The 50,199-nt window shown below is 62.3% G+C and carries 44 protein-coding genes and 4 pseudogenes; 30 read left to right on the top strand and 18 right to left on the bottom strand.

What is annotated here, in order from left to right; genetic code table 11:
• The first annotated feature begins 421 nt into the window (after positions 1 to 421).
• Both NKH19_RS26515 and NKH19_RS26510 read left to right on the top strand, forming a co-directional pair.
• Positions 422 to 820, top strand: a complete 399-nt coding sequence (locus NKH19_RS26515; protein WP_352871224.1) for a c-type cytochrome — start codon at positions 422 to 424, stop codon at positions 818 to 820.
• Positions 821 to 870: 50 nt separating this feature from the next.
• On the top strand, positions 871 to 2,424 hold the full coding sequence (locus NKH19_RS26510; RefSeq protein ID WP_352871223.1) for a bifunctional aminoglycoside phosphotransferase/ATP-binding protein: 1,554 nt from the start codon (positions 871 to 873) through the stop codon (positions 2,422 to 2,424).
• A 36-nt stretch (positions 2,425 to 2,460) separates the two neighbouring features.
• Here NKH19_RS26510 and NKH19_RS26505 read toward each other — a convergent pair.
• Positions 2,461 to 2,544, bottom strand: a pseudogene (locus NKH19_RS26505) (hypothetical protein); the annotation flags it as partial.
• A gap of 2 nt (positions 2,545 to 2,546) precedes the next feature.
• Between NKH19_RS26505 and NKH19_RS33620 the strand changes: the two are divergent.
• The 9 genes and pseudogenes from NKH19_RS33620 to arcC form a co-directional block, all read left to right on the top strand.
• Positions 2,547 to 2,795, top strand: a pseudogene (locus tag NKH19_RS33620) (hypothetical protein); the annotation flags it as partial.
• Positions 2,689 to 3,120 carry a thioredoxin TrxC gene (gene trxC / locus NKH19_RS26500; protein ID WP_502911040.1) on the top strand — a complete coding sequence of 144 codons (432 nt, stop codon included), beginning with the start codon at positions 2,689 to 2,691 and terminating at the stop codon, positions 3,118 to 3,120. The pseudogene NKH19_RS33620 and the gene trxC, both read left to right, overlap by 107 nt.
• Before the next feature lie 75 nt (positions 3,121 to 3,195).
• A complete protein-coding gene (locus NKH19_RS26495) occupies positions 3,196 to 3,414 on the top strand; it encodes a hypothetical protein (protein ID WP_352983072.1) in 219 nt (72 codons plus the stop codon).
• A gap of 88 nt (positions 3,415 to 3,502) precedes the next feature.
• Positions 3,503 to 3,889, top strand: a complete 387-nt coding sequence (locus NKH19_RS26490; protein ID WP_352871218.1) for a hypothetical protein — start codon at positions 3,503 to 3,505, stop codon at positions 3,887 to 3,889.
• 32 nt (positions 3,890 to 3,921) lie between these two features.
• A complete protein-coding gene (locus tag NKH19_RS26485; protein WP_352983070.1) occupies positions 3,922 to 4,512 on the top strand; it encodes an NAD(P)H-dependent oxidoreductase in 591 nt (196 codons plus the stop codon).
• Between the two features lie 137 nt (positions 4,513 to 4,649).
• Entirely contained in the window at positions 4,650 to 6,116 is a 1,467-nt protein-coding gene (gene arcD, locus NKH19_RS26480) for an arginine-ornithine antiporter (RefSeq protein WP_352871215.1), read from the top strand.
• A gap of 13 nt (positions 6,117 to 6,129) precedes the next feature.
• On the top strand, positions 6,130 to 7,344 hold the full coding sequence (locus tag NKH19_RS26475; RefSeq protein WP_352871213.1) for an arginine deiminase: 1,215 nt from the start codon (positions 6,130 to 6,132) through the stop codon (positions 7,342 to 7,344).
• 17 nt (positions 7,345 to 7,361) lie between these two features.
• Positions 7,362 to 8,364 (top strand): annotated as a pseudogene (gene argF, locus NKH19_RS26470) (ornithine carbamoyltransferase).
• Between the two features lies 1 nt (position 8,365).
• Positions 8,366 to 9,307 carry a carbamate kinase gene (gene arcC / locus NKH19_RS26465; RefSeq protein WP_352871211.1) on the top strand — a complete coding sequence of 314 codons (942 nt, stop codon included), beginning with the start codon at positions 8,366 to 8,368 and terminating at the stop codon, positions 9,305 to 9,307.
• Here the strand turns inward: arcC and NKH19_RS26460 are convergent.
• The 7 genes from NKH19_RS26460 to NKH19_RS26430 form a co-directional block, all read right to left on the bottom strand.
• Entirely contained in the window at positions 9,304 to 9,810 is a 507-nt protein-coding gene (locus NKH19_RS26460) for a hydrolase (protein ID WP_352871210.1), read from the bottom strand. The genes arcC and NKH19_RS26460 overlap by 4 nt on opposite strands.
• Before the next feature lie 77 nt (positions 9,811 to 9,887).
• The gene (locus tag NKH19_RS26455; protein WP_352871209.1) at positions 9,888 to 11,297 is read right to left on the bottom strand and encodes a protein kinase domain-containing protein; all 1,410 of its coding nucleotides are present in this window, start codon (positions 11,295 to 11,297) and stop codon (positions 9,888 to 9,890) included.
• A gap of 20 nt (positions 11,298 to 11,317) precedes the next feature.
• On the bottom strand, positions 11,318 to 12,058 hold the full coding sequence (locus tag NKH19_RS26450) for a metallophosphoesterase family protein (protein WP_352871208.1): 741 nt from the start codon (positions 12,056 to 12,058) through the stop codon (positions 11,318 to 11,320).
• Positions 12,059 to 12,398: 340 nt separating this feature from the next.
• Positions 12,399 to 13,595, bottom strand: coding sequence for a mandelate racemase/muconate lactonizing enzyme family protein (locus NKH19_RS26445; protein WP_352871206.1), 1,197 nt, complete (start codon positions 13,593 to 13,595; stop codon positions 12,399 to 12,401).
• A 57-nt stretch (positions 13,596 to 13,652) separates the two neighbouring features.
• Positions 13,653 to 15,008 carry a mandelate racemase/muconate lactonizing enzyme family protein gene (locus tag NKH19_RS26440; protein WP_352871204.1) on the bottom strand — a complete coding sequence of 452 codons (1,356 nt, stop codon included), beginning with the start codon at positions 15,006 to 15,008 and terminating at the stop codon, positions 13,653 to 13,655.
• Positions 15,009 to 15,065: 57 nt separating this feature from the next.
• Positions 15,066 to 16,229, bottom strand: coding sequence for a mandelate racemase/muconate lactonizing enzyme family protein (locus NKH19_RS26435; protein ID WP_352871202.1), 1,164 nt, complete (start codon positions 16,227 to 16,229; stop codon positions 15,066 to 15,068).
• Positions 16,230 to 16,281: 52 nt separating this feature from the next.
• Positions 16,282 to 16,992: a GntR family transcriptional regulator gene (locus tag NKH19_RS26430; protein ID WP_352871200.1), complete on the bottom strand. Its 711-nt coding sequence runs from the start codon at positions 16,990 to 16,992 to the stop codon at positions 16,282 to 16,284.
• Between the two features lie 214 nt (positions 16,993 to 17,206).
• Here NKH19_RS26430 and NKH19_RS26425 point away from each other — a divergent pair, with 214 nt between their 5' ends.
• The 7 genes from NKH19_RS26425 (at position 17,207) to NKH19_RS26395 (ending at position 24,090) form a co-directional block, all read left to right on the top strand.
• Positions 17,207 to 18,685 (top strand): ABC transporter substrate-binding protein, encoded by a 1,479-nt coding sequence (locus NKH19_RS26425; protein WP_352871198.1) that lies wholly within the window; start codon positions 17,207 to 17,209, stop codon positions 18,683 to 18,685.
• A gap of 65 nt (positions 18,686 to 18,750) precedes the next feature.
• Complete coding sequence (locus tag NKH19_RS26420; protein ID WP_352871196.1) at positions 18,751 to 19,710, top strand: carbohydrate ABC transporter permease; 960 nt, start codon at positions 18,751 to 18,753, stop codon at positions 19,708 to 19,710.
• The gene (locus NKH19_RS26415) at positions 19,707 to 20,597 is read left to right on the top strand and encodes a carbohydrate ABC transporter permease (RefSeq protein ID WP_352871194.1); all 891 of its coding nucleotides are present in this window, start codon (positions 19,707 to 19,709) and stop codon (positions 20,595 to 20,597) included. The genes NKH19_RS26420 and NKH19_RS26415 overlap by 4 nt, the downstream gene beginning before the upstream one ends.
• A 10-nt stretch (positions 20,598 to 20,607) precedes the next feature.
• Positions 20,608 to 21,705: an ABC transporter ATP-binding protein gene (locus tag NKH19_RS26410; protein WP_352871192.1), complete on the top strand. Its 1,098-nt coding sequence runs from the start codon at positions 20,608 to 20,610 to the stop codon at positions 21,703 to 21,705.
• A gap of 33 nt (positions 21,706 to 21,738) precedes the next feature.
• Positions 21,739 to 22,902, top strand: a complete 1,164-nt coding sequence (locus NKH19_RS26405) for a mandelate racemase/muconate lactonizing enzyme family protein (RefSeq protein ID WP_352871191.1) — start codon at positions 21,739 to 21,741, stop codon at positions 22,900 to 22,902.
• Between the two features lie 21 nt (positions 22,903 to 22,923).
• Positions 22,924 to 23,667 carry a ribonuclease activity regulator RraA gene (locus NKH19_RS26400; protein ID WP_352871189.1) on the top strand — a complete coding sequence of 248 codons (744 nt, stop codon included), beginning with the start codon at positions 22,924 to 22,926 and terminating at the stop codon, positions 23,665 to 23,667.
• A 69-nt stretch (positions 23,668 to 23,736) separates the two neighbouring features.
• Positions 23,737 to 24,090: a YybH family protein gene (locus NKH19_RS26395; RefSeq protein WP_352871187.1), complete on the top strand. Its 354-nt coding sequence runs from the start codon at positions 23,737 to 23,739 to the stop codon at positions 24,088 to 24,090.
• A gap of 114 nt (positions 24,091 to 24,204) precedes the next feature.
• Here the strand turns inward: NKH19_RS26395 and NKH19_RS26390 are convergent, their stop codons facing one another.
• Positions 24,205 to 24,507, bottom strand: a complete 303-nt coding sequence (locus NKH19_RS26390; RefSeq protein WP_352871185.1) for a DUF982 domain-containing protein — start codon at positions 24,505 to 24,507, stop codon at positions 24,205 to 24,207.
• A gap of 335 nt (positions 24,508 to 24,842) precedes the next feature.
• On the opposite strand from NKH19_RS26390, the gene NKH19_RS26385 reads away from it, so the two are divergent.
• Positions 24,843 to 26,300, top strand: a complete 1,458-nt coding sequence (locus NKH19_RS26385) for an NCS1 family nucleobase:cation symporter-1 (protein WP_352871184.1) — start codon at positions 24,843 to 24,845, stop codon at positions 26,298 to 26,300.
• Between the two features lie 81 nt (positions 26,301 to 26,381).
• Here the strand turns inward: NKH19_RS26385 and NKH19_RS26380 are convergent, their stop codons facing one another.
• The 5 genes from NKH19_RS26380 to tpiA all read right to left on the bottom strand — a co-directional run bounded on the left by NKH19_RS26380 (position 26,382) and on the right by tpiA (position 31,449).
• A complete protein-coding gene (locus tag NKH19_RS26380) occupies positions 26,382 to 26,921 on the bottom strand; it encodes a DUF1697 domain-containing protein (protein WP_352871183.1) in 540 nt (179 codons plus the stop codon).
• 21 nt (positions 26,922 to 26,942) lie between these two features.
• Positions 26,943 to 28,580, bottom strand: a complete 1,638-nt coding sequence (gene pyrG, locus NKH19_RS26375; protein WP_352871181.1) for a CTP synthase — start codon at positions 28,578 to 28,580, stop codon at positions 26,943 to 26,945.
• A gap of 136 nt (positions 28,581 to 28,716) precedes the next feature.
• Complete coding sequence (locus NKH19_RS26370; protein ID WP_352871180.1) at positions 28,717 to 29,835, bottom strand: L,D-transpeptidase; 1,119 nt, start codon at positions 29,833 to 29,835, stop codon at positions 28,717 to 28,719.
• Positions 29,836 to 30,046: 211 nt separating this feature from the next.
• Positions 30,047 to 30,511, bottom strand: coding sequence for a preprotein translocase subunit SecG (secG, locus tag NKH19_RS26365; RefSeq protein WP_352871179.1), 465 nt, complete (start codon positions 30,509 to 30,511; stop codon positions 30,047 to 30,049).
• Positions 30,512 to 30,681: 170 nt separating this feature from the next.
• Entirely contained in the window at positions 30,682 to 31,449 is a 768-nt protein-coding gene (tpiA, locus tag NKH19_RS26360; protein WP_352871177.1) for a triose-phosphate isomerase, read from the bottom strand.
• A gap of 143 nt (positions 31,450 to 31,592) precedes the next feature.
• Here tpiA and NKH19_RS26355 point away from each other — a divergent pair, with 143 nt between their 5' ends.
• The 5 genes from NKH19_RS26355 to NKH19_RS26335 are packed head-to-tail and all read left to right on the top strand — an operon-like array spanning position 31,593 to position 36,998.
• Positions 31,593 to 33,485 carry a SurA N-terminal domain-containing protein gene (locus NKH19_RS26355; RefSeq protein ID WP_352871175.1) on the top strand — a complete coding sequence of 631 codons (1,893 nt, stop codon included), beginning with the start codon at positions 31,593 to 31,595 and terminating at the stop codon, positions 33,483 to 33,485.
• Positions 33,482 to 34,492, top strand: coding sequence for an anthranilate phosphoribosyltransferase (trpD, locus tag NKH19_RS26350; protein ID WP_352871173.1), 1,011 nt, complete (start codon positions 33,482 to 33,484; stop codon positions 34,490 to 34,492). Before NKH19_RS26355 ends, trpD begins: the two co-directional genes overlap by 4 nt.
• 3 nt (positions 34,493 to 34,495) lie before the next feature.
• On the top strand, positions 34,496 to 35,308 hold the full coding sequence (gene trpC / locus NKH19_RS26345; RefSeq protein WP_352871171.1) for an indole-3-glycerol phosphate synthase TrpC: 813 nt from the start codon (positions 34,496 to 34,498) through the stop codon (positions 35,306 to 35,308).
• A 2-nt stretch (positions 35,309 to 35,310) separates the two neighbouring features.
• Positions 35,311 to 35,793, top strand: coding sequence for a cyclic pyranopterin monophosphate synthase MoaC (gene moaC, locus NKH19_RS26340; RefSeq protein ID WP_352871169.1), 483 nt, complete (start codon positions 35,311 to 35,313; stop codon positions 35,791 to 35,793).
• Complete coding sequence (locus NKH19_RS26335) at positions 35,793 to 36,998, top strand: molybdopterin molybdotransferase MoeA (protein WP_352871167.1); 1,206 nt, start codon at positions 35,793 to 35,795, stop codon at positions 36,996 to 36,998. Before moaC ends, NKH19_RS26335 begins: the two co-directional genes overlap by 1 nt.
• Positions 36,999 to 37,047: 49 nt before the next feature.
• Here NKH19_RS26335 and NKH19_RS26330 read toward each other — a convergent pair whose 3' ends face one another.
• A complete protein-coding gene (locus tag NKH19_RS26330; protein ID WP_352871165.1) occupies positions 37,048 to 37,878 on the bottom strand; it encodes a hormone-sensitive lipase in 831 nt (276 codons plus the stop codon).
• 316 nt (positions 37,879 to 38,194) lie between these two features.
• Here NKH19_RS26330 and NKH19_RS26325 point away from each other — a divergent pair, with 316 nt between their 5' ends.
• The 4 genes from NKH19_RS26325 (at position 38,195) to lexA (ending at position 43,181) form a co-directional block, all read left to right on the top strand.
• Positions 38,195 to 39,820, top strand: a complete 1,626-nt coding sequence (locus NKH19_RS26325) for an AMP-binding protein (RefSeq protein ID WP_352983062.1) — start codon at positions 38,195 to 38,197, stop codon at positions 39,818 to 39,820.
• Complete coding sequence (gene kynA / locus NKH19_RS26320; protein WP_027036649.1) at positions 39,817 to 40,653, top strand: tryptophan 2,3-dioxygenase; 837 nt, start codon at positions 39,817 to 39,819, stop codon at positions 40,651 to 40,653. Before NKH19_RS26325 ends, kynA begins: the two co-directional genes overlap by 4 nt.
• A gap of 82 nt (positions 40,654 to 40,735) precedes the next feature.
• Complete coding sequence (kynU, locus tag NKH19_RS26315; protein ID WP_352871161.1) at positions 40,736 to 41,983, top strand: kynureninase; 1,248 nt, start codon at positions 40,736 to 40,738, stop codon at positions 41,981 to 41,983.
• A 445-nt stretch (positions 41,984 to 42,428) separates the two neighbouring features.
• Positions 42,429 to 43,181 (top strand): transcriptional repressor LexA, encoded by a 753-nt coding sequence (gene lexA / locus NKH19_RS26310; RefSeq protein WP_352871159.1) that lies wholly within the window; start codon positions 42,429 to 42,431, stop codon positions 43,179 to 43,181.
• Here the strand turns inward: lexA and NKH19_RS26305 are convergent.
• A pseudogene (locus tag NKH19_RS26305) lies at positions 43,178 to 45,644 on the bottom strand (ComEC/Rec2 family competence protein). The gene lexA and the pseudogene NKH19_RS26305 overlap by 4 nt on opposite strands.
• Positions 45,645 to 45,746: 102 nt before the next feature.
• Here NKH19_RS26305 and gltX point away from each other — a divergent pair.
• Positions 45,747 to 47,171 (top strand): glutamate--tRNA ligase, encoded by a 1,425-nt coding sequence (gene gltX / locus NKH19_RS26300; protein ID WP_352871155.1) that lies wholly within the window; start codon positions 45,747 to 45,749, stop codon positions 47,169 to 47,171.
• A gap of 184 nt (positions 47,172 to 47,355) precedes the next feature.
• A complete protein-coding gene (gene gltA / locus NKH19_RS26295) occupies positions 47,356 to 48,684 on the top strand; it encodes a citrate synthase (RefSeq protein WP_352871153.1) in 1,329 nt (442 codons plus the stop codon).
• Between the two features lie 75 nt (positions 48,685 to 48,759).
• On the opposite strand, the gene lpxB is transcribed toward gltA, so the two are convergent.
• Together lpxB and lpxI are read right to left on the bottom strand one after the other, a co-directional pair.
• Positions 48,760 to 49,938: a lipid-A-disaccharide synthase gene (gene lpxB, locus NKH19_RS26290; protein ID WP_352871152.1), complete on the bottom strand. Its 1,179-nt coding sequence runs from the start codon at positions 49,936 to 49,938 to the stop codon at positions 48,760 to 48,762.
• The coding region (lpxI, locus tag NKH19_RS26285; RefSeq protein ID WP_352983059.1) for a UDP-2,3-diacylglucosamine diphosphatase LpxI domain-containing protein at positions 49,931 to 50,199 on the bottom strand (269 nt) is incomplete at its 5' end. The genes lpxB and lpxI, both read right to left, overlap by 8 nt.

Below are 50,199 nucleotides of genomic sequence, written 5' to 3'. Positions count from 1 at the left end.
TCGGACCGCGCCCCCCAGTTTTTCTCCCGCTTATTTTTTCACCTGGTGGCCGGAAGAGACCCGGGGGTTTTGTGGTTCCATGTATGCGTTGCAACAAATGTAACGGCCGGCGCAAGGCGCCGGCCCGTTTCTTCCTGCCGTTGACTTGCTATCGCGCCATCAAGACCGGCAGCGACCGAACGTCGATCCTCGACTTGGCGACACCCCCGAAAATCCGCTCAGCGGCGAGCTTCAGATCGCCCTCGCCCTGGCTCGGTCCGGACGCCGCAAACTCCTCGTATCGCTGCGCAAGCGGAAGTGAGAAGGGCTGGTGGGTTCATTGCGCTGAATCAAACATCTTTGGTGCAGCGCCACTTGATCCGCATCAACGTGCTCGCGAACCAAGGTTGTAGGCTTCAGCCAATCAGTCGGGGAAACGCAGATGAAATTTTCGATCGCGCTGGCGCTCGCGGGTTTGGCCTTGAATGCGGCCGCCGCCCAGGGACTGGGCGATGGCGAGGCTGAATACATGAACTCATGTGCCGTCTGCCATGGTCCCGAGGGCAGCGGCGATGGACCGCTCGGCGACGAATTGGTGAAGCGCCCGGCTGACCTCACCCGTCTTTCGAAAGACAATGGCGGCGAGTTCCCCTACTGGCGCGTTTTCGCGGTGATCGATGGCCGCACCATGGTGCCGGAGCATGGCGATCGGGACATGCCGGTCTGGGGTCGCCAATTCCTCCCCGATGACGCCAGGAAATACGGCCCAAACGCTGGAGAGATCGTCACCACGGAACGGATTCATGAGCTGGCTGGTTATGTCCAGACATTGCAGCAATAGCACGCCGGATTGGAAACGCTTGCGCGCGACACCGGCACAAGGAGGCAGACATGATCGTTGAGAACCAGCAAGCCGCTGTCGCGTTTCTGCTCGATCCTGCTTCATATGGCACGACCGAGCCGGTCGAGGCGATCGAAACCCATATCTCGCGTATCTTTCTGATCGGCCGGCGGGCCTACAAGATGAAACGCGCGGTCAAGCTGCCCTATGTGGATTTCTCGGCGCCGGCGCTCAGGCTTGCCGCATGCGAGAAAGAGGTGGAACTCAACGCGAAGACCGCACCCGGCCTGTATCTGGGGGTGCGTCGCATTACGCGCGAAGCCGACGGCAAACTGGCTTTCGATGGCACCGGCCAAATGGTCGATGCGGCGATCGAGATGGTCCGCTTCGACCAGTCGAAGCTTCTCGATCGTATGGCAACCGCCGGAGAATTGTCGCCGGCGCTGATGACCGCGGTTGCGCGCATGATCGTCGGCTACCACCGTACCGCCCCGACGATCCACCATGGCAGCGGCTCATCCAATCTGGCGAGTGTGCTGGACATCAATGAGGCCGGCTTTGCGACCAGCCATGTTTTCACAAAACCGGAGATCGAGACTTTTGCCGAGGCCTTCCGCACCGCCCTCGCCCGGCATTCCGGATTGCTCGACCGCCGGGAAGCAGCAGGTAAGATCCGCCGGTGCCATGGCGATCTGCATCTGCGCAACATCTGCCTTTTCGACGGCGAGCCCCGCCTCTTCGATTGCATCGAATTCAACGACCAGATTGCAACTGTCGACGTCCTCTACGACCTTGCCTTCCTGTTGATGGACCTTTGGCATCGCGGTTTTCCGCAGCTCGCCAATCTCGTGATGAACCGCTATCTCGATGAGGCTGACGACGAGGACGGGTTCATCCTGCTGCCTTTTTTCATGGCGGTGCGGGCTGCCGTGCGCGCCCATGTCACCGCGACGCAAGTCGAGGAAGGCAGTGCCGATTCCGACACGTTGACTGCCGAGGCGAGATCCTATTTCGACCTTGCCAGAAACTTCCTCCAGGAAGCCCCGCCGCGGCTCGTCGCCATCGGCGGCCTCAGCGGTTCCGGCAAGACGACCGTTGCGGAGGCGCTCGCCGCCCATGTCGGCGCGCCGCCCGGCGCCCGCATTGTCGAAAGCGACCGTATCCGCAAGGCCATGCACGGAGTGCCGGCCGAGACCAGGCTGCCGGATAGAGCCTATCGACCAGAGGTCTCCGACCGCGTCTACCGCGAAATGGCGTGGCGGGCCGGCCTGATCCTCGCGGAGGGTGGATCGGTTGTCGCTGATGCAGTGTTTGACAGGCCTGCCGATCGTGACCGTATCGAGAAGGCGGCACGTGACAGGGGCGTGGCTGTCGCCGGATTCTGGCTGGAAGCCGATCCGCTTGTTCTCTGGCAACGGGTCAGCGAGCGCAAGGGGGGTCCTTCAGACGCCACCATCGATATCCTCTCGCGGCAATTGCAGCGAAATGCCACTCAATCTACCTGGCGAAAGGTCGACGCTGGTCGGGGGCCTACCGATATCGTCTCGGAGTTGAGAAGGTTTTCCGATAGCGGTACCTTCGAAACCCTGCGCACAGCCTCCTGACTGCAAGGTGATCGACCTCAACGGAGATCGAGCGTTGTGCCGGCCCGACTTGATCGCGATCACCGGCGTGACGTGTGCCGCCGCACGGGCGGCCGAGATGAATTTGCGCGGATTGGGAATTGCCCGTTGCCGGTGCGCTGCTTCAGGAGGGGATAGACGTAGCGGTTATCCTGAATGCGTTGCGCGCCCTTGGCGATGGACATCTCGGGCGCGCAAAGTGGACGATAGCAAAATCGGTGAATGGCCATGGCACAGCAGAATCTGGTGGTTTGCGGCAAATGCGGTGGGATCAACCGCCTGCCGCCGGCCCGCAATGCAATGGAGGCGAAATGCGGAAAGTGCGGGACCAGGCTATTTTCGGGGCACCCTGAAGACGTCGACGCCGCGACTTTCGATCGTCAGATCGCGCGCGGCAGCCTGCCCGTTGTCGTCGACGTCTGGGCACCCTGGTGCGGCCCCTGCAAGATGATGGCACCGGCCTATGAAGCGGCGGCAACTGAACTCGAGCCGCATGTTCGCCTGATCAAGCTCAATTCCGAAAATGAGCAGGCTGTCGCCGCAAGGCTCGGAATTCGCAGCATCCCGACCATGATCCTCTTTCATGGCGGGCGCGAAATCGCGCGCACATCCGGCGCAATGACAGCGGGCCAGATTGTCAGGTGGATTCGCGACCGCTTGCCGACGATCACCGCTTGAAAGTCGCCGCGCAATGGAGGGCTGGCAGCTCATTTCGGCGGCTGCGGCGTGCTGGCAAGTTCGGCGCTGGCAGGCATGTTCGATGTCGATATCTCGGTGCTCAGTGCGTTGCGGTGGTCAAGCAGTCGGTCCCCGTCGACACTATCGGTCAGGCCGGCGTTGGGGGCAAATGCGATCGGCCGGCTGTCGCTGGCGGCGTTTGCCGGTCCAATCAGGTTCTGGTTGCCGCTGGCCGGCGCAACCCTGGTCGCCGCGACCGCCGGCTACGGCGCCATGTTGTTGGTCAGCCCTTGATAGAAGCGCGGTTGTCGAGCCTCCTTTGATACGGATCAAGGGCCAAGGCCGTCCACCGTTCTATGGGACTCCATGAAAGGAGTTTGCCATGACAAGTTTGAAGGACCTCACCCCCAACTTCCGCCATGTTCGGTTGCTGCTCGCCCGCGAAAAAGGCCATCCGGAAGGTGATCGCGAGGAGGGCTACGATGTGCTCGCCCCATTGACTGGCGAAGGCCGGCTCGATGCGAAAGAGTGGAAATCGCACAAGGCTTCTTGCCGTGTTCGCCGGTTTCGCAATGGCGAGGAAGATCTGATCGGCCGGCTGAGGCGCAAGCCTGGCGGGCAATGGTATTTCGACTATGCCGAAGGCGATCGCGACGACGAGATCGGCTTTCATCTCGGCGATGAGCGGTTCGTGACCGGCGAATATGTGTCGATCGCGCGCAACGGCACCATGCACACCTACCAAGTGGCACAAGTGGAACGGCCTTGACCCGTTTGGGGCAAACTCCCTGGAGGTAAACCATGTCGCGACGCGTCCTCATCGTAGTCGGCCACCCCGATCCCGCCCCGGACCGACTCTGCCGCGGTCTTGCCAAGGCCTACGGCGAGGGCGCGGAACAGGCAGGACACGCCGTCCGCCGGGTCGATCTGGCAGCAATCGATTTTCCGATGCTGCGCACGATGCGGGATTTCGAACACGGCGTAATCCCGGAGAGCCTCAGGGATGCCACCGAAGCGATCGTCTGGGCCGAGCACATTGTCTTTGTCTTCCCGCTGTGGCTCGGAACCATGCCGGCCATGCTCAAGGCATTTCTGGAGCAGGTAATGCGACCAGGAACAGCCTTTGCGTACCCAAACAAGGGCAGCGGGTTCACCAGGACGCTGCTTCGCGGCCGCTCCGCGCGCGTCCTGGTGACGATGGGCATGCCTTCTGTTCTTTACCGCCTATGGTTCCTCGGACACGGCATCGCCGGCATGCGGCGAAGCATCCTGCATTTTGTCGGCATCAGTCCGGTGCGCGAGACCTTGTTCGGCATGGTCGCTGGCGCCGGCGATGCAAAGCGGGCGAAGTGGATCCGACAGATGCGCACGCTCGGCGAGCGAGCGCTTTAGGCCAGCGATCCTGATATCCGAGCTGCGACGCGACATCACCATTTGCTGCCAAAATCGATTTGACCCGCGTCAAGGCTGCCGGCTCTTTTCCCGGCTTCATTACCACCCATCAGAGCCTTCAATTTTGGGAGAGCATCATGACTACGGCTGATTTCAACATCCCTGTTCGCAAAGTCGCGACCGCGGCGCCAACGAAACTTCGACTGGGTTCCCTGACCGCATTGGTGATCGGTTCGATGGTCGGCTCCGGCGTGTTCAGCCTGCCGCAGAATATGGCGGCAGGTGCTGGTCCCCTCGCAATCCTGATTGGCTGGACCATCACCGCGGTCGGCATGCTGGCGCTGGTCTTCGTCTATCAATCGCTTGCGACCCGCAAGCCCGAGCTCGACGCCGGGCCTTACGCTTACGCCAAGGCCGGCTTCGGTCCCTTCATCGGCTTCACCAGCGCGTGGGGCTATTGGATCAGTGCCTGGGTCGGCAACGTCTCCTACGCGGTGATCGTGTTCAGCGCCCTGTCCTACTTCTTTCCGGCGTTCGGCGACGGAAACACCTGGCAGGCCGTGCTCGGCGCATCGATCCTTTTGTGGCTGATCCATATCCTGGTTCTCGCCGGCATCCGGCAGGCGGCGATCATCAACCTCATTGTAACGGTGGCGAAGATCGCTCCGATCGTCTTGTTCGCAGGGGTTGTTGCCGTCGCCTTCAAACTGCAAGTCTGGTCCCTCGACTTCACCGGTCTGGGCAACGCCAGTCTCGGCTCGATCACCGCACAGGTGAAAAGCACAATGCTGGTGACCCTGTGGGTGTTCATCGGCATCGAAGGCGCCAGCGTATTTTCCGGCCGGGCCGAGCGCCGCAAGGACATTGCCATGGCGACAATTCTCGGTTTCTTCACCTGCCTTGCGCTCTACGCTCTGGTGTCGCTGCTGTCGCTCGGTATCCTCAGCCAACCTGAACTCTCCGCGCTGAAGAACCCATCAATGGCGGGCGTATTGGAGGCGGTTGTCGGTCCCTGGGGCGCTATCCTCATCAACATCGCGCTTGTGGTGTCGGTGGTCGGCGCCTTCCTGAGCTGGACGTTGCTTGCAGCCGAAATTCCCCATGTCGCCGCCAAGGACGGGACAATGCCGAAATTCTTCGGCCGGGAAAGCGAGCGTGGCGTGCCCTCGATCTCCCTTCTGATTACCAATCTGCTCGTGCAGGCGTTCCTGCTGATCACACTTTTCGCACAAAGCACTTATCAAGCGCTGTTCTACATCGCGTCGGCCGCAATTCTGGTGCCCTACATCTTTTCCGGAGCCTACGCTGCCAAGCTCGCGCTGACCGGAGAAAGCTACGAGGGCAATGAACAACGCGCCGGTCCGCTTTTCGCGGGGTTGCTGGCAACGGTCTATGGTTTGTGGCTCGTGTACGCAGCGGGACCTGCATACCTGTTCATGTGCGCGATCCTCTATGCGCCCGGCATCATCTTCTACGTGTGGGCGCGCCGCGAAACCGATCAGCGCGTGTTCCATCCTGCCGAAGCAGCCCTCGCCGCAACCCTCATCGCTGTCGCCATCCTCGCCGTTTACGAGATATGGACCGGCGCCGTCAGCCCGCTGTGAGAGGAGCGGCGCGATGACAAGCCTGGGTGTGCATTCCGAAGTCGGCCGTCTGCGCGAGGTGATGGTCCATCGCCCGGATCTCAGCCTGCGCAGGCTGACACCGGAGAACTGCAAGGCGCTGCTTTTCGACGATGTGCTGTGGGTCAAGCGGGCTCGCCAGGAGCACGATGTCTTCGTCGATGCGTTGCGTGAACGCGGCGTGCTGGTGCATTCCTTCGGGCAACTCCTGGCTGAGACGATGAGCCTGAACAAGGCCCGCGACTGGCTTCTCGACCGCCGCGTACATCCCGGCGTCGTCGGGCTCGACATGGTCGACGAGATGCGCGGATGGCTCAACGAGATGCCGCCAGAGTTGCTCTCGTCTTACCTTGTCGGCGGCATTGCCCGGGCGGAGCTTCCTTTCGAGCCCAAAGGTTTGACCGGAAGAACGCTGGCCCCCCAGGATTTCGTACTGCCGCCGCTGCCGAACCAGCTTTTCACCCGCGACAGTTCCTGCTGGATCTACGGCTCGGTTTCCGTCAATTCCATGTACTGGCCCGCCAGGCGCCCGGAAGCGGCCAATGTCGAAGCCGTCTACCGCTTCCATCCCCGCTTCCGCGACAGCGGTATTCCTTTCGTCTCACCAGATCTGGGCACTGGCACCAGCCTGGAAGGCGGAGATGTCATGCCGATCGGTGGCGGAACGGTCCTCGTCGGCATGGGGGAGCGTACCACGCCGCAAGCCGTGGGTGACCTTGCGCGCAGCTTGTTCGCTGCCGGCGAAGCGACACGCGTGATTGCCGCCCTGATGCCGCGGGACCGCGGTTTCATGCATCTCGATACCGTCTTCACCTTCTGTGATCGTGACCTTGTCACCATGTACCCGCCGGTGGTGGACCGGTTGCGCACCTTCTCGCTGCGGCCAGGCGACGGAAAAGCGGCGGTCGAGGTCACGGATGAGACGAAACCGTTCACGGCTGTGGTTGCCGAAGCCCTTGGACTGAAGTCGCTGCGGATCATCGCCACCGGCGGCGACCGCTACGAAGCTGAGCGCGAGCAGTGGGATGACGGCAACAATGTCGTTGCGGTCGAGCCCGGCGTGGTCATCGGCTACGACCGCAACGTCTACACCAACACACTCCTGCGCCGCGCCGGAATTGAAGTGATCACGGTCGAAGGCGCCGAGCTTAGCCGCGGCCGCGGCGGCGGTCACTGCATGACCTGTCCGATTGTCCGCGACCCGATTTGACCCGAAAGGAAATCCCCATGGCGATCAATCTTCATGGCCGCTCCGTCCTGACCCTGGACGACCTCACGGCCGACGAGATCCGGTTTCTTCTCAAGCTCGCCGCCGATCTCAAAGCGGCCAAGCTCGCCGGGCACGAGATACCGCGGCTTGTCAGAAAGAATGTCGCCCTGATCTTCGAGAAGGATTCGACGCGCACACGCACGGGTTTCGAGGTGGCGGCCTACGATCAGGGCGCCCACGTCACTTACTTTGGCCCCACCGGCAGCCATATCGGCCACAAGGAATCCATGAAGGACACCGCCCGCGTGCTTGGCCGGATGTACGATGCGATCGAGTATCGCGGCTTTGGCCAGCACCAGGCCGAACTGCTTGCCGCGCACGCCGGCGTGCCGGTCTACAACGGTCTCACCGACGAGGCGCATCCGACGCAGATCCTCGCCGACCTCATGACCATGCGTGAATTCACGCACAAGCACCTGTCGGATATGACCGTCACCTTCGTCGGTGAAGGTCGGGACAATGTCGCGCTGTCGCTGGCACTCGGAGCAGCCAAGGTCGGCATCGACATGCGCATCGCATCGCCGAGGGAGCTTTGGCCGGACGAGGAATTCTGTGCCCATGTCCGGGACCTGGCAGACCGCGGCGGTGGCCGTTTCCGGCTCGACGAGGATGTGGCTGGCTGCGTCCAGGATGCCGATTTCATCTACACCGACGTTTGGATGTCGATGGGCGAGGACAAGTCGGGCTGGGCCGAGCGCATTCGCCTTCTGATGCCCTATCGTGTCACCAGCGAGGTTATGGCTGCCTCCGGCAATCCCCACGTCAAGTTCATGCACTGCCTGCCGGCGTTCCACGACACCGATACCGAGATCGGCGCCTTCATTGCGAAGGAATACGGCATCGACTGCATGGAGGTCACCGACGAGGTGTTCGAGTCGGGTGCGTCGATCGTCTTCGATCAGGCCGAAAACCGCATGCACACGAGTCAAGGCCTTGCTCGTCTCCACGATCGGCAACTGAGATGCGGATCGTCGTTGCGCTCGGCGGAAACGCACTGCTGCGCCGTGGCGAACCCATGACGGCCGAGAACCAGCGTGCCAACATCGTGCGCGCTGCGGCTGTATTGGCGGGTCTGATCGGCGAAGGGCACTCGATCATAATAACGCATGGCAACGGACCGCAGGTAGGACTTCTGGCCCTCCAGGCCGCGGCAACTTCAGATGGCCGCACATTTCCACTCGATGTGCTTGGCGCCGAAAGCGCAGGCATGATCGGCTACGTCATTGAGCAGGAACTCGGCAATCTCCTCAAAGAGAGGCTTTTCGCGACCCTGCTGACGCAGGTGAAGGTCGATCCGCACGATCCTGCTTTCGCTCACCCGACGAAGCCTATCGGCCCGGTCTACGACGAGGCAACGGCACGCAAGCTTGCCATCGAACGCCGCTGGCGGATTGCGCCCGATGGCGACAAATGGCGCCGTGTCGTGCCCTCGCCCAGACCGCTGGAGATCCTGGAAGCCGCTGTGATCTCGTTCCTTGTCGAACGCGGTGTGATCGTCATCTGCACCGGCGGCGGCGGGGTTCCAGTGATAGCCCGGGTAGATGGCAGTCTTTGCGGCGTGGAGGCCGTCGTCGACAAGGATCTGGCAAGCTCGCTTCTTGCGCGTCAATTGAAGGCCGACATGCTGCTGTTGCTGACCGATGTCGACGCCGTCTATGTCGACTACGGAACGGCGACTGCTCGGGCGCTCCGGCGCGTGAGCCCCAAGGAGCTATCCGGGAAGAATTTTCCGGCCGGCTCCATGGGACCGAAAGTCAGCGCTGCAATCGAATTCATTGAAGCGACAGGCAAGCCTGCGGCAATCGGCAAGCTTGATGACGCCGTAGAAATTGTGACGGGCGAACGCGGCACCTGGTTCGAAGCCGACGCTCTGCCCTCACCCATCGAGCCTCGGAGGTTTTAGGCAGCCACGACACCGACGACATAATTCTTGCCGTAGGCTTTGGCGCATTTCGGACATGTCGTGTAGAAGAAGTACACGTCACTTGGCTCGGTGTTTCGAGCACGCGCAATCTGCCGCATCTCCTCATCCCAGGTCCTCGCCTGGCTGAACGGACCCTCGAACACCTTCGTTATGAGGTCTCCAGTCAGCGTAGTGATCTTCTCGCCGGGCACAGGCTTCGAAACCGCAAACAGATGCTCGCTGCTCCAGGGTGAGATGTCCCTGCTCAGCACAATGAATTGATCTTCGTCCGAGGCGCCGGCGTCTTCGATGTGCTTGTTAACGCGCGCGAACACGCTGCCCATATTCATCGGGATATGCATGACGCTGTGGGTCGTGGCCTTGACGAACCGCTTGTCGTTGAAATGCAGATCCTGACCGTCCCAGCCGTCGGGACTGAACCTGGGGCAGCAACCGGTCGTGTTGACACTGGCGTCGTACCGAGGTGTTTCATTCGTCCGCATGGCCTGTCCTCAATTGAACCGCCATCTGACGGGCAATGATTCCGGCCATCATTGATCTCTGTCAACATCGATGCGCATCAAAGCGGCTGCCGCCCTTGTTCCTCGACTGTTTTCAACCGGACGACTGAAACGGAGCAAAGGGCCTGTGCAACGACTTTGGTCGAGACGCTGCCGAGGTGACGGCGGATTACCGACGACGCTCGGGCTCCAACGACGATGTGTCCGACGTCATTGTGCTCGGCGTAGTTGAGAATCGCATCGGCGGGACTGACCGCCTCAAGCACGTGATAGCTGATGCGGTCTTCCGGCAGATGCAGTGGACGAGCCCAATCCTTCATCGCGACGAGCCGCTTCAGGTAAACTGAGCGCCCGGTCTCATCCGCTGCCGGCGTCCCGCCGATGATTTCGGTTTTCAGGACCGTCACGCAGGCCAACCAGGAATCCTCTCGCGAGGCAAGCACGCGGGCGGTTTCGTTGAGAACCTCGCCTGCCAGCGCATCGCCGCCATTGGCCAGATCGACCGCGGCAAGGACAATTGAAGGGCCGGCGTGTGTCCTCGACGAGGTCGACCTACCGACAAGCGATCTGTCATCGGTCTTGCGAAACAGCTTGGCGATGGCGGCCCACAGCCCCTCGTCCCGGGGCTTGCGCTTGGCAATCACCACCTGATCCGGGTTCTTCAGATCGGACAAAACATGCGCCGCCTCGGTATATCGTTGAGACCTGTCGACCTCCATGCATCGCAGGATGATGGCCTCCAGCCACCGCGGAACGGTTTCGTTGATGTCTCGCGGCGGCTTGGGCGCATGATAGAGCCTGCGCTTCATTCCCGCGAAAGTCGCCGGTCGCCCGAACGGCTCCTCGCCCGTAGCCAACTGATAAAGGATGCAACCCAGTGCGAACAAGTCGCTCGCGGGATCGGATCGTTCGCCAAGCACCTGTTCCGGCGCAATATAGGCGGCGGTGCCCATCGGCACCGAGCTTTCCGCGCCGAGAAGATCGGGAAGCTCTGCATGCCAGGCGAGCCCGAAGTCGAGAAGCACCGCGCCGCGCTTGGCGAGAATGATATTCTCGGGTTTGAGATCGAGGTGAACGACCTTCTGCCGGTGCAGGGCGGCGAGTGCCCTGGCGATCTCGGTGCCGATCGTTGCCACCTCGTCCACAGGCAGCGGTGCGTTGCCAACGATACCCGCCATGCCCGAACCGGCCACGAACTCCATGGCTATGTAGGGAACCCGCGCCAGGCTGCCGGATGCCGCGAAACGCGGCACATGCGGTCCCGACAGCCGTTTCAGGATCAGTTCCTCCGCCTCGAAACCGAGGATGACCGAAACATCCCCGCCCGGGTCGAGAAAGGGTATCTTCAGCACAAGCGGGAAATCATAGCGCGGATTGGTCACCCGCCACAGCGATGCCATTCCGCCGGATGGCAACTTTTCGACCAGCTCGAACCCATCGATGACTGTCCCCGCCTCAAATCGTTGCATCAAATATGTCTCCTCGAAGCCTAGCGGCCGATCCTCAGGCGCATGCCAAGCCATCCAGGCAGGCCGGCGGCCTGGATCTTGCGGCCTGTCTCTTCGTGATCATAGGGAACACGCACCATCGTGACCTCGCGCCGCTCCGTGTCGATGAGAACAAAGCATGCCGCCGGGTTGCCGTCGCGCGGTTGACCGACCGCCCCGGCAATCACAAGGTGCCGCCTCAGTTCGGACAATGGCGCCGCCACATTGTCGAGCGGCTGGAAATGCATCGGCCGGCGCCCGGGCAGCGTGTAGTAGATGGCCGGAATGTGCGTATGGCCACAGAAAATGAAACGAGCATCGGTTGAAGACAGGCAGCGTTCCGCCGCATCCACGTCACGTATATAGGGCCATTTTCCTGGCCGTTCCGCGCTGGCGTGCACATAGAGCCGGTCTTCAGATTGCAGCGAAAGCGGCAACCGCGCCAGGAAATCGAAATGCGCCGGAGCAAGGCATTTGCGGGTCCACTGGACAGCAAACCGCGCATTCTCGGTCATGTCGCTTAGGTCCCGCGCCACCGCCTCATCGTGGTTGCCCATGATGCAGAGCGCGCCTTGCGCCGTCAGATCGGCAGCCCTCTCGACCACGTAGATGGGGTCGGGACCGTAGCCGACCAGATCGCCGAGCAATACCAACTCGTCTGAACCACGTTCGTGAACAACCTCCAGGACCGCGTCGAATGCCTCGCGATTGGCATGGATGTCAGACAGTATTGCAATGCGCATTCAACGTCATCCCAAGCACCGGCGAAACATAGTACGGCGAATACAGCGAGTGATTTGACCCTGCTCAAGGCCCGCGCGCGATCACCGGGAGGGTCTCCGACATAGTGGAATGTGACCTTCGACTGTGCGGACATCGGGTACTGGCGCCATATAATCTCTGCCGGAATATGATGCCAGTAAGGCAGGGCGCCGCGGATCAGAAGACCAGCATCTCCCTGGCCACGGCTTTCTTCATCCGCGGGGATGACAAGCACATCGATCCCTGAATTTCGGGCCTTTACTACTTGTTCGCCACGCAGGTTGCCATCAACATCGATCGCAACGGTGCGCGATCGTTTATTCAGTCGAAGAAACCGGCGTCCTCTTCCCTAAGATACTTCTTCGCGCCTGCGGCATCTATGTCGAGGCCCAATCCTGGAGCTTCGAGCAAGTCGATCAGCGAATCCTTCACGATCCGCGTCGGCAGGCCGACAACGATATCCTCCCACCAAGGGTCGGAGGCGCTGGGATATTCGAAGGCGATGTAGTTGGCGGGCAAGGTTGCGCAGACATTGATAAGCGCGCCGAGGCCCAGCAGGCCATTCGCCGTGCCGTGCGGCGCCATCATGATCGAGTGCATGTAGGCATGCTCGGCCACCCATTTGAGCTCGGCGATGCCGCCTATGTCGGCGGGGTCCGGACCAATGATGCGGACCGCCTGCGTCTCGATCAGTTCCTTGAAGTTATGACGCAGGTAGATCTGCTCTCCCGTGTGGATGGGGGTGGACGTGGATGTCGTGAGTTCGCGGTAGGCCTGCGGATTGACCCAGGGCACGTAGTCGCCCGTCAGCATGTCCTCCAGCCACATCAGATTGTATTTCTCGACTGCCCGCGCGAAGCGGATCGCGTCCGGAAGGAACCAGCCAGGGCCACAATCCAGGGCTAGAGAGACCTGGTCGCCGAGCACCTCTTTCATGGCGACGACGCATTCGATCATATGCGCCATGCCGCGCTCGCTGATCTGCCCTTGGTCCATCGCCCCATGATAGGTCGGCGGCTGACGGACGCCATAGTGGAAGTCGGGCACGCTCGTCTTCATGTTGGAGTGGAAGCTGATGCCCTGCTTGACCATGAAGAAGTTCTCGGGCCGCTCCATCATCCATTTGACGTCTGCCGCGTAGTCCTCGGGCTTGTCGCCGGTCCTCTTTTTTCGGATGGAGCCGTTATAGACCCGAACCTTGTCGCGCACCTTGCCGCCGAGCAGCTTGTAGACCGGAACCCCGGCCGCCTTGCCGGCGATGTCCCAGAGAGCGTGCTCGATGGCGCTGACGGCGGCACCGTAGGGCTTGAACGAGCCCCGCTGGCGGATCTTCAGCATGCAGCGTTCGACGTCGGTTGGGTCCTCGCCGATCAACGCCTCACGGAAATGCAGGACCCAGGGCTTGAGATATGGCTTGGTGTATTCAACCTCGCCGAGGCCATGAAGGCCTTCGTCGGTGACGATGCGGACGATGGGATGTTTGCCGATGACGGCGCACCGGAGATCGGTGATCTTCATGCTTCCCCTTTCTTGCCTTCCCTCAAAAGGTGGGCCTTCCCTCGAGATGTGAGGCGGTCAGCTCCAGGTCCGGTCCCACGAATATTCGTCGTCCCAGTGATCGGTCGGCTGCCAGATGCCTTTGATCCCTTCCTGCAGGTGTTGGCAGATGACTTCATCAACCACGTCGTCGATGCCCAGGCCCGGCTTGTCGGGCACGGTGATGAACCCGTCCTTGACCAGCGGCTTGGGCAAGCCCGTGACGATATCGTCCCACCAGTCCACTTCCACGCTGTGATATTCGAGCGCCATGAAGTTTTCCGTGGCCACCGCGACATGCGCGGCGGCCATCGCGGCGATCGGGCTTTCCGCCATGTGAATGGCCATGGCAACGCCATGGTCCTGCGCCGCGTCACCGATCTTCTTGGTCTCGAGTATGCCGCCTGACGTAAGCAAGTCCGGGTGGATGACCGAGATGCCTGCGTTGAGCAGCGGCTCGAAGCCTTCCTTGAGGTAGATGTCCTCACCCGTGCAGATGGGCACGGACGTTGCCTCCTGCAACCGCCGATACTGCTCGGCGTGCTGCCAGGGGATCACGTCCTCAAGCCAGGCCGGTGCGTATTTCTCGATCCGCCGGGCGAGACGGATGCCGTCCTGCAGCGAGACGTGGCCGACATGGTCGATGGCGAGCGGGATCTCGTAGCCGATCACCTCGCGGACCTCGTGGATATACTGATCGAGCAGGTCGATGCCCTTTTCGGTGAAGTGGAGGCCCGTGAAGGGATGCGGCACGTTCTGCGCGTCGTAGGCGAGATTGCGAGCCTTGCGCTCTTCGAGGGATGCGCCACGGCCGCGCGGGTTGGCGTAAAACCCTTCGAGCGCGCCGGCGGGAGCGGCCACGGCGCCCGGGACATGGGCGATCTGCATCAAGCCAAGGTCCATCTTGAGGAAGGTGAAACCGCGGTTCACGCGCTCCTTGAGGCGCTTTCCGGTTTCAGTGCCGCTCGGTTTCTCGGCATCGGTATCGCAATAGACGCGCACGTGATCGCGAAACTTGCCGCCAAGCATCTGGTATATCGGCACGCCATAGGCCTTGCCCGCGAGATCCCACAGCGCGATCTCGACTGCCGAGACACCACCACCCTGCCGCCCATGGCCCCCAAATTGCTTGATGCGGCGGAACAGTCGGTCAATGTCACAGGGATTCTCGCCCAGCAACCGGCTCTTGAGCATCAGCGCATAGGTCGCGCTGGCGCCGTCGCGCACTTCGCCCAGGCCGACTATGCCCTGGTTGGTGTAGATCTTGAGCAGCGCCGAGGTGAACGGCGCGCCGACGATTTCGGCTACCCGCATGTCGGTGATCCGAAGGGCGGACGGCTTGGAGTTGGTGTTCACCCGATTGAGCGTTTCGTCGGCGCTGCCTGTATTTGGCATGGCTTATCCTCGTTCTGGTCGGCGGGCTTGTTAGCCACATGCCCGCACAGGTCGTTGCTAGCCCAATTCAATCTCATGGGCCTGCAGGTAGTCGCGGTCCATCTCGATACCGAGACCAGGCGACGACAGCTTGAGGCTGCCGTTCGACACGTCGAGTGGTTTGTCGATGAGATGATCGTATTTGCCCAGGTTCCACTCTGACGTTTCGAGCTTGTAGAAATTGGGAACGGTCATCATCACCTGCGCTCCCGCGACCACGTTGATCGGCCCTGCGGCGTCATGTGGCGAGACCGGGATGTAGTAGGCTTCGCACAGGGCGGAAATCTTCTTGAGTTCGGTAATGCCGCCGGTCCAGGTAACGTCCGGCATGATGTAGTCAGCGAGCCTGTTCTCGAGCACCGGGACGAAATCCCACTTCGTATGGCCGCGCTCTCCCCACGAGATGGCTGTGCTGACCTTCTCACGCACCTGCTTGAGGGCGTTAAGGCTCTCGGGCGGACAGGGTTCCTCAAACCAGTCGATCTGTCCGGCTTCCTCGAGACTCCGACAGAGGCGAATGGCGGTGGGAACGTCGAAGCGGCCATGCGCGTCGATGAGAATGTCGACATCGGGCCCCGCCGTTTCGCGGATCAAAGCCGTGAGTTCGGCGGCTTCGCGTTCGTCCTTGCGGTTCATGCCGCCATCGAGGTAGCCGTCCCGCTGTTCGCGGGATAGGCCGTCGGCGCTGCGACCCTGGTGGGGGAATGGATCGAACTTGAGCGCGGTGTGTCCGGACTCGACGATATCCAGAATCTCACGGACCACGGCTTCCTTGCTGGTGAATTTGGCCTGGTTGGGATGGGTGTAGAGCGCGATTTCATCGCGCACCGGTCCGCCCAGCAACTCGTATATCGGCTTACCAAGGACTTTGCCCCGGATGTCCCAGAGGGCGATGTCGATGGCGCTCACGCATTCGACGGCGGCGCCGCGGCTGCCCATGTAGGTGAAGCTGCGGAAAATCTTGTGCCAGAGATGCTCGATACGCGCTGGATCCTCGCCTGTCACGGAGACACCGATCTGCCGAAGGATCGTGCAAAGGGCGCGGTTGGCGAGCCTTGTGGTGGTGGTGATCTCTCCCCAGCCACTCACCCCTTCGTCGGTCGTCACCTCGACGAACAGGAACTCCCCCCAATAGGATGCATCGGACCTGATCAGCCACGGCCGAACGCTCGTGATTTTCATCTCAATTTGCCTCGATTGAAATAGTCAGGCCACGATGTTTTGGACTGGGCATCTATCCAGCCCGAGCGGCGTTGCGCGCACGCATCTGTTCGAGAACGTGCCGGCCGGAACCCTCGACGTGGCGGGAAACGAGTTCGGCCGCCTTGTCGGCTTCTCCCGCCTTTACGAGCGCGATGAGTTCGCGGTGTTCACGCATGATGGCGGCCCGCCGCGCGAGCGTGAAATTGAAACGCCGGCTCACGGCTCGCAGCACTTCGCGATGCTTCCACCAGAGCTCGGCGGCATGGCGGTTATAGTGACGCTGGTACATCACCGTGTGGAAGGCGGTATCCAGCTCACTGTGCCGGAAAGTGTCGGCGAAGTTGTTTTCTTCAATCAGGCCTTGGAGACGTTCGAGTTCGGCAATGTCCTCGCCGGTAGCCATATTGACAAACCATCGCGTCAGGGCTGGCTCGATCAGGACACCGATCTCGTAGATATCCCGGACAAAATCCTGATCTATGGGGCGGACGCGCGCCCCGCGGTTGGCGACAAAGGTGACAAAGCCCTCCCCACGCAACAGCTGCAGCGCCTCGCGCACGGGGTTGGTCGAGGTGCCGTGACGCCGGGCGAGATCGGTGACCACAAGCCGTTCGTTGGCGGCAAGCCGTCCCTCGATGATGTCTTCCCTGATCCGTTCATAAAGCGAGGCGCCCTCGCTGGAGGCCCCGATGGGATCAATCCCCGCAGGCGGCATGGCTTTGAAATCGCTTGTTTCGGCCAAGGCCGGCTCTCCAAATTAATACACATCTTGCCCGATATCACACACGACTTTCGCAAACAATGTACGATCCGGTGCGTTGACAGGCAATCTATGATCTGAAAACGTACTAAGTGATCGATGGGGTACATAGAGCCGAGACGACTCCCCGCGGTCGACAAGCAACGACCGCTTTGCCTCGGCCCAAGAGCGGCATGGGAGAACCAGGAGGATACCTATGACGAGGATTACACTCGGCAGTGCGGTCCTGCGCGGCACTGTCGTCCCTGTGCTGGTAGCATCGCTGATGTCCACATCGGCGCTGGGCGCGCCGCCGGTCGACCTGAGCAAGTGGTCGCCCGAATATGTGCGCTCCATCGCGGGCACACAGGATTTCGACACGGCGGCCGATTGCGCCAAGGTCACCCCGCTCGACTACAAGGGGCGACTGACTTTCTGGTATCAGGGCGTGTTCGAGGGCGACCCCGACCTCCTGCGCCAATACTACAAGGATTTCTTTGAGACCTTCCGTAAGACCTATCCGAACATCCAGCTCGAGGATCAAGCCCTCACCTATAACGACCTTCTCGACAAGTTCCGCACGGCGCTCTTGGGCAACGCCGCGCCGATGGCGGTGCGCCTGCAAATCCTGGGTGGTACCGAGTTCGCCTCAAAGGGTTACTTGGAGCCGCTCAAGCCCGAGGATGTGGGGTACTCGGCCGAGGATTTCTGGCCCGGCGCCATGAAGGCCGTGACCTGGGAGGGCGTGACCTACGGCATCCCGACCAACAACGAGACGATGGCGTTCATCTGGAACGCCGACATCTTCAAGCGTGCGGGGCTCGATCCGGACAAGGCTCCGGCAACCTGGGACGACGTCGTCAAGTATTCCAAGCAGATCCATGACAAGCTCGGCATTGCCGGCTACGGCCTCGTGGCTCGCAAAAACGCCGGCAACACGCCGTATCGCTTCATGCCACAGCTGTGGGCCTATGGCGGCGGCGTTTTCGACGAAGCGGCGGCGAACCCGACTTATGACAAGGTCGAGCTCGATAGCCCGCAGAGCAAGGCGGCGCTGCAAGCCTCGTACGACATGTATGTTCGCGACAAGTCGGTTCCGGTCTCGGCGCTCACGAACCAGCAGGCCGATAACCAGCCACTGTTCGTCGCCGGCCAGCTCGGCATGATGATCTCGCACCCGTCCGACTACAATGTGATGCTGGACCTGCAGAAGAAGGCGACGGGCACCGACAAGGACAAGGCCCAGACCGTCATCGACAACATGCGCTACGGCCTCATTCCGACTGGCCCCGACGGCAAGCGCGCCGTCGTGTTCGGCGGCTCGAACATTCACATCCTGAAGCCCGAATATGTCGAGGGCGGCAAGGTGGACGAGCCGGCCGCGAAGGCTATCATCTGCATGTGGACCAGCCCGGAATGGTCGTTGAAGATGGCTTACGCAGGCTCGAATCCGGGCAACCTCAATGGCTTCAAGACCAAATGGATGAAGGAGCGTCTGGACAAAATCAAGTTCCTCGATGTCACGACCTCGATGCTGCCATACGGCATCCCGTTCCCCGCGCTGCCGCAGTCCCCCGAGATCATGAACATCATAATCCCGGATATGCTGCAGAATGCCCTGACCGGAGCGATGACCGTCGACCAGGCGGCGGAGGACGCGGCCAAAAAGGTAAAGGACTTGATGGGCGGACTCTAGTCCGAGCCTGACCGGCTGCGCCGATCGTGCAGCCGGTTCGTTCCGAAGAATAAGGGCACGCCACAGTGACGATCGTGACCGGCAAGGCCGAGGCTCGCCGAAGATTGCAACCCGTTAGGGCCGGCGTGCCGCGGAAGATATGGGAGCATCGCGCTGACTACGCGTATGTGCTCCCTGCAATCGCCGTAATGCTCATCGTCATTGCCTATCCGATCTACTACACGATCGAGCTGTCCTTCTTCAAGACGCCGCCTGGCCTGCAGCTCCGCGACAAGAGCTTCGTCGGCTTCGATAACTACACGGCCATCCTCACCAGCGAGGTGTTCTGGAAGGTCACCTGGAACACGCTGATCTGGACACTGGGATCCACATTCATTTCCTTTGCACTGGGGTTTGGCGCCGCGCTGGCGCTCCACCGCGACTTTATCGGCCGTGGTGTCCTGCGCGCCATCCTGATCATTCCGTGGGTCATCAGCGCGGTTGCCGCCTCCTATATCTGGAAGTGGATCTATCATTCGGACTTCGGAATCATCGGCGCGGTGCTGGTCGGCCTCGGATTGGCCGACCGGCCGCCGAACTTCATCGACAACGTCAGCACGGTGCTGCCCTCGCTGATCGTCGTCAATATCTGGCGCGAGTTTCCGTTCGCCATGATCATGATGATGGCCGGTCTGCAGACAGTCCCCGAGCAGTTGCTGCGCGCAGCGGAAGTCGACGGGGCCAATGCATGGCAGCGCTTCTGGCACGTCACTTTCCCGCACTTGCGCAACGTCTCGACGGTGACGATCCTGCTGCTCGCAGTCGCCAACTTCAATTCCTTCATCATTCCTTGGATCATGACGGGAGGCGGGCCATCGAACGCGTCGCATATCTGGATCACGCACATTTATGAGCTCGCCTTCGGCCGCCAGCGCTGGGGCGTCGCTTCGGCTTATTCGGTGCTCCTGTTCCTCATCCTGATGGCGCTCGGCTATTTCTATGTCCGCGCGTTGAGCGGCAATGAAGGGAAAGAGGGGAACTCATGAGCGCGACCGCCGAGTCAGCTCCTCGAGGCCAGACCCGTCGCCGCGTGCGCGTCGACGGATGGCGATGGGCCGGGCGCATGTTCCTCGTGTTCATGCTGCTTTACACCGCGGTGCCGATGATCTGGATGCTGATCACCTCGATCAAGTCCGGATTCGCGGCGACCCAATTTCCGCCTCAATGGTGGCCGGATGAGCCTACCCTCGCCAGCTACCAGAAGCTGCTCGATCCCCAGAGCAGCGTCGGCCAGGACTTTCTCCGCTTCTTCTGGAACAGCCTGTTCGTATCGACCGTCACGACAGTCCTTTCGGTGATCGTGGCTGTTCCTGCCGCTTACGCGTTTTCGCGCTTCCGTTTCCCCGGCCGGAACTTCCTGTTCTTCGCCGTGCTGCTGCGCAACATGTTCCCCGCGGTGATCTTTCTCGTGCCGCTCTTCATCCTGATGCGCATGCTTGGGCTGGTGAACACACATGGCTCGCTTATCCTCACCTATCTCACCTTCGGCCTGCCGCTGGCAATCTGGCTGCTCAAGGGGTTCTACGACAACATCCCGGTCCAGCTCGAGCAGGCGGCACGCATCGATGGAGCGACGCGCTTCCAGGCCTTCATCCTGATCGTGATGCCTCTCTCGACGCCCGGCATCATCGCCACCGCGATCTATTCCTTCATCGGCGCGTGGAACGAGTACATCTACGCCTACACCTTCCTCTCCAAGAACGACCAATTGACCCTGCCGGTCGGCATCCAGCGTTTCTTCTCGGAAAATACGACGGACTTTCCAGGCCTGATGGCGGCCAGCTTTATGATGAGCGTGCCCGTCGTGGTGCTGTTCCTCATCCTGCAACGATACTTCGTACGCGCCCTTACAGAAGGCGCGGTCAAGCACTAGGGAGTTGCCGATGGCCCACGTGGTCCTCAAAGATCTCGTCAAGACCTATGGCGGCTTCAAAGCTGTCAACGACGTTTCACTGACCGTCAATGACGGCGAGTTCGTTGCGCTCGTCGGCCCTTCAGGCTGCGGCAAGACAACCACGCTCAATCTCGTCGCGGGGCTGATCCCGATCACATCGGGCGACATCGTCATCGGGGACCGGGTGGTCAACGATCTCGACCCTAAGGACCGGGACATCGCAATGGTGTTCCAGAACTACGCGCTCTATCCGCAAAAGTCGGTCTACAAGAACCTGGCGTTCCCGCTGCAGATGCGCAAACTGCCCCGGGACGAGATCGACAGGAAGGTCAAGGAAGCGGCGCGAGTGCTCGACATGACGCACCTGCTCGAGCGCAAGCCGCGCGAACTTTCGGGTGGGCAGCAGCAGCGTGTGGCGCTCGGCCGCGCCCTCGTCCGCGACCCGGCGGTGTTCCTCATGGATGAGCCGCTCTCCAACCTCGATGCCAAACTGCGCGTGCAGATGCGGTCGGAGATCAAGCGCTTCCACCAGGATCTCAAGGCGACGATCATTTATGTGACGCACGACCAGCTCGAAGCCGTGACCATGGCCGACAAGATGGCGGTGATGAACGGCGGCTACCTGCTACAATACGATTCACCGGCGCAGGTCTTTGCCCATCCGGTGAACATGTTCGTCGCCAGCTTCATCGGCAGTCCGGCGATGAGCCTTATTCCGCTGGAGGCGTCGACGGCAAACGGCAACACTGTGTTGAACGGCGCGGAGGGCTGGAGCCTCGAGCTGTCGCAACTGAACGCGCGCAAGGTCCAGAGCGCGACCACCAAGAAAATCGTGCTCGGAGCGCGACACTCGACGATCAAGCTGCACAAGAGCACAGTCCCCGGTGCCATTCCGGCCAAGGCCTATACGGTGGAACCAACAGGGGATGTGACCTTCGTACAGGCGTTCCTCTCCGGCGCCATCGTCAACATCAGCGTGTCACCCAACATCGCCGTCGCACCTGACGAGCAGATCTGGCTCGAGTTCGACCAGGAGCGGATGCATCTGTTCGACGGCGAAACCGAAATGGCCCTCAGGGCCGACTGAGACAGGGCGGATGCGTGTGGAACGTGGGCGTGGATGACTACGAAGCTTAAGATCACCGCGATCAAGCCCTATCCAGTGTGGGTAGGAACGCGCAACCAGATGCTGGTCAAGGTCGAGACCGATCAAGGCATCTTCGGCTGGGGCGAGAGCGGCTTGAGCGGTCGCGAGAAGGCCGTGGCCGGCGCGGTCGAGCATTATCGCGAGTTCCTCATCGGCCGCGATCCCATGCGGATCGGGCGGATCTGGCAGGAGGCCTATCGCAGCCAATACTTCGAGGGCGGGCGGGTCCTGCAGGCGGCGATTTCCGCCATCGACATCGCCCTGCATGACATCAAGGGCAAGGCGCTGGAAGTGCCGGTCTACGAGCTGCTAGGCGGCAAACAGCGCGACCGCATCCCCACCTTCGCCTCGATCGGCGACGAGGCCGAGGGCGATATCGCCATCGAACGAGCCCGCGAACTGCGCGCACAGGGGTGGCAGGCGGTCCGCTTCTTCCCCGTCGGGCAGAACAGCAGGGACATCTTCGAGCCCCGCGAGTCGATCGGCGCTACCGCGAAGATGCTAAACAAGGCGCGCGAGGCGCTGGGCGACGAGGTCGTCCTCGGCCTCGACTATCATCATCGGCTGTCGGTGGCAGAGGCGGTGAGCTTCTGCAACAAGCTCGGCCGCGGCGTGCTTGATTTCCTCGAGGAGCCGATACGGGACGAGACGCCGGAGGCCTACGAATCCCTGCGCACGATGACCGACATCCCCTTTGCCATCGGCGAGGAATTTGCCAGCAAGTGGCAGTTCCTGCCCTACATCGAGCGCGGCATCCACCAGTTCAACCGGCTCGATGTTTGCAATGTCGGCGGGCTTACCGAGGCGATGAAAGTCGCTGGCTGGAGCGAGGCCCACTATGTGGACCTGATGCCGCACAATCCCCTTGGTCCAGTTTGCACGGCCGCGAGCGTGCATCTCGCCGCCGCGGTACCCAACTTCGCGTGGCTCGAGACGAGGGCGCCTGAAATAAAGCTGGGCTTCGACAATTCCGACTTCTTCCCCGTGCAGCCCCGGCTCGACGGGACCGATTATCCGGTCAGCGAGATGCCGGGGCTCGGCGTCGAGGTCAATGAAGAAGCGGTCAAGGCGGAGAGTTCGCGTTTCTGGGAAGCGCCTCACCTTAGGCGCCGCGACGGTTCTGTCACGAACTGGTAGTTTGCTTCAACGGAGTCCACAATGACGCATTCCCTCGACATCACGCGGCCGCCTAAAGATCTGATCGACGCGCTCAAGGAGATCGGCGCCGCGACCGTTGCCGGCACACTTGGCCACATGGGCTTCCGCAACCCGCACATGATCGGTCCGATGGCACAGAACCACGGGAAATCGATCGTCGGGCCGGCGCTGACACTGCAGTTCATGCCGCAGCGGCCGGACCTGTTCACCGAGGGCGAATATGCCGATCCGGAGACGCAACTGCACCGGCACGTGCTCTATCACGCGCAAGAGGGCGATGTGGTCGTGGTCGACGCGCGCGGCGACATGAGCTCGGGTGTCTTCGGCGATATGATGTCGACATATTTCAAGGGCAGAGGCGGCGCGGGCATCGTCATCGATGGATGCATGCGCGACCGGCCCAATGTCGAAAAGCTCGATCTGCCCCTATGGCTGCGCGGCTGGACGCCAAACTATCATGTGCAGACCAGCATCTATCCGAATGCCGTCAACGTTCCGATTGCCTGCGGCGGTGTCACGGTGATCCCCGGCGACATTATCGTCGCCGACGACGACGGCGTGGTGGTGCTTCCCGTCGCAATGGCCCCGCAGGTAATCGAAGAATCACAGAAGCATCACGACTGGGAGGAGTTCTCACGAATGAAGCTATTGGAGGGCGGTCCGCTGCAACGCTACTATCCGCTGCATGACGATGCCCGCGGCGAATATGAGGAGTGGCGCAAAACCAATCGCCTGATGGATTGACGTGGAATCACCAGGGCACGGGCGCAAGTTTGCGGCAGGATTTTCGTTCGCGGATTAGCGGAGGTCAGCATGAACGCAGAGAGAAAGCCTGTCTACGACCCCCAGCAACTGGAGCCCTTGCTGATCTCGCGGCAGCACGCGGGCGACGTCGACGGCATGATCGCTCTGTTCGAACCCGATGCGGTGATCGACCGCGGTGGCGGACGGTTGCTGCGCGGCAGGCAGGCCATTCGCGGCTACTATGTCGAGATCGTCGCGTCAGGACGAAAGTTTGCCGTAGGCGAGCAGCGGCCGGCGCTCATTTGCGGCGATCTCGCGCTTACATCGACCCGACTTCCCGACGGTGGCGTGACCAGCGAGGTAGCCCGGCGGCAAGGCGATGGCAGTTGGCTTTGGGTGATCGATCGCTATTCCGTGACTTGAGATAAGGCATTGACTATGGGCCAGCTCGTTTGGCTTGCCTCCTCGCCGGAGGCGCATAACAAACCCTGCCACGGCCATCACGGGGCGCAGCTTCGAGGTCAACAGATCCGGCGCCTACCGCCTCAACGCCTGAACGTTTTCCGTGTTTTCGCCACCGATCGGCAGCGCCATGTCGTCGTCCAGCAGACGGGTGATGCGGGCAAATCCGGCAAAAGCCTTCCTCGCTTCCTCGGCCGACATGTTGCCGGACAGAGCAGCGGAGCAGCAATTCAAGGCGCACTGGTAAACCGGTCCGCGCCGCCCTGTTGGCCACTTGCGCAAGAACACCATCGCTTCGGCAACGCTGTCGATTTCCTGAACTGGGTATCCCAGCCCGGGCGCAAGGCGCACGGGCGTGAAGAAATGCAAGCGATCCATAAGTTTCCTCCCGGCCGATCGCCTCCGCTCAATCGAACCCCATTAAACTCCCGAATGGGCATTGGGTTCCAGAAAAAAGATGATCCCGCATAAAAAAGCTTGATGGCGAGAAACGGGCAGACTTCGGCCCGCGTTTCTCGCGACAAAATCGGCGAAATTCGAATCGCCGTGGAGGCACCCCGGCTGCAGCTTACTCCTGCCGATAAGCGCGGTTCTTATTGAATATCTTTAAGGCCAAAGCCGGCAAATAGGTTGCTTGTCGGTTCCCCTGCGTCAGGCTTACCCTGCACGCGGCCAACGCGTGAGGGCGCGTGCTGCAAAAGGGGAACATTGCAATGACAATACAAGGTGCTTCACCTGATCTGTACAACGAGGATCTGGCGCCAGCCAAAATTCGAAACTGGGGACCATTCTCGATCTTCAACGTCTGGACGTCGGACGTTCACAGCCTCTGGGGCTACTATCTGGCCGCCAGCCTGTTTCTGTTCTGTGGCGGCTTCGTCAATTTCCTCATCGCCATCGGCATCGGCTCGCTGATCATCTACGCGCTGATGAACATGGTCGGCTATGCCGGCGTAAAGACCGGCGTGCCCTACCCCGTGCTTGCCCGCGCCTCTTTCGGCATCTGGGGCGCCAACATACCGGCACTGGTGCGCGCGGTGGTCGCCTGCTTCTGGTATGGCGCGCAGACCGCCGCCGCCTCCGGCGCGATCGTGGCGCTGCTGGTCCGCTCGCAATGGTTTGCCGATTTCAACGCCAACACGCATTTCCTCGGCCATACCGGCCTGGAGGTGATCTGCTTCGTGGTCATCTGGGCGCTGCAACTGCTGATCATCCAGAACGGCATGGAGACGGTGCGCCGCTTCCAGGATTGGGCAGGACCGGCAGTCTGGGTGATGATGCTGATCCTGGCGATCTATCTCTGCGTCAAATCCGGGAGATTTGCCTTCACCAGCGACATCCCCATGGACGTGCTGCTTGACAAGACCAAGGATGCGGGCGTGCCCGGCACGCCCGGCTCGTGGACCTCGCTGTTTGCGGTGGCGGCGATCTGGGTCACCTATTTCTCGGCGCTTTATCTCAATTTCTGCGATTTCGCCCGTTACGCGCCGGACAAGGCATCGCTGCGCAAGGGCAACATCTGGGGCTTGCCGATCAACCTGATCCTGTTCTCGCTGGTCGCCGGCGTCACCACCATTGCCGCCTTTGACGTCTATGGCGAAGTGCTGCTGCATCCCGACCAGATCTCGGCGAAATTCGACAGCTGGTTCCTGGCGGCGCTCGCAGCCTTGACCTTTGCGGTTGCAACGCTCGGCATCAACGTGGTGGCGAACTTCGTCTCGCCGGCCTTCGACTTCTCCAACGTCTTTCCCAGGCAGATCGACTTCAAGAAGGGCGGCTATATCGCGGCCGTGATCGCCCTGCTGCTCTATCCCTTCGCACCATGGGAAGGCAGTGCCGCTTCCTTTGTCAACGTCATCGGCGCGACGATGGGGCCGATCTTCGGCGTGATGATGGTCGACTACTATCTGATCCGGAAGGGTGAGGTCGACGTCGAGGCGCTCTATCGCGAGGACGGCGAGTTCCGCTTCCAGGGCGGCTGGCACGTCAACGCCTTCATCGCCGCCGGCATCGGCGCCATCTTCTCGTCGATCCTGCCGAACTTCACCAACTGGCTGCCGTCCTGGTGGGGCGTCTATGGCTGGTTCTTCGGCGTGGCGATCGCCGGCATCATCTACTACGTCCTGCGCACCGCCGCTTTGAGCGCCGGAGCGAAGACGGCAAAGGCTTGAAATGAGGCAGTAGGTGCTAGGGAGCAGAGAACCGCTTCCCTACTGCCTACTGCCTACTGCCTACTGCCTACTGCCTACTGCCTACTGCCTACCGTCCACCATCTCGGCCAGTTTGCGCACCGTGTTCCAGTTGCGCGATGTACCGATGCCCAGACGCTTGTGGCTGGTTGCCGTCAGAAGCCGTGAACTGGCGCGCGAGAAGACAATCCAGATATCGCCGCCGACGGCCTGCATCTTTTCGTCCTTGCCGACATAGGATTTGAGCGCCGCGATGGCTTCGTCGGGCACGGGCTGGCGCATCACCCGCACCGCCACCTGATCCGCGGTCGCATTCGATTCGTCCGGAAACGGATTGCCGGCGGCAAGCTTCAGCCAATCGTTTGCGGTGCGCACGATGATGTCGACATGCTTGCCAAAGGCTTTTTCAAACGCTGCCTCAAGCCGCTTTTCGAGCGTGGCGATCGAGGTCTTTTCACTCTCGAAGACCAGATTACCGGTCGCCACCAGCGTGCGCGGGTTCTTCAGCCCGAGTTCTTCGGCCATCGCCTTGAGGTCGGCCATGACGACCCGTCGCCCCTCGCCCAGGATGATGCTGTAAAGCAGCGCGACATAGGTCTGCATGGTCCGACTGGGCTATGGGAGCTACACCAACCGGCTCTGCTCCACCGCCGCCTCGATGAAGCTGGCGAACAGCGGATGCGGGTCGAGCGGCCGGCTTTTCAGTTCCGGGTGATACTGCACGCCGATGAACCAGGGATGATCGGGATACTCGACCGTTTCCGGCAGCACGCCGTCGGGCGACATGCCGGCAAACACCAGGCCGCAATCCTCCAGCCGTTCCTTGTAGTCGACATTGACCTCGTAGCGGTGGCGATGACGCTCGGAAATCTGCGTGTCGCCATAGATCTCGGCAATCTTCGAGCCCTTGGCGAGCTCGGCCTGATAGGCACCGAGCCGCATCGTACCGCCGAGGTCGCCGGTCTCGCGGCGTTTCTCCAGCATGTTGCCTTTCAGCCATTCGGTCATCAGGCCGACGACCGGTTCCTCGGTCGGACCGAACTCGGTCGATGACGCATGCTCGACGCCGGCGAGCGACCGGGCCGCCTCGATGCAGGCCATCTGCATGCCGAAGCAGATGCCAAAATACGGCACTTTTCGCTCACGCGCGAACTTCGCCGCCAGGATCTTGCCTTCCGAGCCGCGCTCGCCAAAGCCGCCGGGAACCAGGATGCCATGCACCTTTTCCAGCCAGGGCGTCGGATCCTCCTTTTCGAAGATTTCTGATTCGATCCAGTCGAGCTTGACCTTGACGTGATTGGCCAGGCCGCCATGCGAGAGCGCCTCGATCAGCGATTTGTAGGCATCCTTGAGGCCGGTATATTTGCCGACAACGGCGATGGTGACCTCGCCCTCCGGATTGTGGATGCGGTTGGACACCGCCTGCCAGGGCTCCATGCGCGGCTTCGGCGCCGGATCGATGCCGAAGGCGGCCAACACCTCCGAATCGAGTCCTTCCTTGTGGTAGGCCATCGGCACATCGTAGATATGCGGCACGTCGAGCGCCTGGATCACGGCACTTTCGCGCACATTGCAGAACAGCGACAGTTTTCTGCGCTCTTCCTTGGGGACGGCGCGATCGGCGCGGACCAGCAATATGTCGGGCGCGATGCCGATGCCGCGCAGTTCCTTGACCGAATGCTGGGTCGGCTTGGTCTTCAGCTCGCCGGCCGTCGGGATGTAGGGCATCAGCGTCAGATGGACGTAGACGGCGTTGTTGCGCGGCAGGTCGTTGCCGAGTTGGCGGATCGCTTCCAGGAACGGCATCGCCTCGATGTCGCCGACCGTGCCGCCGATCTCGCACAGCACGAAATCATAGTCGTCATTGCCGTTGAGGACGAAGTTCTTGATCTCGTCGGTGACGTGCGGAATGACTTGCACGGTGGCGCCGAGATAATCGCCCCGCCGCTCGCGCTCGATGATGTTCTTGTAGATCCGGCCGGTGGTGATGTTGTCCTGCTGATTGGCGGAGCGGCCTGTGAAGCGCTCGTAGTGGCCAAGATCAAGATCGGTTTCCGCACCATCGTCGGTGACGAAAACCTCGCCATGCTGGTACGGCGACATCGTGCCCGGATCGACATTGAGATAGGGATCGAGTTTTTTTATGCGTGCGCGATAGCCTCGCGCCTGCAGGAGAGCCCCAAGGGCCGCTGCGGCTATGCCTTTTCCAAGTGAGGAAACCACGCCGCCTGTGATGAATACATATCGCGCCATGGGAGTCATCGCTTAACGCGGCCGGATTGATTCCGCCAGAGAAAAAACCACCGCGAAGGTTTTTTCCCAAGAAGGCGCTTGGGTCGTGAACAAGCAAAACAAAAGGGCCGGCTGAGCCGGCCCTTTCGGCAGGATGACGAAAACGTCAGATGATGACGACCTTGGTGCCCACCCTGACGCGGCTGTAGAGGTCCATGACGTGCTCGTTGATCATCCGGAAGCAGCCATTCGAGGCGCTGGTTCCGATCGACTGCGGCGCGATGGTGCCGTGGATGCGCAGATGCGTGTCCTTCTTGCCGTCATAGAGATAGATGGCGCGCGCGCCGAGCGGATTCTGGCCACCGCCAGGCATGCCGTCCTTGTACTGGCCGTAATGCTTCGGCTCGCGCTTCTGCATGTCCAGCGTCGGGATCCAGCGCGGCCATTCCTGCTTGTCGCCGACCGCGACCGTGCCCTTGAACTGCAGGCCTTCGCGGCCGACCGCGATGGCGTAGCGGCGCGCGGTGGACGACGATTCGACGAGGTAGAGGCGGCGCGCGCTGGTGTCGATGACGATGGTGCCCGCGGCGTAGCCGCTGAATTCCACGTCCTGCGGCACGAATTCCGGCTTCACCTTGAACAGCTTCTTGGCTTCCCTCTTGGCGAGAGCCTGGTCAAGAGCCCGCGTCTCGGGGAGATATGAAATCGACGAAGAGGACGAGGTGCCGCCGAAGAGGCCGGCGAACAGACCGCCGCTGCTCGGCTGCTTCTGGCCGATAACCTCACTGCGCAGCTCGCCATTGTTGCCGGTCAAGGCAACGTTCATCGCCTCCGCCGGAAGCGGCTCGGCCGATTGGATCGGTTCGATTGGCTCGATGATCTTGGCAGCCTGCTTCTTGGCCAGCTTGGCATCGGCCACCTCGGTTGCCGGCGCGCTCTTGCCCTTCTTGGCCAGGAACGCCTGACGTTCAGCGTCGGCCTTGGCCTTGGCCGCCTCGCGCATCGCCAGTTTCCTGGCTTCGAGCGCCTTGGCTTTGGCGGCTTCCTTGTCGGCAACGATCTTGGCCTCGATCTTCTTGATCTGGGCTAGATCGTCCGGTGTCGGGTTTTTCTTCTTCTTGAGAAGCTTCAATTGCGTCGCATCACTTTTGACGGCGACGTTGATGGCGGAGGTTGTTTCAACCGAAGGCTGTGCGGCCATATTGGCCAGAACGCCAGCGAAAGCGGGGGAACTCACGCCGAGTACGGCGCAAAGTCCAAGGAAAATGAAGCTGCGAAGCTGCATGGCGAAGATCCGATCGTTCTATGCTTGTTGCCCACGGCGTCGCCCAGCGCCCCCCAAGGGCGCCGGAAATGCCGCGCGCAATCTATAGTCGAATAAGCGCGGGGGCCTCAAGCGCGAGGCCGCGCCTCATCCCATCGAATCTTCGTGATCTTGCTGCATTTGCCGCGACTGTGTTCAAACGACCACAGATCGCGGCTTCAGGCGCCGAGGACTACTGGTTCGGAACCTGCGGGGTCGCCGGCGCGGCGGGAGCGGCGCCATTGGTTGCCGGCGGCGTCGAACCGGCGGCAGGCGCCTTGGCCGGGGCAGTCGCCGGAGCCGCGGCGTCGTTGCCGGATGGCGGCGTGGTGGTGCCTGCGGGCGCCGGGGTGGTCGTGCCGGGCAATTGGTTGAGCACACCCTTGCCTGCACCGTCCGATGTCGCCGGCACGCGGTCGAGGATGTCGATCGGCTTCTCGCCATAGCGGGCGACTATCGACAGTGTCAGTGACGTGGCGAAGAAAGCGGCCGCCAGGATCGCCGTCGCACGCGTCAGCGCATTGGCGGCACCTCGCGCGGTCATGAAGCCGGATCCGCCACCGATGCCAAGGCCGCCGCCTTCGGAACGCTGCAGCAGCACCACGCCGACAAGGGCGAGCACGACCATGAGATGGATGACGATCAGTACGGTTTCCATAGTTTATCCTGGCAAGGCCTTGCCCGGCCGCGGACACGACCGGTGAATTGGAGGCGGCTCAATACAATGCTTTGATGGCATTTCCAAGCCCGTGGCCGGAATATGGGAAGCAACGCCTTCTTTGCAACGATTTCCAGCGCCGGGAGCCCCATCCGGCGTGGCGAATATCTTCAACCGATATTGCGATAAGCCTCGGCGATGGCAAGAAAATCCGCCGCCTTCAGGCTGGCGCCGCCGACCAGCGCGCCGTCGACATTCCTGACCCCGAGCAGTTCGACCGCGTTGGAAGGCTTGACCGAGCCGCCATAGAGGATGCGCACCTTCGCCGCGACGCTGCCGAGCTTTTCCGACAGCTTTTCGCGGATATGTGCGTGTGCTTCGGCCACATCGGCCGCGGTTGGCGTCAGGCCGGTGCCGATCGCCCATACCGGCTCATAGGCAATGATGGTGTTGGACGGGGTGGCGCTTGGCGGCACCGATCCGTCGACCTGCCGCGACAGCACGTCGAGCGTGGCGCCCGCTTCACGCTGCTGCTGGGTCTCGCCAATGCAAATGATCGCCACGAGTCCGGCACGCCAGGCGGCGGAGGCCTTGGCCTGGACCGTCGCGTCATCCTCGCCGCGCTGCTCACGGCACTCGGAATGGCCGACGATGACGTGGCTGGCGCCGGCATCCCTAAGCATTTCCGCCGAGATGCAGCCGGTGTAGGCGCCGCTCTCCCTGGTGTGGCAATCCTCACCGCCGGCATGCACCGGTGTGCGCGACAGGATCTCAGCGGCGTGGGCAAGCAGGGTTGCCGGAACGCAGACCAGCGCTTCGGTCTCGGCATCGAGCCCACTCATGAAACCGTTGCCGATCATCCTGAGCTCGTTGAGCGAGGCACTGGTGCCGTTCATTTTCCAGTTGCCGGCGACAAGCGGGCGAATTCCTGGCGTCATGGTTTGCTTCTCCGGGCGATATCGGGCTCTGGCCCTCACTACCAAAATCAGCCCACAAAGCAATCGACAGTGGACCGGAAGGGCGCTATTGCGCTTGTTTCAGACTCGGCGCATGCGAAATTGCGCATAAATCGGAAGTAACGATGCTTGGTGTATTGAGAAGCGCGGCGGGTACCTGGGTCGCGAAGACGCTGCTTTCGCTGCTGGTGGTCAGTTTCGCCGCCTGGGGCATTTCCGGGCGGCTGATGGGCGGTTTCGCCGGCCATGATTCGGTCATAACCGCTGGTGGCACCAAGGTGTCGATCAACGAATACCGTCTCGCCTATGATCGGCAGCTCGCCGTTATGTCGCAACAGTTCGGCCAGCGTCTCAGCCACGAACAGGCAAAGGCGCTCGGCGTCGACAACCAGGTTCTGGCGCAGCTCGTCTCGGGCGCGGTCCTCGACGAACAGGCCCGCAAGCTTGGTCTCGGCCTCTCCAGGGACCGGCTGGCCGAGCTGACGCGCGAAGACCCGGCGTTCAAGGGCCCGGGCGGCCAGTTCGACCGCAGAACGTTCGAATACATGCTGCGGCAGATCGGCATGCGGCCGGAGGACTATCTGAAGAACCGTGCCCAGGTGGCGGTCCGCCAGCAGATCGTCGAGGCGGTCTCTGATGGTCTGAAAGCTCCGGATACCTTCTTCAAGGCTGTCGCGCTCTATCGCGGCGAAGACCGCACCATCGAGTATCTGACGCTGCCCAAGGCACTGGTCGAGCCGATCGAGGCGCCGTCCGACAGCGTGCTTTCCGCCTATTTCGAAGCCAACAAGAAGACATACGCCGCACCCGAATACCGCAAATTCTCCTATGTCCGCCTCGAACCGGTCGACATCATGGATACCACCGCCGTCACCGACCAACAGGTCAGCGACGACTACAACAAGAACAAGGCGCGCTACACCACGCCGGAACTGCGCACCATCGAGCAGCTTGTGTTCAAGACGCCGGATGCGGCCAAGGCCGCGCTCGATTCGCTTAAGACCGGTGCAACATTCGACAAGCTCGTCATGGCGGAAGGCAAAATCCCGGCCGACACACTGCTCGGCACGCTGGCCAAGGACAAGATCGCCGACAAGGCGGTCGCCGATGCGGCCTTTGCGCTCAATACCAATGAAGTCAGCCAGGTTGTGCAAGGTGCCTTCGGTCCGGTGTTGCTGCGCGTTACCGAGATCAAGCCCGAGGTGGTGAAGCCGCTCGCCGAAGTGTCCGACCAGATCCGCAAGGACCTGGCGCTGGGCGAGGCAAGCCGCATCCTTCTGGACGTGCGTGACAATTACGAAGACGCCCGCGCAGCCGGCGGTTCGCTGGCCGATGCTGCTACCAAGCTGAAGCTGAAGATCGTCACCATCGACGCCATCGACCGCAGCGGCCTGCGGCCCGACGGAAGCATCGTCAAGGACCTGCCGCAATCACCGGAGTTGATCAAGGCTGTCTTCGACGCGGAACCCAACACCGAAAACGATGCCTTGACCACGGCGGATAACGGCTTCGTTTTCTATGAGGTGGCCTCCATTACGCCAGCTCGTGACCGGACGCTGGACGAGGTTCGTCAGAAAGTCGTCGCGGACTGGACCGCGGCGGAGACGACCAAGCGGCTGGCCGCCAAGGCTGACGAGCTCGAAAAGCGGCTCAAGGCCGGCGCCACGCTCGACGTCATCGCCGGCGAACTGAAGCTGGAAAAACAGACCAAGCGCGGCGTCAAGCGGGAGGCCGACGATGTCGATTTCGGCAAGGAAGGCGCGGCAGCGATGTTCGGCGTCGGCGAAGGCGGCACCGGCTTGATCCCCTCGCCCACCGGCGACGGGCAGATCCTGTACAAGGTCGCCGAAGTGTTCGAGCCCGCAGGAGCCGATGCCAGCTCGGTGCCGGACGATGCGCGGAAATCCTTCACTTCCGGCATGTCTGACGATCTGCTCGACCAGCTGGTGGCGCAGCTGCAGACGCAGTATGACGTTCGCGTCGACCAGGCCGCAGTCGCCCAAGCCTCGACAAGATGAGCGCGCTGAAAACCCATATCGCCAAGGTCGCGACCGGAAGCGCGCTCTCCTTCGAGGAAGCGCGCGAGGCCTTCGACATCATTATGTCGGGCGACGCCACCCCCGGCCAGATCGGCGGCTTCCTGATGGCGCTGCGCGTGCGCGGCGAGACGGTGAGCGAGATTTCCGGCGCCGTCGCCACCATGCGCGCCAAGATGTTGCGCGTCGACGCGCCTGACGGCGCCATCGATATCGTCGGCACCGGCGGCGACAATTCCCACAGCGTCAACATTTCCACTGCATCGGCCTTCGTCATTGCCGGCAGCGGTGTGCCGGTTGCCAAGCATGGCAATCGCGGCCTGTCGTCGCTGACAGGAGCCGCCGACGTGCTGGTTGCACTCGGCGTCAAGATCGACATCTCGCCCGAATTCATCGGCCGCTGCATCCACGAGGCCGGCGTCGGCTTCATGTTCGCGCCTGCGCACCATCCGGCGATGAAGCATGTAGGCCCGACCCGCGTCGAGCTCGGCACCCGCACCATATTCAACCTGCTTGGGCCCCTCTCCAATCCGGCCGGCGTCAAGCGGCAGATGGTCGGCGTGTTCCTGCCGGAATGGATCCTGCCGGTGGCCGAGACACTGAAGGCGCTGGGCGCCGAGCATGCCTGGGTTGCCCATGGCGACGGCTATGACGAGATCACCACCACCGGCGAGACACAGGTCGCCGAACTGATCGGCGGCGAGATACGCAGCTTCACCTTGACCCCTGAAGCGGTTGGGTTGGCGCGCCACACCAAGGATGAGTTGCGCGGCGGCGACGCGGACTACAACGCCAAGGCATTGCGCGATATGCTGGGTGGCGCTGCCGGCGCCTATCGCGACACCGTGCTGATGAATGCCGGCGCCGGACTGGTCGTGGCGGGCAAGGTGACGACGCTTGGCGACGGCATCGTGACGGCGGCGCAAGCCATCGACAGCGGCCGGGCGCTGCAAGTGCTCGACAGGCTGGTCGAGATTTCGAACGGATAGAGCGTGTCTGACATTCTTCGCAAGATCGAGGCCTACAAGCGCGACGAGATCGCAGCGGCAAAGGCGCGTGTGCCGCTCGCCGAAATCAAGGCGCGCGCGAAGGACGCGGACGCGCCCCGCGGCTTTCTCGCCGCACTCGAGGCGAAGCGCAGATCCGGCGCCTTCGCGCTGATCGCCGAGATCAAGAAGGCAAGCCCATCCAAGGGTCTGATCCGCGCCGATTTCGATCCGCCAGCGTTGGCGCGAGCTTATGCGAAAGGCGGCGCCGCCTGTCTTTCGGTGCTGACCGACGCGCCGTCTTTCCAGGGCGCGCCGGAATTTCTCACCAGGGCGCGAGCCGCCGTCGCCCTGCCCGCGCTGCGCAAGGATTTCCTGTTCGATCCGTATCAGGTCTACGAAGCCCGCGCCTGGGGCGCGGACGCCATCCTCATCATCATGGCCAGCGTCGACGACGCCTTGGCCAGCGACCTCGAATCGACGGCGTTCGAACTCGGCATGGATGCGCTGGTCGAAGTGCATGACGAGGCCGAGACACAGCGCGCGCTAAAGCTGTCATCGCGGCTGATCGGGATCAACAACCGCAATCTGCGCACGTTCGAGACTAACCTCGATACCTCAGTGCGGCTGGCGACGATGGTGCCGGCCGACCGCTTGCTGGTCAGCGAGAGCGGAATTTTCTCGCATGATGATTGCCTCAGGCTTCGAAAGAGCGACATCGGCACCTTTCTGGTCGGCGAGAGCCTGATGCGGCAACAGGATGTCACCGCGGCCACGCGCCTGCTGCTGACGGGCAAGGCAGCGGCCGAGGTGGTCTGACGATGACGGCCGCCCTCACCCATATCGACGCCCAGGGCGAGGCCAATATGGTCGATGTCGGAGACAAGGCGGAGACGACACGCACGGCGATCGCCGAGGGCTTTGTCGCGATGCGACCCGAGACGCTGAAGACGATTCTCGCCGGCAACGCCAAGAAAGGCGACGTGCTCGGCACCGCGCGCATCGCCGGCATCATGGCGGCGAAGAAGACGCATGAACTGATCCCGCTCTGCCATCCGCTGCTTCTGACCAAGGTCTCCGTCGACATCGAGCCGGACCATGCTCTGCCCGGCTTGAAGGTAACCGCACTGGCGCGTGTCACCGGCAAGACGGGCGTCGAGATGGAAGCGCTGACCGCCGCGTCGGTCGCCTGCCTGACCATATATGACATGGCCAAGGCGGTGGACCGCGCCATGGTCATCTCCGGCATCCGGCTTGTCGAAAAGACCGGCGGCAAGTCGGGCTCGTACAAGGCAGGTGCCTGATGGCGCTTGTACCAATCGCCGACGCGCTCGAGTGCCTGCTCGAGGGTGCAGGGCCTTTGGCCGGCGAAAGCGTTCCCCTGTTCGAGGCGGCGGATCGCGTGCTGGCGGCACCGGTTGTTGCGCTGCGTACCCAGCCGCCCTTCAACGCCTCCGCCATGGATGGCTACGCAGTGCGCGCTGTCGATGTGGCGTCGGTGCCGTCGCGACTTTCGGTGATCGGCATGGCGCCGGCCGGGCGCGGCTTTGGCGGTGCGGTCGGCAAGGCGCAGGCGGTGCGCATCTTCACCGGCGCACCGCTGCCTGAAGGCGCCGACACCATCGTCATCCAGGAAAATGTCCGGGATCTCGGCGGCGGCGACATCGAAGTGATCGAACCCACCGCCGAAGGGCGCAATATCCGCCGCCTCGGCCTCGACTTTTCAAAAGGCGACGTGCTGCTGGAAAAAGGCCGCGTGCTCGACCCGGCGGCGCTGTCGCTGGCGGCATCGGCAAATCATCCACGGGTCAGCGTGGTGAAACGGCCGCTGGTCGCCATCATCGCCACCGGCGACGAATTGTTGCCGCCCGGCAGCGAACTCGGACCGGACCAGATCATCTCATCCAATGCCTATGGCGTTGCCGCGACAGCACAATCGGTCGGCGCCCGCGCGCTCGATCTCGGCATAGCCGCCGACCACAAGGATGCGATTGCAGCCTTGGTGAAAAAGGCGGTCACTGCCGGCGCGGACGTCATCGTCACGCTTGGTGGCGCCTCGGTCGGTGATCACGACCTGATCCATGACGTGCTGACCGGCGAAGGCATGAAGCTCGGCTTCTGGAAGATCGCCATGCGCCCCGGCAAGCCGCTGATGTTCGGCCGCCTCGGCGATATCAGGTGCATCGGCCTGCCCGGCAACCCGGTCGCGAGCCTGGTCTGCTCGCAGCTGTTCCTGAAGCCGTTGCTGGCACAACTCGGTGGCCGCGACCATCGCCAGGATATACGCCCGGCACGATTGGGCGTCGCTATGCCGGCCAATGATCTGCGCCAGGACTATGTGCGGGCGGTGGTCAAGGAAGATGACGGCGCGCTGGTGGCGACCCCGTTCGGCATCCAGGACTCCTCGATGCTGAAAATGCTGGCCGACGCCAACGGGCTGATCGTGCGGGCGCCGTTTGCCGCCGCAGCCGCCGCGGGCGAGGCCTGCAGCGTGCTGATGCTGCGCTGAAGAATCGCCGGACAAGCCATTAATAGTAATATGGAAAACGATCTCGGTGCTATTCCGCGATCAAGGTCAGTGTCAGCGGATGCGCTGGATCGGCAAGGCCGTCGACAATGCTGTAATGATGCCGGTCGGGTTCGACCACGGTGCTGGTGGTGGCGCCAAGACCTGTCCAGATGTTGGCGAGCAGCGCGTTCTGGCGCAGGAATTCGGCGCGCTCGCCACCACCCGCCCAGCAAGTGATGCGCGCACCATCCATTGGCCGCAGCAGCGCCGGACTTTCAGCCAATGCCTCCTCTTCGTCGATTGCCAGTGCCTTGTTCATCCCGGTGCGCATGATCGGACGCAGGTCGTGGAGGCCTGAAATCGAAACGACGTGGCGTATGCGCCGCGCCACATCGGCCGCCAGAGGCGTGGTTGTCGTTATCATGCGGGTGGCGAGATGGCCGCCGGCCGAATGTCCGGTCAGCATCAGCGGCCCGTCGACCATCGCCGCGGCCTTGCCGACAGCCGCCCCGATCTCCTGGACTATGCCGGCAATACGTATGTCCGGGCATAGTGTGTAGGACGGCATCGCCACGGCAAAGCCGCTGCTGACCGCGCCATTGGCGAGGTGCGACCACAAACTCTTGTCGGTCTCCAGCCAATAACCGCCATGGATGACCACCACCAGCCCCTTGGGCGCGGCATTGGGAAAGAAAAGATCGAGCCGATTGCGCCGCCCGTCACCATAGGCGATGTCGAGCCGTGCCCGGCCCTCCACCGCGAGCGCATCACGAAATGCTTGCGCTGGCTCCGCCCACGCGGCCGGCCAGCGGTCGCTGCCGGCGATGTTCGCGCCATTGGCATAGGCATCGTCCCAATCGACAATGTGACGTTCGAACATCTGCGCCCTCCCCAAAACGGCATCGCTTGTGACCTAGCAATGGCCACCGCCACGCCATGCGTCAATGCTCCGGAACAAAAACATTTTAGGCTTGAAACAAATTTCGACTGGTGCGATCCTGCCATGACGAACAGCCGACAAAATGGGAGGTCTGCTGTGCTGCCCTGCCCCGCTGATGCTCATCCTTTCTCGGTGGCATCGTCGAGCAGGCACGATCGGTGGCGCGAAGCCTCCCGCGAAGGACAGGAACTTCCAATCCACCACACCGGCCAGGCGCCTCGCGCACCGGCCAGGCAGCAGACGGGATAGCGGCGACATGCTTGGGCCTTCAGCGCATATCGACACGTTCACGCGCGATCACTTGCCGCCGCCGGAGCAATGGCCGGACTTCCTGCTCGAAGGTTTCGACTATCCCGAACGCCTCAACGCCGGCGTCGAACTGACCGACAGGCTGGTCGAGAAGGGCCTCGGTGACCACACCGCGCTGATCGGCAATGGCCGCCGCCGCACCTACAAGGAACTGTCCGACTGGACGAACAGGCTGGCCCATGCGCTGGTCGAGAATTATGGCGTCAGGCCAGGCAACCGGGTGCTGATCCGTTCGGCCAACAACCCCGCCATGGTCGCCTGCTGGCTGGCCGCCACCAAGGTCGGCGCCGTGGTCGTCAACACCATGCCGATGCTGCGCGCCGGCGAACTCGCCAAGATCGTCGACAAGGCGGAAATCACCATCGCGCTCTGCGACACCAGGCTGATGGACGAGATGACCGCCTGCGCCAAGGACAGCGCGTTCCTCAAACAGGTCATCGGCTTCGATGGCACCGCCAACCATGATGCCGAACTCGATCGTGCCGCTCTCGACAAGCCGGTTACCTTCACCGCCGTCGACACCGGCCGCGACGATGTCGCGCTTCTCGGCTTCACCTCGGGCACGACAGGTGTGCCGAAGGCGACGATGCATTTCCACCGCGACCTCCTGATCATCGCCGACGCCTATGCCCGCGAAATCCTCCAGGTGACGCCGGACGATATCTTTGTCGGTTCGCCGCCGCTCGCCTTCACCTTCGGCCTTGGCGGGCTCGCCATCTTCCCGCTGCGCTTCGGTGCGGCGGCGACGCTGCTGGAACAGGCGACGCCACCCAACATGATCCACATTATCGAGACCTACAAAGCGACAATCTCCTTCACCGCGCCGACCGCCTATCGCGCCATGCTGAAGGCCATGGATGAAGGGGCCGATTTGTCGTCGTTGCGCGTCGCCGTTTCGGCCGGCGAAACCTTGCCCGCACCGGTTTTCGAGGAGTGGACGCAAAAGACCGGCAAGCCGATTCTCGACGGCATCGGCGCCACCGAAATGCTGCACATCTTCATCTCCAACCGCCTCATCGACATGAAGCCCGCTTCGACCGGCAAGCCGGTGGGCGGCTACGAGGCGCGCATCGTCGACGACGAGATGCGCGAGGTGCCGCGCGGCACAACCGGCAGGCTGGCGGTGCGAGGCCCGACCGGCTGCCGCTACATGGCCGATGACAGGCAGAAAGAATACGTGCGCGACGGCTGGAACCTCACCGGCGACACCTTCACCCAGGACGAAGACGGCTTCTTCCATTTCGCCGCACGCTCCGACGACATGATCGTCAGTGCCGGCTACAACATTGCCGGACCCGAGGTCGAGGCAGCACTCCTGTCGCATCCTGACGTCGCCGAATGCGCGGTGATCGGCGCGGACGATGCCGAACGCGACCAGATCGTCGAGGCGCATGTCGTGCTGGTGCAGGGCGTAGCGCCTGACGCATTGACGACCAAGCGTCTGCAGGATCACGTCAAGGCAACGATCGCGCCCTATAAATATCCGCGATCGGTGAAATTCATCGCCGCTCTGCCCAAGACCCAGACCGGCAAGATCCAGCGCTTCCGGCTGCGCACGGAGAAAATCAATTGAGCGAACCATACGATCCGGCGTCCGAAGGCGCACAGATGTCGTTCAAGGAGCGCATGTCCTACAGCGACTATCTGCATCTGGAAAAGGTGCTGGAGGCGCAGACGCCGCTGTCGTCGGCGCATGACGAGATGCTGTTCATCATCCAGCATCAAACCTCCGAACTGTGGATGAAGCTCGCCCTGCACGAGATTGGTGCCGCGATCCGTTCGATCCGCGCCGACCGCCTCGAGCCGAGCTTCAAGATGCTGTCGCGCGTCGCCCGCATCTTCGAGCAGTTGAACAACGCCTGGGACGTGCTGCGGACGATGACGCCCAGCGAATACACCGAGTTCCGCGACGCGCTCGGCCAGTCCTCGGGTTTCCAGTCCTGGCAGTATCGCGCCATCGAGTTCATGGCCGGCAACCGCAACCTCGCCATGCTCGGGCCGCACAAGCACCGGCCAGACCTCAGCGGAAAGCTGGAGGCGATCCTGGCGGAGCCGTCGCTCTACGACGAAGCGCTGCTGCTCCTGGCGCGCAACGGATTCGATATCGGCGCTGATGCCAGGCGCACGGACTGGCGTGAGACGCGAACCGAGAATGAAGAGGTCCTGGTCGCCTGGCAGACCATCTACCGCGACCCGCAGCGCTACTGGATGTTCTACGAACTGGCCGAGAAGCTGGTCGACTTCGAGGACTATTTCCGCCGTTGGCGCTTCAATCATGTCACCACGGTCGAGCGCATCATCGGCCTGAAACGCGGCACCGGCGGCACGTCGGGTGCTTCGTACCTGAAGAAGATGCTCGAGGTCGTGCTGTTCCCGGAGCTGTGGACGGTCCGCACCCGGCTCTGACATCATCGAAATGAGAACAGGCACACCGAGGGGACGCGCTTGCAGCGGGAACCCTTCGCGAACAACCGAGGACTGAACGACCATGAGTGGAATTCCTGATCTCGCTGCGATCGAAGCGATGGATGCCACGGATCCGCTGCGTGCCATGCGCGATCGTTACATTTTGCCGGAGGGGGTGATCTATCTCGACGGCAATTCACTTGGGGCGGCATCACATGCCGTTTTCGGCGAGCTGCAGCAAGCGGCGGCCCAGGAATGGGCCCAGGATCTCATCCGGGCCTGGAATACAGCCGGATGGTTCGAGATGCCGATCGAACTCGGCGATCAGCTTGGACGTCTGATCGGAGCCGCGGCCGGCCAGACCGTCGTCTGCGACACGACGTCGACCAACATCTACAAGGTGTTGCATGCGGCGATGGAGATGCGGCCCGGCCGGTTGGCCATCGTCGCCGAGGGTGACAGTTTTCCCACCGACCTGTACATCGCCGAAGGCGTGGCCTCGACCCGGGATGGCGCCTTGCTGCGCCTCGCGGGCGTCGACGCGCCAACCATCGAAGAGCTGATCGACGAAAGCGTCGCGGTGGTGCTGGTCAACCACGTCAATTACAAATCCGGTGAACTGCGCGACATGACGGCGCTGACGCGCAAGGCTCATGCGGCCGGAGCGCTGATCGTTTGGGATCTCTGCCACACCGCGGGCGCTCTGCCGGTCGAGCTCGATCATGCAAATGCTGATTTCGCTGTCGGCTGCACCTACAAGTACCTCAACGGCGGTCCGGGCGCGCCAGCCTTCATCTATGCCGCCCAGCGCCACCACGGCGAGATCAGCCAGCCACTCAGCGGCTGGTGGGGGCATGCACGGCCCTTTGCCTTCGAACGGGGTTATGTTGCCGGCACCGGTATCCGCCGCTTTCTGTGCGGCACGCAGCCGGTCCTGTCGATGCGGGCGCTCAAAGGCGCGCTTGCCATCTGGAACGACGTCGACATGGCGGCATTGCGAAAGAAGAGCGTCGCGCTGACCGAACTGTTCATCCAGCTCGTCGAAGCGAAGTGCGGCGCCTATGGTCTCACGCTGGAGAGCACTCGCGACGCGACCAGGCGCGGCAGCCAGGTGTCGTTCCTTCACGATCATGGCTATCAAATCATGCGGGCGCTGATCGAGCGCGGCGTGATCGGTGACTTCCGCGCGCCGTCAACCATCCGTTTCGGATTTACGCCGCTCTATGTCGGCTACAAGGACGTGTGGCTGGCGGTCGAGGTGCTGGAAGACATTCTGCGCACGAGTGCATGGAAGGACCAGCGTTTCGCCGTCAAGGAGGCCGTAACCTGACGCGGCCGTCCCGACGATCTGTCGTCGCGTCTTGCCCCCAGGTCGGATGACGGAGGACGAATTTTTCGGCTCGCGAATGCGTTCGCCGCTGGTAGCCAGCGCAGGCTGCAATAGATTAACCAAGGTTGGCATTTTGGCTTCGTTTCGTTCACGGCAAACGAACGCCCGGAAAGCTGGAAATGCGCCCGTCGCGGATCCATGGGCAGCTCATGCCAGGCTTGAGCCAAGGGTGGGCCACAGCCCATTAACCATAACAATTTCAATGCCGGCAAGCGCATTGTGACGGCATACAGCCGTCGACGAGGCCCGCTGGCGAGCGCCAATAATTTCGACCCCCTTAATAAATTCATTAAACTTTAAACAGTTGCGGAACACAACTGGAACAGATAGTGTTTGTTCTGGGTTTGTTTTTCCGATTCTGGTTTCAGGTACCCTGGGGGCCGCCATGCTGACGCGCAAGCAACACGAACTGCTGATGTTCATCCATGAACGCCTGAAGGAAAGCGGCATTCCGCCATCCTTCGACGAGATGAAGGAGGCGCTCGACCTTGCCTCCAAATCCGGGATTCATCGTTTGATCACGGCACTGGAAGAGCGCGGCTTCATTCGCCGGCTGCCCAACCGGGCACGCGCGCTGGAAGTGCTGCGGCTGCCGGACTCGATCGCACCCGGCCTCAACGCGGCAAAGAAGTTCTCTCCAAGCGTCATCCAGGGCAGTCTTGGTCAGGCCAGTCTCGGCCAGGGCGGCCTTGGCCGGCAGATCAGGCCAGCGTCTTCGCGGATGTCTTCAGCAGGCAATGACGACGACGTGGTCGCCGCCGTGTCGATCCCCGTGATGGGGCGCATCGCCGCCGGTGTGCCGATCGATGCCATCCAGCACCAGACGCATTCGATCTCGGTGCCGCCAGACATGATCATGGGCGGCGAGCACTATGCGCTGGAGGTCAAGGGCGACTCGATGATCGAGGCCGGCATCTTCGACGGCGACACCGTCATCATCCGCAATGCCGATACGGCGAGCCCTGGCGAGATCATCGTGGCGCTGGTGGATGAAGAGGAAGCGACGCTGAAGCGGTTCCGCCGCAAGGGCGCCTCGATTGCTCTCGAAGCCGCCAATCCGGCCTATGAAACCCGTATTTTCGGGCCAGACAGGGTCAAGGTGCAGGGCAAGCTCGTTGGCCTGATCCGCCGCTACTAAGGCAGCTGCGGTTCAACGACTGGCTTCTCGGGTCTCTTGAAGGGCGGCAGTCCCCTCGCCTCGCGTGAAAACTTGCGTTGCGCGTGCCAGGGCCGATATGGCCTGTCCACGGCGAAGCTGATTGTCGCCGGCGCGGTCGCCGATTGGCGATCGAAGAAGACGGCAGCACTGCCTTTGCGGGCCAGTTGCCGTTTGGTGATAACGAGAACCAGCGGGTTGTGACAGGCGTCATAGGCCGTCGCGTCATTGATGACGATCAGGTCGGCGAAACCACAGGCTTTCCAGGTGTCTTTTCGGTCCTCGACATAGGCAATGAACGCGCCGGACGGATGCCTGGCGACGCAAACGCCTGAAGTGCAATAGAACGGTGCTCCCGGCGGCATTTCAGCCGCATCAGCGACGTCGAATTGACCGTCGCCTTCGTCGAACACCTCCGGCACGATGATGCTTTCGGATGTCAGCGCACGCTTCCAGTTGTCGACGGTGAATTCGTTCGGCCTGGCCCGGCTGACCGCGAGTTCGCCGCCGCCGATCGGCAACGCAACCAGCCTTGCGTCCTCCGAGATCAGCACGTCGGGTGCGCGCGTGTCCGAGACCGTCAGCAGGCCGGCAAGCGCGAAAGGAAGAGCTGCCAGCCGCAGCCATGTCGTCGCCATCGTCGCGATGACAAGGGCAATCGCCACCAGAAGGACAGACTGCTGCGAAATCAAGCCGATTGCGTCGACTGGCGAACGCTCGGAAATCCATCCGGACATCGCGATCATCGCCGTCAGGCCTTTGCCCATTACATAAAGAAAGGGGCCGTCGGCGCCGAATGGCATCGCCAGTGCGCTGAGGACGGCGAAAGGCATGACGACCAGTGATACGATCGGCATGATCGCCAGATTGGCGAACAGGCTGAGCGGCGACACACGCTGAAAATGCCAGATGGCAAACAGCGCAGTGGCGCCGCCGGCGATGATGGAAGTCATGGAAAGGCCGCCTGCCGCCAGCAGGAATTTTCGCGTCAGGAAACCAGGCAGCGACCGCTTTGGCGGCGGTGGTCTCGTCTTTCCCGCACGATGCTCCGACCAGCCGGCATAGGCGCCGACCAGCGCCGCGGTTGCGGCGAAGGACATCTGAAAACTCGGGCCGACCACTTCATGCGGCGACACCACGATGACGGCGATCGCCGAAATTGCTAGATTGCGCATGGTGAGTGCCGCCCGATCGAACAGCACGGCAATCAGCATCACCGCCAGCATGATGAAGCTGCGCTCGGCGGCGACGACGATGCCTGAGATGATGAGATAGGCGGCGATCGAGAACAGTGCCGCGACGGCGGCGTATTTCTTGACCGGACGACGCGCGGAAAAGTCCGGAAACAAGGCGAAGGCGCCGCGCAGCAACCCCATGATGGTGCCGGCGACGAGCGCCATATGCAGTCCGGAAATGGAGATGATGTGGTAGATGCCGGTACGCCGCATAGCTTCGTTGATGTCATCGGGAATGCCGGCGCGCACGCCGACGATCAGCGCCGCCGCGATCTCGCCCTCGGCGCCACCGACGCTGCCCCTGATGTGGTCGGCAATCGCTTCACGGGCTTTTTCTATCCCCGAGGAAAGGCGGTCCGATAGCGGCATGTCGCCCGTCATCGGTGACGATAAGTTTTGGATTGCCGAGAAAGAACCCGCTGCCGCCGATGCCGGCGAAATAGCTGTCGAAGGAGAAGTCGTAGCTGTCCGGCCGCACAGGCCCGGTCGGCGGCAACAGCTTGGCATATCCAGTGATCAGGGAGCCGGCGATCACGTCCGCCGGGATCTTTCGCGCCGAAAGTCGCACCCGCTCCGGCGCATAGCGCAGTTTCGGCCTTGCGGTCGATGTGACGTCGATGGTCAGCCGGATACGACCGCTCTCCATCCGGTCGAGCGAAACGACGCGGCCGGTCACTTGCGTCGAGATTTCCGAGCCCAGCATCTGCGTTCCCGCCCGCCATGTCTCGACCTTTGCGGTGAGCAGGCCGAACGCGCACAAAAGTGCCGCCATGAAGCACAGATGGGTTTTCGGCCAGGAACGCGAGACCAGCGCAAACAGCCCCGCCAAGATGACAACTGCGACAGGCTTTGCGAAGCCAGGTTCCGCCGCCAGCGAAAAATAGCCGATCGCCCCGCTCGCCAGGCAGACCGGCACCAGCAGGAAGGCCACGCCTCGGTCGAGTTCCAGGCCCGCCGCCATGGTCACGCCATGGCGCAGGCGCGGCAGCGAAATCCGGCCGATTTGCCGGCGCACGCGCACGATCCTGCTGGCTTCGGCAGCTGGAACCGGGGCGGGGGCATCCGTTTGCAACGGCGCCTTGCCGGGATCCGGCACGAGGGGCGATGGCGGCGGCAATGAAGCCGGCAGCGGCGCTGCAAACAGGGACCGTTCGCTGACGCCAATGACAGCGTCCTCGCCCTGATCCGAGCCCCAGCCTCGTCCAGCCATCGGGTCTGCCCCTTGCGCCCTCGACACCCTATGCTACATGAACGCCGGGCGCGCGAAAGTCCGCGCAGCCGCACCCCGCTTCAGATGGTTTCCGAGAGTTTCATGTCCGACAAGGTCGTCACCCGTTTTGCCCCCTCGCCCACCGGCTACCTGCATATAGGCGGCGCGCGCACGGCGCTGTTCAACTGGCTGTATGCAAGGCACACCGGCGGCACGATGCTGCTGCGCATCGAGGACACCGATCGCGAGCGCTCCAACGATGCCGCGACCGCTGCCATTCTCGACGGGCTTTCCTGGCTTGGCCTCAGCTGGGACGGCGAGCCGGTGTCGCAGTTCGAGCGTGCGCCGCGCCACCGTGAGGTGGCCGAGGAACTCGTGCGCATGGGCAAGGCCTATTATTGCTATGCCACGCCGACCGAACTGGAGGCGATGCGCGAGGCCGCCAGAGCCAAGGGTCTGCCGCCCCGCTATGATGGCCGCTGGCGTGACCGTGACCCCTCAGAGGCGCCCGCGGGCGCCAAGGGCGCCATTCGCATCAAGGCGCCGACCGAGGGCGAGACGGTGGTGCACGACCGCGTCCAGGGCGAGGTGCGCTTTCCCAACAAGGATCTCGACGATTTCATCATCCTGCGTTCGGACGGCAATCCGACCTACATGCATGCCGTCGTCGTCGACGATCATGACATGGGCGTCACCCATATCATCCGCGGCGACGATCATCTGACCAACGCCGCGCGCCAGACCGTGATCTACAACGCCATGGGCTGGGCCGTGCCCTCGATGTCGCATATTCCGCTGATCCACGGCGCCGACGGCGCCAAGCTGTCGAAGCGGCACGGCGCGCTCGGCGTCGAAGCCTATCGTGCCATGGGTTATCTGCCGGAGGCGTTGCTGAACTACTTGGCGCGCCTCGGCTGGAGCCATGGCGACGACGAGATCATGTCGATCAAGGATATGATCTCCTGGTTCGACATCGGTGATGTCAACAAAAGCGCGGCTCGCTTTGACTTCGCCAAGCTGGAGGCGATCAACGGCGCGCATATGCGCCGCATGAGCGACGCCGAACTGCTCGATATCTTCATCGCCACCCTGCCCTATCTCGAAGGCGGCCCGGCGATGGCCGCGCGCCTGAACGACAGCAACAAGGCGCAGCTGCTGGCCGCGTTACCGGGTCTGAAGGAGCGCGCCAAGACGCTGGTCGAACTCGTCGATGGCGCGGCCTTCCTGTTTGCCACGCGGCCGCTGCCGATCGACGACAAGGCGGCCCTTTTGCTCAATGACGATGCCCGCAAGATCCTGCGCGGCGCTCACGAAGCTTTGAACGGGCTTACAAGCGACTGGACGGCCGCCTCGGCGGAGGCCGTGATCCGCGAGGTAGCAGTGGCCGGCGGCCACAAGCTCGGCGCCGTGGCCCAGCCTTTGCGCGCCGCTTTGACCGGCAAGAGCACCTCGCCGGGCGTGTTCGATGTGCTTGCCGTGCTCGGCCGCGAGGAAAGCCTGGCGCGCATAGCAGATCAAATCGATTAGGAGCAAACTGGCCCAAGAAGATTGGCATTGAAAGGCGGGTTTCGCAGTGCAACATTAGGCCTTGGCCCAATCTGGCACGCACCTCCTGAAATGCGGTGGCGAATACGCGCATTGCGGTGATCTCAACGTGTCGCACTGCAGAATTTTGCCTTTGCCGGCATGAGGAAACAAGAAGGAGTTTGCAATGACCGACGCTGCGAAAAAGCTGGACTTGGGCGGCAAGAGCCAGGAGGCCACGGCAACCCTTGCATTCGCCGGCAAGACCCATGAATTCAAGGTGCGAAGCGGCTCTGTCGGGCCTGATGTCATCGACATCGCTTCGCTCTACACCACCACCGGGGCCTTCACCTACGATCCCGGCTTCACCTCGACCGCAAGCTGCGAATCCGAAATCACCTTCATCGATGGCGATGCCGGCATCCTGCTTCACCGCGGCTATCCGATCGACCAGTTGGCCGAACACGGCGACTTCCTCGAGGTCTGCTACCTCCTGCTCTACGGTGAATTGCCGACCAAGGCGCAGAAGGACGATTTCGACTACCGCGTGACGCGCCACACCATGGTGCACGAACAGATGTCGCGCTTCTTCACCGGCTTCCGCCGCGACGCGCACCCGATGGCGGTGATGTGCGGCGTGGTCGGCGCGCTGTCGGCCTTCTATCACGATTCCACCGACATCTCCGACCCGTACCAGCGCATGGTGGCGTCGATGCGGCTGATTGCCAAGATGCCGACGATCGCGGCCATGGCCTACAAATACCACATCGGCCAGCCCTTTATTTACCCGAAGAATGAGCTGAATTTCGCCGCCAACTTCCTGCACATGTGCTTTGCCGTGCCGTGCGAGGAGTACAAGATCAACCCGGTGCTGGCGCGCGCCATGGAGCGCATCTTCATCCTGCACGCCGATCACGAGCAGAACGCCTCGACCTCGACCGTTCGTCTCGCCGGCTCTTCGGGTGCCAACCCGTTCGCCTGCATCGCCGCCGGCATCGCTTGCCTGTGGGGGCCGGCGCATGGCGGCGCCAATGAAGCGGCGCTCAACATGCTGGGCGAGATCGGCCATGTCGACCACATCCCGGAGTTCATCGCCCGCGCCAAGGACAAGAACGACCCGTTCCGGCTGATGGGCTTCGGCCACCGCGTCTACAAGAACTACGATCCGCGCGCCAAGATCATGCAGAAGACGGCGCACGAGGTTCTGGGCGAGCTCGGCATCAAGGACGATCCGCTGCTCGACATCGCCATGGAACTGGAAAAGATCGCGCTGACCGATCCCTATTTCATCGAGAAGAAGCTCTACCCGAACGTCGATTTCTATTCCGGCATCACGCTGAAGGCGCTGGGCTTCCCCACCACCATGTTCACCGTTCTGTTCGCGGTCGCCCGCACCGTCGGCTGGATCGCGCAGTGGAAAGAAATGATCGAGGATCCGCGCCAGAAGATCGGCCGCCCGCGGCAGCTCTATACCGGTGCGCCCGAGCGCGACTACGTGCCGATCGCCAAGCGGTGATGAGAGCGAGTAGGGAATAGCCAGTAGCGAATAGGGAGTTTTATATAGGCCGAGGCGGTGAGAACCGCCTTCTTCCTATTTGCTATTGGCTCTCTTGATATACCGCATCACCACCTGTGCGGCGATCTCGCCGGAGGGCATGTCGGTCGCCATGCGCCGCGTGATCTCGGCAAAGCCTTGCTTCTGCCAGGCGCGCATGCCGCTGTCGGCGAACAAGGCTTCCAATTGGCGGGCCAGATTGTTCGGCTTGACGTACTCATTGTAGAATTCCGGGATCAACGCTCGATCCGAGATCAGATTGGGCAGCAGTGCCGACCAGACAGAAACCAGATACGGCGCTACGACGCGCGCGACCGGGTCGAGCCGGTAGCAAGAAATCATAGGCACACCCGCCAGCGCCAGTTCCAGCGATACCGTCCCGGATGCGATGAGCGCGGCATCGGCCTTGCCGAAGGCCTGCCATTTGCGCTGCGGATCGACGATGATCTCGGGCTTTTCATCCCAACGGTTGACCGAGGCTTTGACCAGGTCGGCGACATGCGGAACCGTCGGCAGCAGCAGGCGCAGGCGATGCCCTCGCGCGCGCAGCATCGATACCGTCTCGCCGAACGGGTCGAGCAGGCGCCGCACCTCACCGCGCCGCGAACCGGGCAGGACAAGCAGCGTCTTCACGCGGTCCGCGGCAAGGTCGCGCGGCAGGTCCTGCGCCTTGGCCGCGGCGAGAACGCCCGCATCATGCGTCAAGCGATGCCCGACATAGGTGCCCTGCGGGCCGCCCAGCCGCTCGAGCTCCTTCACCTCGAATGGCAGGATGCAGAGGATATGGTCGACATAGGGCTTCATCGCCGCCGCCCTGCCCGGCCGCCACGCCCAGACGCTCGGGCAGACATAGTGGATGATCGGGATCGATGGATTGGCCGCCCGCACCTTCTTGGCGACGCGCAACGAAAAGTCCGGGCTGTCGATGGTGACGAGGCAGTCCGGCTTTTCGTCCGCAACGGTCTTGGCCAGTTGGCTGATCCGCCGCATCAGGCGCGGCAGGTCGCGCAGGATGGCGCTGAAACCCATCAGGGCGATCTCGCCTGCATCGAATGGCGAGACCAGCCCCAATGCCTGCAAATGGCGACCGCCGAGGCCGACGAGTTGCACTTCGCGCCCGGTAGCCTGCTTGAGCGAACGCACGATGTCGGCACCGAGCAGATCGCCGGACTCCTCGCCGGCCACGATCGCGATCTTCAATGCCCTGTCAGCCATTGTGTGGCTCCGTCGCGGCAGGCAGGCCAATGATGAACAGGCCGAGTGCGTTGGCGCGTGCGATGGTTTCCGGGCCTTCGAGAACCAGCGAACGTCCCGCCTCGACGGCAATGCCGGCAAGCCCGGCCGCATGCACGGCTTCGACCGTGCGTGGGCCGATGGACGGAAGATCCGCACGCAGTTCCTGACCGGGCTTGGCACACTTGACCAGAACACCGCGGGTCTTGCCGGCAATACGGCCGTGGCCACGCAGCAGCTTCG

It is taken from the genome of Mesorhizobium sp. M1338 (assembly GCF_040318045.1).
Taxonomy (GTDB): domain Bacteria; phylum Pseudomonadota; class Alphaproteobacteria; order Rhizobiales; family Rhizobiaceae; genus Mesorhizobium.
The sequence above is the reverse complement of the archived record's forward strand: the minus strand, read 5'-3'. Positions and strand labels throughout refer to the sequence as shown.

Excerpts from the sequence above, each read along its gene's own strand:
- NKH19_RS26515 (WP_352871224.1), top strand. The coding sequence starts at position 422 with ATGAAATTTTCGATCGCGCTGGCGCTCGCGGGTTTGGCCTTGAATGCG.
- NKH19_RS26510 (WP_352871223.1), top strand. The coding sequence starts at position 871 with ATGATCGTTGAGAACCAGCAAGCCGCTGTCGCGTTTCTGCTCGATCCT.
- NKH19_RS26495 (WP_352983072.1), top strand. The coding sequence starts at position 3,196 with ATGTTCGATGTCGATATCTCGGTGCTCAGTGCGTTGCGGTGGTCAAGC.
- NKH19_RS26490 (WP_352871218.1), top strand. The coding sequence starts at position 3,503 with ATGACAAGTTTGAAGGACCTCACCCCCAACTTCCGCCATGTTCGGTTG.
- NKH19_RS26485 (WP_352983070.1), top strand. The coding sequence starts at position 3,922 with ATGTCGCGACGCGTCCTCATCGTAGTCGGCCACCCCGATCCCGCCCCG.
- arcD (WP_352871215.1), top strand. The coding sequence starts at position 4,650 with ATGACTACGGCTGATTTCAACATCCCTGTTCGCAAAGTCGCGACCGCG.
- NKH19_RS26475 (WP_352871213.1), top strand. The coding sequence starts at position 6,130 with ATGACAAGCCTGGGTGTGCATTCCGAAGTCGGCCGTCTGCGCGAGGTG.
- arcC (WP_352871211.1), top strand. The coding sequence starts at position 8,366 with ATGCGGATCGTCGTTGCGCTCGGCGGAAACGCACTGCTGCGCCGTGGC.
- NKH19_RS26460 (WP_352871210.1), bottom strand. The coding sequence starts at position 9,810 with ATGCGGACGAATGAAACACCTCGGTACGACGCCAGTGTCAACACGACC.
- NKH19_RS26455 (WP_352871209.1), bottom strand. The coding sequence starts at position 11,297 with ATGCAACGATTTGAGGCGGGGACAGTCATCGATGGGTTCGAGCTGGTC.
- NKH19_RS26450 (WP_352871208.1), bottom strand. The coding sequence starts at position 12,058 with ATGCGCATTGCAATACTGTCTGACATCCATGCCAATCGCGAGGCATTC.
- NKH19_RS26445 (WP_352871206.1), bottom strand. The coding sequence starts at position 13,595 with ATGAAGATCACCGATCTCCGGTGCGCCGTCATCGGCAAACATCCCATC.
- NKH19_RS26440 (WP_352871204.1), bottom strand. The coding sequence starts at position 15,008 with ATGCCAAATACAGGCAGCGCCGACGAAACGCTCAATCGGGTGAACACC.
- NKH19_RS26435 (WP_352871202.1), bottom strand. The coding sequence starts at position 16,229 with ATGAAAATCACGAGCGTTCGGCCGTGGCTGATCAGGTCCGATGCATCC.
- NKH19_RS26425 (WP_352871198.1), top strand. The coding sequence starts at position 17,207 with ATGACGAGGATTACACTCGGCAGTGCGGTCCTGCGCGGCACTGTCGTC.
- NKH19_RS26415 (WP_352871194.1), top strand. The coding sequence starts at position 19,707 with ATGAGCGCGACCGCCGAGTCAGCTCCTCGAGGCCAGACCCGTCGCCGC.
- NKH19_RS26410 (WP_352871192.1), top strand. The coding sequence starts at position 20,608 with ATGGCCCACGTGGTCCTCAAAGATCTCGTCAAGACCTATGGCGGCTTC.
- NKH19_RS26405 (WP_352871191.1), top strand. The coding sequence starts at position 21,739 with ATGACTACGAAGCTTAAGATCACCGCGATCAAGCCCTATCCAGTGTGG.
- NKH19_RS26400 (WP_352871189.1), top strand. The coding sequence starts at position 22,924 with ATGACGCATTCCCTCGACATCACGCGGCCGCCTAAAGATCTGATCGAC.
- NKH19_RS26395 (WP_352871187.1), top strand. The coding sequence starts at position 23,737 with ATGAACGCAGAGAGAAAGCCTGTCTACGACCCCCAGCAACTGGAGCCC.
- NKH19_RS26390 (WP_352871185.1), bottom strand. The coding sequence starts at position 24,507 with ATGGATCGCTTGCATTTCTTCACGCCCGTGCGCCTTGCGCCCGGGCTG.
- NKH19_RS26385 (WP_352871184.1), top strand. The coding sequence starts at position 24,843 with ATGACAATACAAGGTGCTTCACCTGATCTGTACAACGAGGATCTGGCG.
- NKH19_RS26380 (WP_352871183.1), bottom strand. The coding sequence starts at position 26,921 with ATGCAGACCTATGTCGCGCTGCTTTACAGCATCATCCTGGGCGAGGGG.
- pyrG (WP_352871181.1), bottom strand. The coding sequence starts at position 28,580 with ATGACTCCCATGGCGCGATATGTATTCATCACAGGCGGCGTGGTTTCC.
- NKH19_RS26370 (WP_352871180.1), bottom strand. The coding sequence starts at position 29,835 with ATGCAGCTTCGCAGCTTCATTTTCCTTGGACTTTGCGCCGTACTCGGC.
- secG (WP_352871179.1), bottom strand. The coding sequence starts at position 30,511 with ATGGAAACCGTACTGATCGTCATCCATCTCATGGTCGTGCTCGCCCTT.
- tpiA (WP_352871177.1), bottom strand. The coding sequence starts at position 31,449 with ATGACGCCAGGAATTCGCCCGCTTGTCGCCGGCAACTGGAAAATGAAC.
- NKH19_RS26355 (WP_352871175.1), top strand. The coding sequence starts at position 31,593 with ATGCTTGGTGTATTGAGAAGCGCGGCGGGTACCTGGGTCGCGAAGACG.
- trpD (WP_352871173.1), top strand. The coding sequence starts at position 33,482 with ATGAGCGCGCTGAAAACCCATATCGCCAAGGTCGCGACCGGAAGCGCG.
- moaC (WP_352871169.1), top strand. The coding sequence starts at position 35,311 with ATGACGGCCGCCCTCACCCATATCGACGCCCAGGGCGAGGCCAATATG.
- NKH19_RS26335 (WP_352871167.1), top strand. The coding sequence starts at position 35,793 with ATGGCGCTTGTACCAATCGCCGACGCGCTCGAGTGCCTGCTCGAGGGT.
- NKH19_RS26330 (WP_352871165.1), bottom strand. The coding sequence starts at position 37,878 with ATGTTCGAACGTCACATTGTCGATTGGGACGATGCCTATGCCAATGGC.
- NKH19_RS26325 (WP_352983062.1), top strand. The coding sequence starts at position 38,195 with ATGCTTGGGCCTTCAGCGCATATCGACACGTTCACGCGCGATCACTTG.
- kynU (WP_352871161.1), top strand. The coding sequence starts at position 40,736 with ATGAGTGGAATTCCTGATCTCGCTGCGATCGAAGCGATGGATGCCACG.
- lexA (WP_352871159.1), top strand. The coding sequence starts at position 42,429 with ATGCTGACGCGCAAGCAACACGAACTGCTGATGTTCATCCATGAACGC.
- gltX (WP_352871155.1), top strand. The coding sequence starts at position 45,747 with ATGTCCGACAAGGTCGTCACCCGTTTTGCCCCCTCGCCCACCGGCTAC.
- gltA (WP_352871153.1), top strand. The coding sequence starts at position 47,356 with ATGACCGACGCTGCGAAAAAGCTGGACTTGGGCGGCAAGAGCCAGGAG.
- lpxB (WP_352871152.1), bottom strand. The coding sequence starts at position 49,938 with ATGGCTGACAGGGCATTGAAGATCGCGATCGTGGCCGGCGAGGAGTCC.